At 61.1% G+C, this 57,001-nt stretch carries 53 protein-coding genes and 1 pseudogene (2 of these 54 running past the window's edge); 17 read left to right on the top strand and 37 right to left on the bottom strand.

Annotation, left to right across the window (positions count from 1 at the left end):
• On the top strand, positions 1–718 hold the 3' portion of the coding sequence (locus YH62_RS06345) for an alpha-hydroxy acid oxidase (protein ID WP_046793330.1). 398 nt of this gene lie to the left of the window's left edge; 718 of the gene's 1,116 nt are visible here — the last part of the coding sequence; its start codon lies beyond the left edge, outside the window; the stop codon is at positions 716–718.
• A 19-nt stretch (positions 719–737) separates the two neighbouring features.
• On the opposite strand, the gene ugpC (YH62_RS06340) is transcribed toward YH62_RS06345, so the two are convergent.
• From ugpC (YH62_RS06340) to YH62_RS06325, 4 genes are all read right to left on the bottom strand, one after another.
• Entirely contained in the window at positions 738–1,808 is a 1,071-nt protein-coding gene (gene ugpC / locus YH62_RS06340) for a sn-glycerol-3-phosphate ABC transporter ATP-binding protein UgpC (protein WP_046793329.1), read from the bottom strand.
• A 21-nt stretch (positions 1,809–1,829) separates the two neighbouring features.
• Complete coding sequence (locus YH62_RS06335) at positions 1,830–2,678, bottom strand: carbohydrate ABC transporter permease (protein WP_046793328.1); 849 nt, start codon at positions 2,676–2,678, stop codon at positions 1,830–1,832.
• A complete protein-coding gene (locus YH62_RS06330) occupies positions 2,671–3,609 on the bottom strand; it encodes a sugar ABC transporter permease (protein ID WP_046793327.1) in 939 nt (312 codons plus the stop codon). Before YH62_RS06330 ends, YH62_RS06335 begins: the two co-directional genes overlap by 8 nt.
• Positions 3,610–3,676: 67 nt before the next feature.
• On the bottom strand, positions 3,677–4,966 hold the full coding sequence (locus YH62_RS06325) for an extracellular solute-binding protein (RefSeq protein ID WP_046793326.1): 1,290 nt from the start codon (positions 4,964–4,966) through the stop codon (positions 3,677–3,679).
• A gap of 234 nt (positions 4,967–5,200) precedes the next feature.
• Between YH62_RS06325 and YH62_RS06320 the strand changes: the two genes are divergently transcribed.
• Genes YH62_RS06320 through YH62_RS06310 form a run of 3 tightly spaced genes read left to right on the top strand, consistent with a single transcriptional unit; the run spans position 5,201 to position 8,187 of the window.
• Entirely contained in the window at positions 5,201–6,400 is a 1,200-nt protein-coding gene (locus YH62_RS06320) for an ROK family transcriptional regulator (protein WP_046793325.1), read from the top strand.
• Positions 6,401–6,425: 25 nt separating this feature from the next.
• Complete coding sequence (locus YH62_RS06315) at positions 6,426–7,526, top strand: Gfo/Idh/MocA family oxidoreductase (RefSeq protein WP_046793324.1); 1,101 nt, start codon at positions 6,426–6,428, stop codon at positions 7,524–7,526.
• Positions 7,527–7,545: 19 nt separating this feature from the next.
• Positions 7,546–8,187 carry a ThuA domain-containing protein gene (locus tag YH62_RS06310; protein ID WP_046793323.1) on the top strand — a complete coding sequence of 214 codons (642 nt, stop codon included), beginning with the start codon at positions 7,546–7,548 and terminating at the stop codon, positions 8,185–8,187.
• A 65-nt stretch (positions 8,188–8,252) separates the two neighbouring features.
• Here YH62_RS06310 and YH62_RS29400 read toward each other — a convergent pair whose 3' ends face one another.
• From YH62_RS29400 to YH62_RS06275, 7 genes are all read right to left on the bottom strand, one after another.
• Positions 8,253–8,987, bottom strand: a complete 735-nt coding sequence (locus tag YH62_RS29400; protein ID WP_245282049.1) for a DUF2865 domain-containing protein — start codon at positions 8,985–8,987, stop codon at positions 8,253–8,255.
• A gap of 179 nt (positions 8,988–9,166) precedes the next feature.
• Entirely contained in the window at positions 9,167–9,439 is a 273-nt protein-coding gene (locus YH62_RS06300; protein ID WP_046793322.1) for a hypothetical protein, read from the bottom strand.
• 9 nt (positions 9,440–9,448) lie between these two features.
• Entirely contained in the window at positions 9,449–9,889 is a 441-nt protein-coding gene (locus YH62_RS06295; protein WP_046793321.1) for an SH3 domain-containing protein, read from the bottom strand.
• A gap of 400 nt (positions 9,890–10,289) precedes the next feature.
• Positions 10,290–10,592: a hypothetical protein gene (locus YH62_RS06290; RefSeq protein ID WP_046793320.1), complete on the bottom strand. Its 303-nt coding sequence runs from the start codon at positions 10,590–10,592 to the stop codon at positions 10,290–10,292.
• 44 nt (positions 10,593–10,636) lie between these two features.
• Positions 10,637–13,393: an autotransporter domain-containing protein gene (locus tag YH62_RS06285; RefSeq protein WP_046793319.1), complete on the bottom strand. Its 2,757-nt coding sequence runs from the start codon at positions 13,391–13,393 to the stop codon at positions 10,637–10,639.
• A gap of 612 nt (positions 13,394–14,005) precedes the next feature.
• Positions 14,006–15,841 (bottom strand): ABC transporter ATP-binding protein, encoded by a 1,836-nt coding sequence (locus tag YH62_RS06280; RefSeq protein WP_046793318.1) that lies wholly within the window; start codon positions 15,839–15,841, stop codon positions 14,006–14,008.
• A gap of 32 nt (positions 15,842–15,873) precedes the next feature.
• On the bottom strand, positions 15,874–17,070 hold the full coding sequence (locus YH62_RS06275) for an aminotransferase class V-fold PLP-dependent enzyme (protein WP_046793317.1): 1,197 nt from the start codon (positions 17,068–17,070) through the stop codon (positions 15,874–15,876).
• Between the two features lie 81 nt (positions 17,071–17,151).
• Here YH62_RS06275 and YH62_RS06270 point away from each other — a divergent pair, with 81 nt between their 5' ends.
• Complete coding sequence (locus tag YH62_RS06270; RefSeq protein WP_046793316.1) at positions 17,152–17,985, top strand: IclR family transcriptional regulator; 834 nt, start codon at positions 17,152–17,154, stop codon at positions 17,983–17,985.
• Positions 17,986–17,995: 10 nt separating this feature from the next.
• On the opposite strand, the gene YH62_RS06265 is transcribed toward YH62_RS06270, so the two are convergent.
• The 11 genes from YH62_RS06265 to YH62_RS06215 all read right to left on the bottom strand — a co-directional run bounded on the left by YH62_RS06265 (position 17,996) and on the right by YH62_RS06215 (position 28,748).
• On the bottom strand, positions 17,996–18,493 hold the full coding sequence (locus YH62_RS06265; RefSeq protein WP_046793315.1) for a RidA family protein: 498 nt from the start codon (positions 18,491–18,493) through the stop codon (positions 17,996–17,998).
• Between the two features lie 35 nt (positions 18,494–18,528).
• Positions 18,529–19,737 (bottom strand): amidohydrolase/deacetylase family metallohydrolase, encoded by a 1,209-nt coding sequence (locus YH62_RS06260; protein ID WP_046793314.1) that lies wholly within the window; start codon positions 19,735–19,737, stop codon positions 18,529–18,531.
• 3 nt (positions 19,738–19,740) lie between these two features.
• Positions 19,741–20,613, bottom strand: coding sequence for an ABC transporter permease (locus YH62_RS06255; protein ID WP_046793313.1), 873 nt, complete (start codon positions 20,611–20,613; stop codon positions 19,741–19,743).
• Entirely contained in the window at positions 20,613–21,554 is a 942-nt protein-coding gene (locus YH62_RS06250) for an ABC transporter permease (protein WP_046793312.1), read from the bottom strand. Before YH62_RS06250 ends, YH62_RS06255 begins: the two co-directional genes overlap by 1 nt.
• Before the next feature lie 79 nt (positions 21,555–21,633).
• Positions 21,634–23,160 carry an ABC transporter substrate-binding protein gene (locus YH62_RS06245; RefSeq protein ID WP_046793311.1) on the bottom strand — a complete coding sequence of 509 codons (1,527 nt, stop codon included), beginning with the start codon at positions 23,158–23,160 and terminating at the stop codon, positions 21,634–21,636.
• Between the two features lie 198 nt (positions 23,161–23,358).
• Positions 23,359–24,375, bottom strand: a complete 1,017-nt coding sequence (locus YH62_RS06240; RefSeq protein ID WP_082118262.1) for a tripartite tricarboxylate transporter substrate-binding protein — start codon at positions 24,373–24,375, stop codon at positions 23,359–23,361.
• A gap of 34 nt (positions 24,376–24,409) precedes the next feature.
• A complete protein-coding gene (locus tag YH62_RS06235) occupies positions 24,410–25,270 on the bottom strand; it encodes an amidohydrolase family protein (protein WP_046793310.1) in 861 nt (286 codons plus the stop codon).
• Positions 25,271–25,307: 37 nt separating this feature from the next.
• On the bottom strand, positions 25,308–26,363 hold the full coding sequence (locus YH62_RS06230) for a 4-oxalomesaconate tautomerase (RefSeq protein WP_046793309.1): 1,056 nt from the start codon (positions 26,361–26,363) through the stop codon (positions 25,308–25,310).
• Entirely contained in the window at positions 26,356–27,027 is a 672-nt protein-coding gene (locus tag YH62_RS06225; protein ID WP_046793308.1) for a 4-carboxy-4-hydroxy-2-oxoadipate aldolase/oxaloacetate decarboxylase, read from the bottom strand. The genes YH62_RS06230 and YH62_RS06225 overlap by 8 nt, the downstream gene beginning before the upstream one ends.
• Before the next feature lies 1 nt (position 27,028).
• Positions 27,029–27,991 (bottom strand): VOC family protein, encoded by a 963-nt coding sequence (locus tag YH62_RS06220; protein ID WP_046793307.1) that lies wholly within the window; start codon positions 27,989–27,991, stop codon positions 27,029–27,031.
• 22 nt (positions 27,992–28,013) lie between these two features.
• Positions 28,014–28,748 carry a PIG-L deacetylase family protein gene (locus YH62_RS06215; protein ID WP_046793306.1) on the bottom strand — a complete coding sequence of 245 codons (735 nt, stop codon included), beginning with the start codon at positions 28,746–28,748 and terminating at the stop codon, positions 28,014–28,016.
• A gap of 180 nt (positions 28,749–28,928) precedes the next feature.
• Here YH62_RS06215 and YH62_RS06210 point away from each other — a divergent pair, with 180 nt between their 5' ends.
• Complete coding sequence (locus YH62_RS06210; protein WP_046793305.1) at positions 28,929–29,807, top strand: DUF1932 domain-containing protein; 879 nt, start codon at positions 28,929–28,931, stop codon at positions 29,805–29,807.
• Positions 29,808–31,022, top strand: a complete 1,215-nt coding sequence (locus YH62_RS06205) for a LysR family transcriptional regulator (RefSeq protein ID WP_046793304.1) — start codon at positions 29,808–29,810, stop codon at positions 31,020–31,022. It begins immediately after the preceding gene.
• Positions 31,023–31,030: 8 nt separating this feature from the next.
• Here YH62_RS06205 and YH62_RS06200 read toward each other — a convergent pair whose 3' ends face one another.
• Positions 31,031–31,438, bottom strand: coding sequence for a low affinity iron permease family protein (locus tag YH62_RS06200; protein ID WP_046793303.1), 408 nt, complete (start codon positions 31,436–31,438; stop codon positions 31,031–31,033).
• 91 nt (positions 31,439–31,529) lie between these two features.
• Positions 31,530–31,835: a hypothetical protein gene (locus tag YH62_RS06195; RefSeq protein WP_046793302.1), complete on the bottom strand. Its 306-nt coding sequence runs from the start codon at positions 31,833–31,835 to the stop codon at positions 31,530–31,532.
• A gap of 155 nt (positions 31,836–31,990) precedes the next feature.
• On the opposite strand from YH62_RS06195, the gene YH62_RS06190 reads away from it, so the two are divergent.
• The gene (locus tag YH62_RS06190) at positions 31,991–32,281 is read left to right on the top strand and encodes a hypothetical protein (RefSeq protein ID WP_052760353.1); all 291 of its coding nucleotides are present in this window, start codon (positions 31,991–31,993) and stop codon (positions 32,279–32,281) included.
• On the opposite strand, the gene YH62_RS06185 is transcribed toward YH62_RS06190, so the two are convergent.
• From YH62_RS06185 to YH62_RS06150, 8 genes are all read right to left on the bottom strand, one after another.
• The gene (locus YH62_RS06185) at positions 32,278–32,553 is read right to left on the bottom strand and encodes a DUF6522 family protein (RefSeq protein ID WP_046793301.1); all 276 of its coding nucleotides are present in this window, start codon (positions 32,551–32,553) and stop codon (positions 32,278–32,280) included. The genes YH62_RS06190 and YH62_RS06185 overlap by 4 nt on opposite strands.
• A gap of 3 nt (positions 32,554–32,556) precedes the next feature.
• Positions 32,557–32,997, bottom strand: a complete 441-nt coding sequence (locus YH62_RS06180; protein WP_046793300.1) for a helix-turn-helix domain-containing protein — start codon at positions 32,995–32,997, stop codon at positions 32,557–32,559.
• A gap of 160 nt (positions 32,998–33,157) precedes the next feature.
• Positions 33,158–35,149, bottom strand: a complete 1,992-nt coding sequence (locus YH62_RS06175) for an alpha-glucosidase (protein ID WP_137326525.1) — start codon at positions 35,147–35,149, stop codon at positions 33,158–33,160.
• 79 nt (positions 35,150–35,228) lie between these two features.
• Positions 35,229–36,083 (bottom strand): carbohydrate ABC transporter permease, encoded by an 855-nt coding sequence (locus YH62_RS06170; protein ID WP_046793299.1) that lies wholly within the window; start codon positions 36,081–36,083, stop codon positions 35,229–35,231.
• Position 36,084: 1 nt separating this feature from the next.
• Positions 36,085–37,029 (bottom strand): sugar ABC transporter permease, encoded by a 945-nt coding sequence (locus YH62_RS06165; RefSeq protein WP_046793298.1) that lies wholly within the window; start codon positions 37,027–37,029, stop codon positions 36,085–36,087.
• Between the two features lie 83 nt (positions 37,030–37,112).
• Entirely contained in the window at positions 37,113–38,348 is a 1,236-nt protein-coding gene (locus YH62_RS06160; protein ID WP_046793297.1) for an ABC transporter substrate-binding protein, read from the bottom strand.
• 56 nt (positions 38,349–38,404) lie between these two features.
• Positions 38,405–39,481, bottom strand: a complete 1,077-nt coding sequence (gene ugpC / locus YH62_RS06155) for a sn-glycerol-3-phosphate ABC transporter ATP-binding protein UgpC (RefSeq protein WP_046793296.1) — start codon at positions 39,479–39,481, stop codon at positions 38,405–38,407.
• A gap of 246 nt (positions 39,482–39,727) precedes the next feature.
• Complete coding sequence (locus YH62_RS06150) at positions 39,728–40,432, bottom strand: GntR family transcriptional regulator (RefSeq protein ID WP_046793295.1); 705 nt, start codon at positions 40,430–40,432, stop codon at positions 39,728–39,730.
• 94 nt (positions 40,433–40,526) lie between these two features.
• Here YH62_RS06150 and YH62_RS06145 point away from each other — a divergent pair, with 94 nt between their 5' ends.
• The 3 genes from YH62_RS06145 to YH62_RS06135 are packed head-to-tail and all read left to right on the top strand — an operon-like array spanning position 40,527 to position 43,095.
• The gene (locus YH62_RS06145; RefSeq protein ID WP_046793294.1) at positions 40,527–41,684 is read left to right on the top strand and encodes an LLM class flavin-dependent oxidoreductase; all 1,158 of its coding nucleotides are present in this window, start codon (positions 40,527–40,529) and stop codon (positions 41,682–41,684) included.
• Positions 41,684–42,577, top strand: coding sequence for an aldo/keto reductase (locus YH62_RS06140; protein ID WP_046793293.1), 894 nt, complete (start codon positions 41,684–41,686; stop codon positions 42,575–42,577). Before YH62_RS06145 ends, YH62_RS06140 begins: the two co-directional genes overlap by 1 nt.
• The gene (locus YH62_RS06135; protein WP_046793292.1) at positions 42,577–43,095 is read left to right on the top strand and encodes a flavin reductase family protein; all 519 of its coding nucleotides are present in this window, start codon (positions 42,577–42,579) and stop codon (positions 43,093–43,095) included. Before YH62_RS06140 ends, YH62_RS06135 begins: the two co-directional genes overlap by 1 nt.
• Positions 43,096–43,142: 47 nt before the next feature.
• On the opposite strand, the gene YH62_RS06130 is transcribed toward YH62_RS06135, so the two are convergent.
• Positions 43,143–44,684: a hydantoinase/oxoprolinase family protein gene (locus YH62_RS06130; RefSeq protein WP_046793291.1), complete on the bottom strand. Its 1,542-nt coding sequence runs from the start codon at positions 44,682–44,684 to the stop codon at positions 43,143–43,145.
• A complete protein-coding gene (locus tag YH62_RS06125; RefSeq protein ID WP_046793290.1) occupies positions 44,681–45,760 on the bottom strand; it encodes a DUF917 domain-containing protein in 1,080 nt (359 codons plus the stop codon). Before YH62_RS06125 ends, YH62_RS06130 begins: the two co-directional genes overlap by 4 nt.
• Positions 45,761–45,896: 136 nt before the next feature.
• Between YH62_RS06125 and YH62_RS06120 the strand changes: the two genes are divergently transcribed.
• The 6 genes from YH62_RS06120 (at position 45,897) to YH62_RS06095 (ending at position 53,021) form a co-directional block, all read left to right on the top strand.
• Positions 45,897–46,853: an AroM family protein gene (locus tag YH62_RS06120; protein WP_197082517.1), complete on the top strand. Its 957-nt coding sequence runs from the start codon at positions 45,897–45,899 to the stop codon at positions 46,851–46,853.
• A 191-nt stretch (positions 46,854–47,044) separates the two neighbouring features.
• Complete coding sequence (locus tag YH62_RS06115) at positions 47,045–47,725, top strand: AroM family protein (RefSeq protein WP_046793289.1); 681 nt, start codon at positions 47,045–47,047, stop codon at positions 47,723–47,725.
• A gap of 37 nt (positions 47,726–47,762) precedes the next feature.
• On the top strand, positions 47,763–49,370 hold the full coding sequence (locus tag YH62_RS06110; RefSeq protein ID WP_046793288.1) for an ABC transporter substrate-binding protein: 1,608 nt from the start codon (positions 47,763–47,765) through the stop codon (positions 49,368–49,370).
• A gap of 71 nt (positions 49,371–49,441) precedes the next feature.
• Positions 49,442–50,449, top strand: coding sequence for an ABC transporter permease (locus tag YH62_RS06105; RefSeq protein WP_046793287.1), 1,008 nt, complete (start codon positions 49,442–49,444; stop codon positions 50,447–50,449).
• Positions 50,449–51,363: an ABC transporter permease gene (locus tag YH62_RS06100; RefSeq protein WP_046793286.1), complete on the top strand. Its 915-nt coding sequence runs from the start codon at positions 50,449–50,451 to the stop codon at positions 51,361–51,363. Before YH62_RS06105 ends, YH62_RS06100 begins: the two co-directional genes overlap by 1 nt.
• Complete coding sequence (locus YH62_RS06095) at positions 51,360–53,021, top strand: ABC transporter ATP-binding protein (protein WP_046793285.1); 1,662 nt, start codon at positions 51,360–51,362, stop codon at positions 53,019–53,021. Before YH62_RS06100 ends, YH62_RS06095 begins: the two co-directional genes overlap by 4 nt.
• A 24-nt stretch (positions 53,022–53,045) precedes the next feature.
• On the opposite strand, the pseudogene YH62_RS06090 reads toward YH62_RS06095, so the two are convergent.
• From YH62_RS06090 to nrdE, 3 genes and pseudogenes are all read right to left on the bottom strand, one after another.
• Positions 53,046–53,912, bottom strand: a pseudogene (locus YH62_RS06090) (MBL fold metallo-hydrolase); the annotation flags it as partial.
• A 120-nt stretch (positions 53,913–54,032) separates the two neighbouring features.
• Positions 54,033–55,022: a class 1b ribonucleoside-diphosphate reductase subunit beta gene (gene nrdF, locus YH62_RS06085; RefSeq protein ID WP_046793284.1), complete on the bottom strand. Its 990-nt coding sequence runs from the start codon at positions 55,020–55,022 to the stop codon at positions 54,033–54,035.
• A gap of 15 nt (positions 55,023–55,037) precedes the next feature.
• Positions 55,038–57,001, bottom strand: the 3' portion of a protein-coding gene (gene nrdE, locus YH62_RS06080; RefSeq protein WP_046793283.1) for a class 1b ribonucleoside-diphosphate reductase subunit alpha. The gene runs 190 nt beyond the window's last position; only the last 1,964 of its 2,154 coding nucleotides appear in the window; the start codon falls outside the window, past its right edge; its stop codon occupies positions 55,038–55,040.

Below are 57,001 nucleotides of genomic sequence, written 5' to 3'. Positions count from 1 at the left end.
CAAGGCCTCACCTGTCGCCTCAGTCTTCCAGATGACCTTCGTCGGGGACGAAGGCGCGGCACTCGACATGATGGAGCGCGCCAAGGCCGCCGGTTATAAATATATCTGCGTCACCTATTCGCCGATCCGCCAATGGCGCGAACGCATGATGGAGGACCGCTTCACCATTCGAGGTGAAGCCAGCCCTTCGAACTTCGGCCCCGGCAAATCCGATCCCGCAGCACTGCATGAACTTCTCGATTTCACACAGCCGCGCTGGACTTGGGCGCAGGCCGCAAGCGTCATCAAACGGGCTCCCCTGCCCTGCATCGTCAAGGGCGTCTCAAGTGCGCGCGACGCCAGGGCTTCCCTCGATGCCGGAGCCGTGGGGCTCTATGTCTCGAATTACGGCGGCCGCACAATCGACCGCACGCCGCCCGCACTGGAGACGTTGCCCACGATCCGTAAAGCGGTCGGCAAGGGCGTTCCGATCATATTCGATTCCGGCATTCGCCGCGGCAGCGATATCGCCGCCGCGATTGCGCTTGGCGCCGATGCGGTCGCGCTTGGCCGCATCATCGCCTACGGGCTTGCAGCCGACGGCGAAAACGGCGTGCGACGAACCCTCGAGCTGCTGCAACGGGAATTCTGGACGACACTTGGCCATCTCGGCTGTTCAAGAGTCGAAGAGCTGACACGCGAAGTCATCGCCTCCGGTAGTACTCGCTCAGGACGATGAATAGCAGCCGGCCTGCCGCCTAAAGGGCGATCCCGCTCTCCCTGTCGAATACATGCACCTGCTCGGCAGCAATGCTGGCCTGGAAGCGGACCCCATAGCGGGCGGGATATTCGCCGTCGACGACCGCCGTCACCGCCTGGCCGGCGAGATCGAAGACCACATGCGTCTGGGCCCCCGTGGGCTCGACCAGAAGGGTCTGACCGGCAAGAGCGCCTCGGCCGGCACCGGGGCTCAGATGTTCCGGACGCAGGCCGACCTTGATCCGCTGGCCGGGTTTCACCTTGCGATCGGCGGAAATGCGAACAGCCGTCCCGTCACCGAGCCGCGCGGCGGGCTCTCCGCCATCGGCCTCCACGGTGCCGTCCAGAATGTTCATCGCCGGAGATCCGATGAAGGCGGCCACGAAAAGATTGGCCGGCTTTCGATAAAGCTCCATCGGCGTGCCTTGCTGCTCCACCCTGCCCTGGTTGAGCACGACCACGCGGTCGGCAAGCGTCATCGCTTCAATCTGATCGTGGGTGACATAGATCGAGGTTGTCTTGACCTTCTGGTGCAGCGTCTTGATCTCGGATCGCATCTGCACGCGCAGCTTGGCATCGAGGTTCGAAAGCGGCTCGTCAAACAGGAAGACAGCCGGATTGCGAACGATCGCGCGCCCCATGGCGACACGCTGGCGCTGGCCGCCGGATAGCTGCGCCGGCTTGCGGTCGAGGAGATCGGTGAGGTCCAGCATGCGGGCGGCTTCCGCCACCCGCTCAGCGATCGCCGGCTTCGGCTCACCGGAAAGACGCAGATTGAAGCCCATGTTTTCGGCGACCGTCATGTGCGGATAAAGAGCGTAGGACTGGAAGACCATGGCAATGTTGCGCTCGCGGGGCGTCAACTCGTTCACCACCTTGCCACCGATCGAGACGTCGCCGTCGGTAATCTCCTCAAGCCCTGCGATCATCCTCAGAAGCGTCGACTTGCCGCATCCGGAGGGACCGACGAGGGCAATGAATTCACCGTCCTCCATTGATAGCGAGACGCCATGGATGACCCCCAGCGAACCGTAGGACTTCTTGATGTTCGACAGTGTAACGGATGCCATTGGCTGCTCCAATCTGCGGGATCAGGATTTCACGGCGCCGGCAGTCAATCCGGCAATGATATGCTTTTGCGCCAGGAAGAAGACGATGATCGTCGGCAGGATGGTGACCGTGATGAACGCCAGGACGAGCTGCCATTCCGTGCCGAATTCACCGCGATAGACCATGATGCCGAGCGGCCACGGATACATGGCCTCTGAGTTCAGCATGATGAGCGGCAGGATATAGCTGTTCCAGCTCGAGACGAAGGAGACGATACCGACGGTGGCGATGATCGGGCGCGAAAGCGGCAACGAGACATGCCAGAAGAAGCGGATATAGCCGCAGCCATCCACGAAAGCCGCCTGGAACAGCTCTTCGGGAAGATTGCGGAAGTAGTTACGGAACAAGAGGATGCTCATCCCGAGGCCGAAGGCGACCTGCGGCAGGACCACGCCCCAATAGGTATTGAGGAGCCCGAGATCGCGGATGCGGATGAAGAGCGGCAGGATGGCCGTTGCCGCCGGAAACATCAGCCCGATCAGGAAATAGTTGAGCAGGAAGTTCGAGCCGAAGAACCGGACATGCGCGAACGTGAAGGCCGCCATGGCCGAGACGGAGATCGTCAGCGTCACCGTTAGGACGGCGATGATCAGCGAGTTCATCATCTGCCGCCAGTAGCGTTCCCCGAACAGGATATCGGTATAGTTCGTCCACTGCCAATCCACCGGCAGGCCGAAGGGATTGGTGCGCAGATCGCCTAAGGTCTTGAAACCTCCGAGCGCGGTGGTCAGCAGCGGAACGACGACGACCGCCGCGATGATGATGAGCGACACGTAGAGATAGATCTTCGTGCCCGTGCTCATTCGAATGGACGAGGACATCTCAGTCATTGCGCATGAATATCCGTTTGTAGCTGAAGGCGAGAGTCACGCAGATCACGAAGAGGACGACGCCCACCGCACTGCCAAGACCGACCTGCATTCGGGTGACGCCGAAATTATAGAGGAAGGTCACCATGGTCTGGGTCGAATTGAACGGGCCGCCGCCCGTCAACGGCATGATCATGTCGAAAAGCTGCAGCGAACCGACCACGGCGAAGAAGACCGAAAGCCGCAGCGTCGAGCTCAGCAGCGGCAGGGTGACGAAGCGGAATCTCTGCCAGCCCGTGGCGCCGTCGATCTCGGCAGCTTCCAGAACACTTCTGTCGAGCGACTGCAGCCCGGCGATGAACAGCATCATGTGAAAGCCGAAATATTTCCACACGATGACTGCCAGGACCGCATAGATCGCCAGGTCCTTGTCAGCTAACACATAGGGCGTTTCGACACCAAGAAGGCCGGCAATGGCCGCAAACAGGCCGTAGTCGCCGTCATAGACGAAGCGCCAGATCAAACCCGCGGCGACATCGGCCAGAACGTAGGGCAGAAAGAAGATCAACCGGAAGAACACCACGCCCTTGATCCGGGTCGCCAGCATCGTCGCGAGCCAGAGCGCGAGCGGAATCTGGAAGATCAGCGAGACCACGATGATCAGGAAATTATTCTTAAGCGCAGTCAGGAACGCGCTGTTCTTGAACAGGACCTCGAAGTTTCTCAGGCCCACGAACTGCGTGGGCAGGCCATAGCCGTCCCACCGATAAAGGCTGTAGAAGGCGGCCTCGCCCATGGGCAGGATCACGAAGATCGTGAACAGGAGCAATGCCGGCGGCAGGAACAGAACCAACACCGGAAGCCGTCCGCGAACGGTAGGGCTTTTTCGCCGTGCAGAGGGCCTCGCCTCCGCGACGGGCCCGGCGGCCGTCGCTGCAGAAAAATTCGTCATCTTCGCTCCGGGTCTCAGGATCGCGGAATGCAAACCGTCGGGCGCGGACGCCCGCCGGTCTTCGGCATCACATTTTTTCCATCTCGATCGCATCCTGGATCATCTGCGCGCCCTCTTCGGACGACATCTGTCCCGATACGATGGCGACCGACACGTCGTTCACCACGCGGCCAACGGATGGACCGAGCTCCTGATCGAAGAAATTCTGATGCCATGTGGAGCGCGCGAGCTGTTCGGCGGACTGGTGCATGAGAGGGTCCGTCACACTGTCCTCGGCCCCGGCGACAGCCGGCAGAATCTGGCCGGCCTTGGCCATGAGACGCTCGCTTTCGATACCTGTCAGGTATGCCAGAAAATCGAGTGTTTCCGGCGGCGCCTTGGCGGTTACCGCCCAGCCGTTGATGCCTCCGAGTGTATCGGTTGCAGCACCCGCAGCACCTTCCACGACCGGGAATTCGAAACGGCCGATATTGTCGCTCGCCAGTCCCTTGCCGTCGCCGGCATTTTTGCGCTGATTGGCTTCCGTCGTATCGAACCCGAGAATCATAGCGGCCTTGCCGTCACCGAAGACGCCCAGCGCCTGCGGCCAGGTGGAGCCCAGATAGCCCTGCTGGAAGGGCTCCAGCTTACCGAGCTCGGCAAGCTGTTCGCCGGCCTTGATCGCAGCCGGCGCCAGGAAACCATCGCCCTCGCCGGTCTTTATTTCGTCAAAGCCCTGCTGTCCGGCATTGCGCATGACGAGATAGCTCCAGTAGAAATGGATCGGCCATTTCTCTCCACCGCCACCTGCGATCGGCGTAATGCCGGCGTCCTTGAGCTTCTTCACCGCGCCGAGGAAATCGTCCCAGGTTTTGATGCCGGCGGCGTCCACCCCGGCTGTGGTGAAATTCTCCTTGTTGTAGAAGAAGCTGACGGTGCTCATCTTGAACGGCACGGCACTCATCTTGCCATCGAAGGTCAGGCCTTTCACCGCGGCCGGATTGTAGGTTTTCAGCCAGGCGCCGCCATCGGCGTTCATCGCCTCCGTGATATCCTTCAAGGCGCCTGTCGCCTGCTGCTGTTTCAGGACGCCACCGCCCCAGCTATAGAAAAAGTCAGGCGCATCGCTCGATTGCAGCAGGGTCGGCAGCTTCGCCTTGAAAGCTTCGTTTTCGAGAAACTGCATCTCGATCTTCACGCCGGGATGCTCCGCCTGGTATTTGTCGACAATGTCCTGCCAGACCTTCACAAAGGCCGGATTGGATTCGACATGAAGCCATTTGACGACCGCATCGGCCGAGGCGGTTGAGCTGAAGGCCAGCGCGCCGATGGCAGCGGCCGACAGAAAGCGAAACGCAATTCGATTGATGGTCAGCATAAGGTGCTCCTCCCCAGTGGCACTTATTTCTGTATCCGGAATAAATAAAAGCGCCACGTGACCCTTCCTGTCAATAGGGGTGCCGGACAAAGCTCAAAACCGGCGGATTTTCCGCCCGCCCATCAAAATTTCAGTTGCAAACAGCGCGAAATCGATCCTACAACATGGCAAATTTAATTTGCCTCACGAAATAAATCGCGTCCGCGATGGGATCGTTAGGCATCGTGAGTGCCGATGAAGACTGCCGATCCGGAACTGATGCGCGCGATCAACCGCCTGAACGTGCTGGACACGATTCGGCGGCACGGACCGATCGCCCGCATCGAGATCAGCGAGCAGACGGAACTGTCGACCACGACCGTTTCGGCCATCACCGCCTCCTTGCTTGATGACGGCCTTATCCTCACGCGCCACGAGGGCGATATTCGCAACGAAGCGGTGCGGGGACGACCGCGCGTCATGCTGGAGGTCAATCCGGATGCGGCGCGCGTCGTCGGCGCCAAGATCGCCGCCAGCCGGATGGTTTTCGTCGTCACCAATTTCCGCGGCGACGTGCTGTCGAAACTGATGCTGCCCATTCGCATCGATCGCCAGCCGATCGGCGTCATCGCCGATCTCGTCGAGGACGGTGTGCGGCGCTGCGTGGTCGATGCGGGACTGTCGCTGGAAGACGTGGCAAGCGTCTGCCTCAGTCTGCCCGGCGTCATAGAACACCGTACCGGCCATATTCGCAGCAGTCCGATCTTTCGGGATGTGAACGTTGATTTTGCGACAGAAATGTCGGCGAGACTGTCCACCTCGACCATCGTCGAGAGCGATGCGCATGCCATTACGCTTGCCCATCATTGGTTCGGCAAGGCGCGCGAGCTGGAAGACATGGTGCTGATCTCACTCGAGCAGACGCTCGGCCTCGGCGTTCTGCACAACAACAAGCTTTTTCGTGGGGCGGGCGGGCTTAGCCACAATCTCGGAGATCTCGTGCTCGGCATGGGGTTGCAGGGCATCGTGCGGCTCTCCAGCCAAGCCGGAGAAAGCGCGATCCTCGGGGACCAGCAAACCGATGGTCGCTTTGCCGAGGCCATTCGGCTTGGCCGGGGCATGAGCCGTGCCCAGGCCTTGATCGAAGCCGATGACAACCGTCTGATCGAAGCGGCCAAGCGCGCGGGCGAAGCGGTCGGCTTGACGATCGCCAATATCGTTACGCTGTTTGCGCCGCCGCGCGTCATTCTTGTCGGCTCCTCGCTGGCGCTTGGAGAGCCCTTTCTGAACAGCCTGCGCGAAGCCTATGCTCTGGCCATTCCGCCTTCACTGAAAGGTGTCAGCGAACTCGTCTTCGATGATTCCGCAGACGATTTCTGGGCCCAGGGCGCTGCTGCGGTTGCTCTCTATGAGCTTTACGAGTCGCCCTGGAGCACGACGGGGCCTGCACTTTAAAAGATCAATTCATCGGGAGGATTTCATGGAGAAGGTTGGTATCGGCATCATCGGATGCGGCAATATTTCGGGCGCTTATCTGAAGGCGATGTCTTCGTTTCCGATCCTCGATATTCGCGGCGTGGCCGATCTCAATCGTGATCTCGCCGAGGCGAAGGCTTCCGAATTCAACCTTGCCGCCAGGAGTGTCGAGGAACTTCTTGCCGATCCTAAGATCGAGATCATCGTCAATCTCACCGTGCCGAAAGCCCATGTCGCGGTTGCTCTTCAGGCGCTCGACGCGGGCAAGCATACCTATTCCGAAAAGCCGCTCGGCATTAATTTCGCGGAAGGGAAAAAACTGGCGGATGCGGCGAGACGTAAAGGGCTTCGCATCGGAGCCGCTCCCGACACCTTCCTCGGGGGCGGCCATCAGACCGCCCGCGCCCTGATCGATGAAGGCGTCATCGGACTGCCGGTTGGCGGAACTGCCACTTTCATGTGCCCCGGACATGAGCGATGGCACCCGAATCCAGCTTTCTATTACGAGGTCGGCGGCGGCCCCATGCTGGACATGGGCCCCTATTACATCACCGATCTGGTAAACCTGCTGGGACCGGTCTCAAAGGTCGCGGGGTTTGCGACCACACCGCGCAAAGAACGCATCATCACCAGCGAGCCTCGCAACGGAGAGCGGATTCCGGTGCACGTGCCGACCCATGTCGCAGGGGTGATGGCGTTTGCAAGTGGCGCTGTCGTGCAGATCGGCATGAGCTTCGACGTTGCCGGCCACAAGCATGTGCCTCTCGAGGTCTACGGAACCGAGGGGACGTTGATCGTTCCCGATCCGAACCGTTTTGGTGGCTCGGTCGAGTATCTGAAGAAGGGCGGCCAGTTCGAGGAACAACCCGTGACGCTACCCTATGCGGACGGCAATTTCCGGTCGCTTGGGGTAGCGGACATGGCGTGCGCGATCCGTTCGAACCGCCCTCACCGGGCCAATGGCGATCTCGCCCTGCATGTTCTTGAGGTCATGGAAGCCTTCCATCTCGCTTCGGAATCCGGTCGGACAGTCGAGATTACCACTGCAACCGAGCGCCCAGCAGCATTGTCACAGTCGCTTGTCGACGGGCAGCTGGCAAATTGAAATTGTTGAGGAGGAAAACATGCGGGAAGCATTGATCGTCTGGGGCGGCTGGAGCGGCCACGAACCGCAGGAATGCGCGGCAATCATCAAGGACATGCTCGAGGAAGACGGCTTCAAGGTCTATCTGGAGCACAGTACCGAAGCCTTTGCCGATCCGTCGGTTCACGATTTGAGCCTGATCGTGCCGATCATGACCATGTCCAAGATCGAGAAGGAAGAGGTGAAGAACCTCGCAGCCGCGGTGGAAGGCGGCGTTGGCATTGCAGGCTATCACGGCGGTGCGGGAGACGCATTCCGCGAATCCGTCGACTACCAGTTCATCATCGGCGGCCAATGGGTCGCCCATCCAGGCAACATCATCGACTATACGGTCAACGTGACTCGCCCTGACGACCCGATCATGGAGGGCATCACGGATTTTCCCTACACGTCCGAGCAATATTATATGCACGTCGATCCTTCCAACGAGGTGCTGGCGACGACCACCTTTACCGGGGAACATGCCTATTGGATCGATGGCGTGGTCATGCCGGTCGCCTGGAAGCGGAAATACGGAAAAGGTCGCGTCTTCTATTCCTCGCTGGGCCATCAGGCGAAGGAATTCGACATCCCGCAGATGAAGTCCATTTTCCGCCGGGGCGCCAATTGGGCCGCGCGCTAGATCAACGGCGAACGGCTCATATCGCTGGATGACCTGATTGCCGGCGAAAGCCGGCAATTCGTCTTTTACTGAGCCGAAGACTGCGCGGGCAGGAAGGGAGTACCTATGATCCTGATCGGCCGGTCGATCAAAGGCCGATCTGCCGTTATACTTGCCGTCGCTTCCGTCGATATTTCGTCTTCGTCCGATTCCGGGCGGCTTTCCGGCACAGGTACGGAAACATCCTCCATGTTCTCGGACATCATCTGGGTCATTTGGAGCTCGTGGATGCGGTCGACATAGCGGTTCCAGTCGCATTTCTGGAAATTTTCCTGGCTGCGATACATGAAGGCCCGCGGGAGATCCTTGTAGCTCGTCTTGCTCCGGATCGAGATCATCTGGTCCGTCTCGAGATCGGAACCTTCCAGGACATAGACATCCATTGCCTGGTCCTCGCAGATGTACTGGCATTGACGCAAAACAGCTTCCGCCGCATCGCTGCTGACGAATTGGGAGTTCGGCGCAGGGAACAGATAGCCGTCAGACAGGCGCACGCAATAGAGCATGGCCTTGCCGGGCCTAACGACATTGCCGTATTTTTTAAGCGTTGATTTCTGTTGTTGTGGCGCTTGTGCGCCTTTTGCTGTCGCCTCGGTCGGCTGCCGCTGTCTTGCCTGCTGCCGCGCCGAGGTGCGGCAGTTTTCGAAACTGCGGGCAAAACTGCCTCCACGCGCAGCACCGAGTGCTGCTTCCACCCTGCGCCTCTGATTGGCAAGGTCGCGGCACGCGTTGAAAAATCCACCTTGCGACTTTTCCGACATGCACTGCCGCTTGCGCTCAATGGCGCGAACTGCAGCAAGCTGTCTTTGCAACTGCGCAACCCTTTCGCTTCCTGAACCGTCCGATGGGCTCCGGGCGGAGCCACAGCTTTGGGCCTGCGCTGCCGTCTGGCCGATGAGCAGCGGAAGCAAAACCAGGAACGCTGCAGACCAGAACCGTTTCATTGGCTACCACTCGGAATATTGAGGGATTGATGCCCGATGGGCTCCCTCCCCTTCTGAACGGGAAGCGAGGGAACCGCATCGGACTTGAGCACGACATCCGGATCAAGCCCCACCACGAGCGCCGCAAGGGCAAGACGGAGATATTCAGGCGATGCGGCGCCATCGACCGATCTCAAGACAGCGACCGACAGGCCGAGCCGGTGGGCGATCTCCCTGTCTGACAGGGAGAGCGCTCGCGCCGCATTCGCGAGATGTTTGTTCCCGTGCATTAGCCCGCCTCAACGAGGTTGCGGCCTCGGGGGACGCGGACGATGACCCCAGTGTGGCGGACGCGGGCGATGACCCCAATGCGGTGGTCGCGGGCGATGCCCTCCCCAATGCGGCGGACGCGGCCTATGCACGATGATCGGTAGTCCGATCACCGGACCGATGTGGATAATCGGCCGGCGCCGGTTCTGGTAGGTGGCCTGGAGATAGTTGCTGGAAGCCCAACCCCGCATACCGGCAAAGGTCACCTCGCACCAGCTATAGCCGTTCAGGCAACCACGGATGGTGAGCGTCGCGCCAGCGGGAATGGTGCCCACGCGGCCGTATTGCGTGCCCGGGCCGGTTCTCATGTTCACGTTGCCCGTGGCATAGGCATTGGCCGCCTCCGCCAGCGAGGGAAGCGAGATCCCCAGCAGTAGGGCAAGCATTGCCGCAATGTTTTTCGTCCGCATCGTCTTTCCTCGGGTTACGCTTCGCATTGACCTCGTCAATGCTCTGCAAGCCAGCAATCATGGTCCGTGAGCGGCGGAAATTCCGTCGATACGGCAATTTTCTCGATCTGCGCTTCAGGCCGCGTTTGCCGCGGAGTAAAATCGTGTCGCCAATGCAGTGCACTCCTCGGTGATTTTCAGGAGCGAGTTTACCCACCCGACTTCTTGACGAAGTCGGGAGCCATGAAATCAGCAATCAGAATAACCAATCGAACCCAAAGCGCGCGCGATCCCTCGGATGCGTTTTCCCGCGCCTTAAGCCTTTGTGTTTACCTATGCCGCAACCGCAAACCGCTGCACGGCACGTGTCAGCCTGCACGGTTCGGGAAGCAGAGTTCCCGAACCGTTTGCGCGGCTGGTCTCAGGAGCGCGCCACCAGTCTGTTCTTGATCAGACCGACAACGATCTGAACAACGGCGCCGGCCACGCCACCGCCGACGAACTGGCCTGCCAGGGCGGCGATATCGAATCCCGCCGCGGCGTCACCGGTTGCCGCACCCGTCGCCCCGCCAAGCAGAGCGCCGAGCAACTGGCCCCCGCCGACACCTCCGACCGCGCCGGCAATCAGGTTACCGATGCCTCCCAGATCAGAGCTCGGAACAACTTTGCCACCGGCCGTTCCGCCGAGAACACCACCAATCAACTGTGCGATAATAGCTTCCATGGATTCCTCCGTTATGGTCGCTCAATCCGCTGACCGCCAGCGGATTACCACTTAATGTTAAGACCGATATTCCCTTCGAAGATGCGCGTCCTTTCACCGCCTAGATTGGTCGTATAATCCAAGGTCGCGTATAGACTGACCCTCTCAGTCAGGCTGGCGACCACGCCTCCTCCGACTTCCAGCGACGTTCCGCCGATCTCGGTGACGATGGAATCGTCACCGAAGCGGACCGTCTGGTCGGAGGAAAAGTTGTGCCAGATATTCGCCTTGAGATAGGGCTGAATGCGACCGGCACTGGTCTGATAGTTCCCCTGTAGCCGGACGCCGAGCCGCCCGGTGAAGGCGTTGTCGGAGTCGAACGATACGGAGGAGAAGCTGTCGGATGAATCGTCCAGGGAAATATGCTGCCAGATGATCTGGCCTTGCGGTTCCAGTGTCCAATCCTCGCTAAGCGCGACCGGATAGCCGCCCTCGAGAGAGGCCGCGACGCCGGTCCCGTCGATATCGAGCGATTCGCCTGCCCTGGAGGTGGCGTCGCCACCGAACCACGTGCCCATGAGAATGGCATCGAGATACCAGCCCTGCGGCCCGATATGGGTCCAATAGCCACCCAGGCTGGTTCCGCTGACGTCCACATCGCCCACGGAGAGGTTGTTCCAACCCAGCGCCTGCCCCTTGATGTCGCCACTCATCTTGGAATAACCGAAGAAAAGGCCGAAGCGGTCGAAATGCCCATCCTCGGTCTCGCGGCCGAACAGGTCCTGGCCCGCCTGGAAGCCGAAGAGATTGCCGTCGAAACTGGGCAGAACGGTTCCGTCCCACTCCAATTCGGTGTTCTGGCCGAAGGTGCGCGCCCATGTGGTAGGCATCCATCCACCACCATGGAGCAAGGCTTGTTCGCCGCGCCGTTCATGGAAGGTACCGAGCGTCGACAGCGCCAGATATTGGGCGATCGGCGGCACGGCCGAATAGGTGGGAACCTCGATCCGGTAGAGCGGCACGACGTCGGCGATCACCGGCGTAGCCCCCGGGGTAGGCGGTACGGCTGATAATGCAGGCGTGGTGGGCGGCGCAGGCGGCGGTGGCGGCGGATCTGCCGCGGCCGCCGCCGGCGGTGGGGGTGGAGCTTCCGGCTGCGGATCCCCGGCATTGACGGGAGGCGTCGGGTCCGTCGGGTCCGTCGTCGCGTCTCCCTCGGTCGGCAAGGGCGTGGGGGGCAGTTCCGAAGGCGGGGGTGCCTCGACGATATCGGGCTCCTCGGATTGCGGCGTGGTATTCGGTTCAACCGGGCTCGGGGCCCCGGCGATCGCTCCGCTCCCGGACACGATCGTCGAGCGGAGATACCAATTGTCTTGAGTTCCGGCCGAAACACCGCCCTTGAACAGGTAATATTCGTAGGCGCCGGCAGCAACGCGGCTGTTGAGCGCAAATGCACCGCCCGCCGTGGTGCCGCCGTTCACGGCCTCGACGACCATGATGCCGTCCGCGGTCGTGCGCGCGCCCGCGCCTCCGGCATTGACCACGTTCATTCCCGTGCTTCCGGAGGCAAGCCCTCCGTCGATGACCAGCTTGTCGGAAGCCGAGGCATCGTCGCCGAGAACGGTATCGAGGAAGATCTGGCCACCGTTGCCGGTGTAATTGCCCATGACAGTGAACGTATCCGAAGTGCTGGCGCCACCATTGGTGAGATCGATCCGACCGCCATTCACCATATTGACGAGTGCTCCCGCCGTGAAGGAGGCTATCCCGCCGTTGGCACCGCCGCCATAGACGGTGCTGGCGGAATCGACCGTCAGCGTGCCGGTGCCGGTGCCGGCGTCGCCAAGCACCATGGTGCCGTCGAATACCAGTTCCGTATCATTGGTGAGGTCGATCGTTTCCCAGCTGTCGAAGCGGGCTACGCCTGCGGTCTTGACGTTGTTCATCGTCAAGCCGTCTGTGCCGGCGCCGCCGGTTATCTGCGTGGTTGCGCCGATATGGGAATTCGTCAGGTTGGTGAGTGTGGCGGTATCGTTATCCCCGCCGAGATCGATCGCACCATAGATGATGCCGCCGCCGTTCCAGTCGAACCTATCGTTGCCGAAGCTGAGCATCACATTGCCGCCGACCGTGCCGCCGGTCACAGTCACGCTGTCGGTTCCACCGCTGACGCTGATATTGCCGCCGATCGTACCGCCCGAAAGAATGATCGTGTCGTTGCCGAAGCCGGTGACCAGGTTGCGGTCGATCGTCCCACCCGACATATCGAAAATGTTGTCGTCGAGCTTCATGTTGACGCGGCCGATGCGGCCACCCGTCATGGTGGCGACATCGCCGTCATCGAAGGCATCGATGATGCGCCCACCGGACATGAAGAAAGTGTCGAGATTGTCGCCCTGGTTGAGGGACTGGATGGTTCCGCCCGTCATCCGGAAATCGTCTATGCCGCTACCCTGCTGCACATTGCCGGTGACGGTGCCGCCGGAAATCACGAAGGCGTCGTTGCCGTCGCCCTGGACCACGGCGCCGTCTATGGTACCCGAATGAATTTCGATCCTGTCGGCCCCAGGTCCGAATGTAACGTCGCCGGCAATCGTCCCTGTGCCGCCGCTGGGAAGAAGCAGCGTGTTGTTGCCGGCGGGATCTGTCAGCCCCCCGACCGATATGCCGCTGTCACAGGTGTAGGTATCGTCTCCCACTGGCGGAGCAAAGGTGCACGCGGCACTGACAGGCTCTGAGTAGAAAAGGATTACGCCGGATACCAGGCAGCTCCCGGAAAGCAGGAACCGCTTCAGGCCTTGCAACTCGGTACGATTGTTCATCGTCTCCCCTGTCAAATTGAAATGCTTTCCCAGCCAATTCCCTCTGACGGTTCTGAGTACGCCATAGGTATGACAGATTCGCAACCCTGAGCCGCGACCAGCAGAGATCTTACGACCATAGGAGATGGTAGGAAGCCAATGTAAAAAGAGAAGTTCGGCTTGATGATGCAGTATGCAAACAATTAATGAGAGTAAGCGTTAGCCAAGACAAACGCTTTATTGTGCCGAAGAGCGCAACAATTTGTATCAAATCGAAGCGGAAACATATTTCCACAGACCATTGGAACTCAATGCAAAATCAGAGAAATCGAGCATTCTCTAATTTTCTTTTTTGATTTTATTCAAAGAGGCCAATTCGATGTTTATGGCTCTTCGGCCAGGTAATGCCCTCATCCCCAGCTCCAATCACAGAAATGTGATGACGCCGCTCAAATTCTGGCCTCATTAACGTCGAAAACAAGGCAGCTGTCCGAGACTAGCCACCGAAGACCAAAGATCAGCGCGCAGGCATGCTGCTCTTTTTCGATCCATCATCAAAGGGATAGGTCTCATAAGCCGCCGATCTTGCTGTCGGAGGCTTCAACGACCTCGGTCGGCTCTGGTTTTCCTATCTTAATCCGCGGCTACGAGATGTCCGGCTGATACCTCCCGGTACGGCCGTGTTCGGATCTCATAATCCACGGGGCGGATAGGGCTCTTCAACTCCTCGTTCGTAGCCATGCGCTTCTCGCGGCGGCGATCGGGATCGGGCACGGGAACCGCGGCCATGAGCTTCTTCGTGTATTCGTGCTGTGGATTGCCGAAGACCGCTGCCCTCGGGCCGATCTCGACGATCTCGCCCAGATACATGACCGCGACCCGATGGCTTACCCGCTCCACCACGGCCATATCATGGCTGATGAACAGGAAGGCCAGATCGAGGCTCTGCTGCAGATCGAGCATGAGGTTGATGACCTGCGCCTTGATGGATACGTCCAGTGCCGAGACGCTTTCGTCGGCGACGATCACCTTCGGCTGAAGGGCGAGCGCCCGCGCGATGCAGATGCGCTGCCGTTGCCCACCGGAAAACTCGTGCGGATAGCGACGTGCCATGTCGGGAGACAGGCCGACCTTGTGCAGCATCTCCGCAGTCACCTCCCGGGCCTCCTTCGCCGTGCCCATCCTGTGCTCCAGGAAGGGCTCCGCAATCGCCTGACCGACAGTCATGCGCGGATTGAGCGAGGCGAACGGATCCTGGAAAATCATCTGGATCGTCCTTCGCATTCCTCGCATGCCATGCTTATCGAGACCGAGAACGTCCTTGCCGTCGGCGATCACCGAGCCGCCATCCGGTTCGATGAGCCTCATGATCGCTCGTCCGGTGGTGGATTTGCCGCAACCGCTCTCCCCCACAAGCGAGAGCGTTTCGCCGGCATGGAGATCGAACGAAACGTCCTCGACCGCATGCACCCGTCCGCTCAAGCGCCCGAACAGACCGGAATGGATGTCGAAACGCTTGGTGAGGTTCTTCACTTCAAGGATCGGCTTTCCTTTGGCGACGGTATCCGGCACTTCGACCGGCGTATCGGAAGCGCCCGTGGCTGGGTTGACCACAGGAAAGCGCAGCGGCCGTTCATATCGCTGCATCGAGCCCAGAACCGGAACGGCCGAAAGAAGCGCCCGCGTATAGGGATGCCTGCCGCGATGGAAGATGTCGGGCGTCGCTCCGGTCTCGACCTGCTCGCCGCGATACATGACCACCGTCCGGTCGGCGATCTCGGCCACCACGCCCATGTCGTGAGTGATGAAGAGAACGGAGGTCCCTTCCTCCTCCTGCAACATCTTGATGAGGTCGAGGATCTGCCCCTGGATCGTCACGTCGAGCGCCGTCGTCGGCTCGTCGGCGATCAGGAGTTTAGGCTTCGAGGCGAGTGCCATGGCGATCATCACGCGCTGGCGCATGCCGCCTGAGAAGCGGTGCGGATATTCGTCGAAACGTGAAGCAGCCGAGGGAATGCGCACCTTTTCGAGGAGCCTGACGGTCTCAGCCTTAGCCTCCGCCTTCGACATGGCCTTGTGGCACAGAAGCGCCTCGGAAATCTGGTCGCCGATAGTGAAGAGCGGATTGAGGCTCGTCATCGGCTCCTGGAAGATCATCGCGACCTCGTTGCCGCGGACCTTGCGCATCTTGTGCTCGGGAAGCGTCAACAGGTCACGGCCGCCGAGCATGATCCTGCCGTCGATACGGCTCGAATCCTCCTGCAGCAGCCGCATGATCGAAAGCGATGTCACGCTCTTTCCCGAGCCACTTTCGCCGACAATGGCAACCGTCTCGCCGGGCGCGACGGAGAAGGAAACGTCGCGCACCACCGGCTTCCATTCGCCATCCACCAAAAACGAGGTGGTGAGGTTTTCGACCGACAAGACCGGTTCGGCGGTCGAAACGGGCTCGGCTTGCGTGTTGCTCATGATCGTTCCCCTTGTTCTTTGTTGGCCGAGACTCAATCCGGCCAGCGCAGAAGGCTGTCGAAGCGGTGGCGGCTTCGTTCTTCGATGGGCGTGGCGATGATCTCGTTGGAGGCACGCGCCTTGTCGAGTTCTTCGGTCAGTCTCTGTGCGACGACCATTTCCTGGCCGGGATGCAGGTTGCAGGGGTCGAGGTAGAAGTGGTTGTGCTCCACCTCGTGGTCGCGAACGATTACCGGCGGGTTGCCGCGGGCGAGCGCCGCCGCCAGATCCCAGGCCGTGATATGCGCTTCCGCCGGCGTGACGATCACGCGCATGCGGTCGAGCGGGTTGTCGGTCGGGTCCGGCTCGATCAGCGCAGTCACGCCCGGACGGCCATCGAGCGTCTTTTTCCAAAGGTTGAGATAGCTGGTCTCGCGCTCACGGATGCCGGCATGGTCACGCTTTTCCCAGGCTTCCAGCGCCGCCATGACGCCGTAGATGCTTTCCTTGCCGACCTTCATGCCCCGGCCGATGCCCATGTTCTGCAGGAATGCGTGCCGCACCAGTTCCTTTTTGCCAGCTACGATGCCGGAGGTCGGGCCGCCGAGAAACTTGTGCCCGGAATAGAGCACGATATCGGCACCCTGCGCCAGGAAAAGCTTGAGATCGTATTCGGACGCCGCATCGACGATGACCGGCACGCCCTTCGCATGGGCAATCTCGACGAATTCGGTAAGGTGCAGCAATCCGTAATCGACGACGTGATGGGAAACGACGTAGACGGCAGCAGCCGTCTTTTCGTTGATGGCGTTTTCCATGTGGAAGCGGTGCGTCGAGGTCGCCTGGCCGATCAGCACCACCTTGCCGCCGCCCAGCCGGATCGCCTGATCCACCGGCGCGCCATAGCTCACCACATGGCCCGTCTGCACGATGACTTCGTTCTTCTCCGGCGTGACATCCGGCAGCTTCTCGATTGCCAGGAGGTTGTCGTCCGTGATCGCGCCGGCGACGGCCAGACTGATACCGGACGAGCAGGAGGCCGTGATAAACCCCGCCTCGCCGTCCGTGAGCCGTGCGATGACGGCGCTCGCCCTGCGCTGCAGGTCATTGATCTCCACGAATTGCGGTAGGATGGCCGACATGGCCGCAATCGCCTCCGGCACCACGATCGATGCCCCGAGGCTCGTCATCGTGCCGGATACGTTGATCACCGGCCGCAGGCCAATCGAAGGGCGGATATCATCGGACATTCAGTTTCTCCTCAGTGACGGCAGCTCGAGGATTCCCATCGACAGCTATGCCATAATAATGTAATAACCTCCTCAAATAGAATGAGGAGCGTTGAATTGGGCGCGAAGACATCATCGGCAATAGCCTCCGAAGGGGATCGCAAGCCTCCAGCCACGCGCCGCTCGCGCGTGAGCGGCATTGATCGCGCACTGCAGGTGATTGATTATCTCTACGAGACCGGCGCGCCAGCCGGCGCCTACGCGATCGCCAAGGCGATCGGCGCGCCGCTTTCCACCGTGTATGTCATCATCGACGATCTGGTGGAAAAGAACATGCTGGCGCGCAACGCCGACGGCTCTCTCTGGCTTGGCGCTCGGCTCTATCATTACGGGCTCGCCTATGCCCGATCGCTCGACTTCATGAGCGTTGCTACCCACGAAATGCATGATCTTTGCCGCCAAGCTGGCGAAACGGTGCAGCTCTGCGGACGCGACGGCGACCACATGCTGGTGCTGGCCATGGCGGACGGGCCGAGCCATTTTCAGGTCGCGTCGCGCGTTGGAACCCGCGTGCCGCTCAACTGGACGGCATCGGGTCGGCTTCTGGTCGGGCATCTCCCCGAAGCCGAACGTATCGAACTCTTCAAGCGCTGTGCCCGCACCTCGCCGACCGGTCGGGCGGAAATCGATGCCAAGACGCTCTCGGACGCCGCTGGGAGCGCATTCCAGGAGCGCCTGTCGATCCAAGTCGCTGAATCCGATTATGCCGTCGCCTGCATCGCCTCGCCGGTCTGCGACCGAAGCGGCCATTGCGTAGCTACCATTTCCATCGTGCTGCCGGAGCAGAAGGTCTTCTCTGACGAAAACCACTACACCGAGCACGTCCGCGCCTCCGCCGAGCGGATCGAAAAGGTGATGGGCTGGCGCAACCACTGATCTCATCCCGTTAGTCCCTCAGCGAGACGATCGCTTCTATCTCGACGGTGATATTGCCGGGCAGCGAGCCGAAACCGACAGCGGAGCGGGCATGCTGGCCGGCAACCCCGAACACTTCGATGAACAGATCCGAGCAGCCGTTGATGACGCTCGGATGATCCTCGAACTGCGGAACGGCATTGACCATGCCGAGCAGCTTGACCACCCGCTTGACGCGGGAAAGATCGCCCAGCGCATCATGCATGACCGCAAGCAGGTTGATACCCGTCAGCCGTGCGTGCTGATAGGCCTGATCGACGCCCACTTCGCTTCCCACCTTGCCCGAATGGAGGTGGCCGTCTGCCTCGCGAGGTCCCTGGCCTGAGAGGTAGAGCAGATTGCCCTCGCGGACATGCGTCACGAAATTGGCAATCGGTGGTGGAGAAGGGGGAAGTTCTATGCCGAGGGAGGCGAGCCTTTGATAGGGCGTCGCCTGTTCCGGCTCTGCGTAGGTGGAAGAGTGTTTCACGCAAATTCCTCGTTATGAAAATTAGGATTGCTGCATCAGCGCCAGGAATAGCCATGGCTGTGACGCACCAATTTCCGGGCCCTCGGGACGTAGCGGCTGGCGGCGACGGCCTCGGCGCCAATGACGGCATAGCGCGGCTCGAACAGCTTCGTCAGGCGGGAGACGTCCCCATTGGAATCGGTCGCCTCTAGATCCGCGTCTACCAGGTCGAAGATCGTGAAATCCGCCCGTTGTCCGACCGAAAGGCGGTCTTCCATCGAAAGCTTGATGACGGAGGCCGGCGCATGGGTGACCGCTTCGACGACCTTGTCGAAAGGCATACCGACCGAGAGCAGCTTGGACATGGTGGTTGCCAGGTCCCAGACCGGGAAGTTCATCGAATGGCCGTGCAGGTCGGTGGAGATCGAAAACGGCAGGAGACCGCGTGCGATCGCCGCTTCCGCAACCTTGAAGGAGAAAGAGGCTCCGCCATGGCCGATATCGAGGCGGATACCCTCTCCGGCGCAGCGTTCGGCGAGATTGAACAGATCCTCGTCTTCCATGATGCTCGAGCCGGCCTTGCCGTTGAAGCAATGGGTGACGACGTCGCCGGGCCCGAGGATTTCGAGCACTTCGTCGTAAAGCGCCGGCGGTTCGCCGACATGCACCATCATCGGTATCTTCAAGATCTTGGAGATCTTCTTGCCGAGCTTGACCGGCGTCACGCCCCAGGATCCGGTGATGACATGGCTCGCGCGCACCTTGAGGCCGACGATGTGCTCGCTGTTCTCCGCATAGCATTCGAGGATGCGGTCTAGGTCGATATCGCGGATATCGCGAAGTTCGGCCACCCGGTTGCAGGCGACCAGACCGATGGAACCGAGGTTCAGGAAGGCCTTGATGCGCTCACGGGAGGGCTCGATGATATATTCGCGAAAGCCATGGAAATTCGCCTCGCCGGCGGAACCGGCATCGACCAGCGTCGTCACACCACGCTCGGCGCCGCACTCGGAAGGCCGGATCGAGATGTCCGTGCCGCCGTGCCAGATATGCACGTGCAGATCGACCCAGCCCGGCGAGAGGAAAGCGCCCTTGGCATCGATGCGGATCGCGTCGGCTGGTGCGGCGAGCGACTGCCCGATTGCGGAAATCTTGCCGTCGGTGCCGACCAGGATGTCGGTCGCGCCGGCCGGCGCATTGGCGCCGAACGCCATCGGCTTCACATTAGCGAGGAGAAGCGGTTTCGCCTGATCTCCGGATGTCATGATTTACAAATCCCTTCGCAGTCTTGGGTCGAGCATGTCCCGCAAGCCGTCGCCGACCATCTGCAGCGAGAGCACGGAAAGAATGATGGCGAAGCCGGGGAAATAGGTCATCCAGTCGGCCTGCCCGATATACTGGCGGCCGGCGGAGATCATGGTTCCCCAGGTCGGAATCTCGGGGCTGACGCCGAGCCCCAGGAAGGAAAGCCCGGCTTCGGCAAGCATGGCGCTGGCGAACAGGAAGGTCGCCTGAACGAGGATCGGCGACATCAGGTTGCGCAAGACGTGCCGCGTCATGATGTGGAATGTCGATATGCCGAGCGCCTGGGCAGCCTCCACATAGGGCAGTTCACGGATCACCAGCGTCGAGGCGCGCACGATGCGCGCCAGCCGCGGCGAGTAGACGACCGAGAGCGCGACAATGACGGTCGTCAACGAAGGACCCAGTGCTGCGACCAACGCGATTGCGAGCAGAATGTCGGGAAAGGCCATCATCGCATCGATGAGGCGAGCGATCGGCGTGTCGAGCCGCTTGAAGAAGCCGGCAAGCAGGCCGAGCGTGACGCCGATTGCGGCCGAGAGCACCACCACGGCGGCGCCCACCAGCAGCGACAGCCGGCCGGCATAGATGGTGCGCGAGAAGACGTCGCGGCCGAACTCGTCGGTGCCAAACCAGAACATTTCGCTCGGCGGCTTCAGCCGGTTCACGATCGATAGTTTCGACGGCGAATAGGGTGCGATCAGCGGCGCGAAGGCAGCGAGCAGAACGAAGACTGCCAGGATGAGGAGACCGACCGCCACCGTCTTGCGCTTGACGAAGCGGCGGAGGAACTTCGATCCCTCGCTTGCGGCCGGCTTTGTGGAAACAACTTCCGTCATCAGTAGCGCACCCTTGGATCTACGAGCAGATAGAGCATGTCGATCGCGAAATTGATGAGGACATAGAGACCGGCAATCACCAGCAGTGCTCCCTGAATGACGGGATAGTCGCGGCGTAGCACGGCCGAGACCACAAGATTGCCCACGCCCGGCAGACCGAAGACCGTCTCGGTGACAACCGCGCCGGATATCAGCACGGCGGCCGTCAGTCCGATCACAGTCAGGATCGGGATCAGCGCATTCTTTAACGCGTGCTTCAGAACCACGCGCCGTTCGATCAACCCCTTAGCGCGGGCGGTGCGGATATAATCGTCGCCGAGCACATCGAGCATAGAGGCGCGGGTGAAGCGCAGGATGAGCGCCGACGAGACGAGACCGAGCGCGAATGCCGGCAGCGTCAGGTGGTACATGCGTCCGATGAACGACGTGCCGGGACCGCCATAGCCGGATACCGGAAAGATGTTGAGCCGGACTGCGAAGAACTGCATCAGGATCAGGCCGAGCCAGAAGCTCGGGATGCTGGCCGCCAGCATGGCGATGGTGGTCGCCGCCTGGTCGACGAAGGAACCGCGCCGATAGGCGGCATAGATGCCGATCGGCAGCGCGATCACGCTGGCGATCGCAAGCGAGAAAATCGTGAGGAAGAAGGTCGGCTCCGCCCGCTCCAAAAGCGCAGAAGTCACCGGCATGTTGAGGAATATCGACTGGCCGAGATCGCCCTTCAGCAACTGCCCGATATAGAGGACGTACTGGATGACGAGCGACTGATCGAGCCCGAGGCGCGTGCGCAGATCGGCGATATCCTGCGGCGTCGCGTCGGGGCCGAGCATCACGGCCGCCGGATCGCCGGGGGTGACACGCACGATCACGAAAACGATCGTGACGACCAGGAACATCACGACAATCATGCCGGCAAGGCGCTGAAGAATGTATCGTATCATGAATACGTTTTCCGCTGTCCGGAAGGCATCAAAGGAGGCGGACGCCGCACCGAAGTACCGGCGCCCGCTTCGGTCTTGCTTACTTCGAGATCGAAGCGTTCCAGAAATATGGCCATGGGGCCGGATCGACGCCCTCAAGCTTGTTCGACTTGGCCGAAACCGCGTTGAAATCGCCGATCTTCATGAACGGGACGTCGGCATAGATCGCCTTCTGGACCTCAGCCCAGAGCTCGATGCGCTTGTCCGGATCGACCTCCGCCGTGAAGGCATCCACGGCCGCCTTGCGGGCAGGCGTATCCCACCAGCCCGGCGAACTGGTCGAAAGCGACCCGATGAGAGCCGGTTCCGGCAGGAACGGGCTGTGGCTGATATAGATGTCCCAGAGCCCCTTGTCGGCGCGGCGCTGGGTCAGCGTCGCCCAGTCGACGACTTGCATGTCCACCGTGAAGCCGGCGAGTTTCAGATATTCGGCGGCGACCTGCGCCATCTTGTAGTGGAACTCGTACTGACGGCTCGTCAGGATGCGGATCGGTTCGCCATTGTAACCGGCTGCCTTGGCGGCCTCGGCCGCCCCTTCCGGATCGGCCAGGTTATAATTGCCCTCGACTCCGGCATCCGTGCTCCAGACGAAATTCTCCGGATAGATTTTTCCATCGGCCGTGTAGAAATCCGTACCGCCGAAAGCGGCCGCCATCATGTCTTCCATGCTGAGCGCCTGACGGATGGCCTTGCGGATTTCGACGTTCTTCGCGACGCCTTCGGCCGTATTGAAGACGAAGACCGGATAGCCGAACGGCTTCAGCAGGACGGGTTGCGAGGCGGAGGAGGATTTCAGCCTGTCGAAGGACTCGACCGCGATGGAATCGACATATTCGTACTGCCCGGAGACCGCCGCCTCGAGGCGGGTATTGGGATCAGGGACGGGGACGAAGCGGATTTCATCGAGATACTGGTGGCGCGCGCCGCCATAGCCGTCGCTCTCCCCATCGCGCGACTTGTAGCCATCGAAGCGGGCAAGCTGGATATACTGGTCAGCCTTGCGCTCCTTCAGCATGTAGGGACCAGTACCGACGAAGTCGGTCATCGGCTCGGCCTGCTTTTCCGAGGGAATGATGATGGCGGCGGAGTTGTTGAAGGCAAGCAGTGAGGTGAGCGGTGCATAGGCCTGCTTCAGCTTGATCACCACGGTGGAGGCGTCGGGCGCTTCGGTCGATTCGATGAAGCCGACCGCCTGCTTTCCGCGCGAAGCAAGCTTGGTCCAACGGTTGAGCGACGCCACCACGTCTTCGGAGGTCATGTCGGTGCCGTCATGGAACGTGATGCCGGTGCGCAGCTTGATCGTGTAGGTTTTTCCGTCCGCGCTGATTTCGGGCAGGCTTTCCGCCAGAAGCGGCGTTACCTTCCAGCTTTTGTCGAAGGTGTAGAGCGTTTCGAAGATGTGCTGGGTGACGATGCCGACGAGGTCCGCCGTCGAGGACATCGGATCGAGCGTCGGCGGTTCTCCGATCGTCGCGACATTGATGATGCCGCCCTTTTCCTGAGCAAGAAGCATGGAGGGCGCGGTGAGGAGCACCGTGGCCGCAAGGAAAGCAAGTTTCAATTTCATGTCAGTCTCCCAGTTGAGTTCCACTATTATGTTATAAGCGACTTTATAACAGAATAGCGAAGCTGGAAGAGGTGTCAATCACTTCGCTGCGGCAGGCTGCTGCCGGCGCAGTTCGAAAAAGAAAAAGGCTCGGCGACCGTCGTGACGGCCGCCGAGTTCATGCGCAGATTTCCTGTTTTAATCCCGAAGAGGATGGAATCACTGCTTCGGAATGCCTGCCTTTTCGATGACTGCCGACCATTTTCCGATGTCGGCTTCCAGGCGGGCGCCAATCTCCTGTGGCTTGCTGGAGCGGGCTTCCACCCCGAGCTCGGCGAAGCGCTTTTGGATAGCCGGATCGGCGAGCACCTCCACCAGCGTCACGTTCAGCTTGTCGACCACGTCCTGCGGCGTGCCGGTCGGTGCGAAGATGGCGTTCCATGAGGTGACGTCGAAACCGTTCACCCCCTGCTCCTGTGCCGTAGCAACGTCGGGCAGCAGGATCGAACGGGTCGGACCGGAGGATGCGACGGCGACCGCCTGACCCTGCGTCAGCGCTGCCTTCAGCGCCGTCTGGCTATCGATGATGACGTCGAGTTCGTCTCCGAGCAGGGCGACAAGAAGGTCCGGGGTGGCCTTGTAGGGAACGATAGTGAAATCGATGCCCGAGGTAGACTTGAAGAGTTCAGCGGCCAGATTCTGGCTGCTGCCGACATTGATGGTGCCGACATTCAGCGCCCCGGGCTCGGCCTTCGCCGCCTCAAGAACATCCGCGAGAGTCTTGAACTTGCCGCCCGCCTTGGTGACGAAGACGAAATCGAAATAGGCAAGGCTCGATACCGGCACGAAATCCTTGATCGGATCGAACTGGAGGTTCTCGAACAGCGGCACGCTGATCGCCGTGCCGTTCGAAAGGAGCGCCAGCGTATAGCCGTCGGCCGGGGCGTTGAGCGCCGCGCGCGCGGCAACCGCACCGGCCGCCCCCGGCTGGTTCATGATGACGATCTGCCGACCGAGCTTCTTGCCGAGTGCGTCGGCAACGACGCGCGACGTGATATCGGCGATTCCGCCAGGCCCGAACGGCAGAACGAGGGTGATGTCCCGCTCCGGATAACCTTCGGCCGATGCGAGCGTCGGCGCGGTCAATGCGAGAGCGGACGCAACGACCAGTGACGTCGCCAAGTTAGAGGCACGCCTGAACAGCGTTGCCGGCTTTTCTGCCATGCTATTGAACATCTTCTCCTCCTCCATTTTTTTGTCAGGCCGCCGTTTAGGCGGCAAAGCCGTAAAGCCGCGCGGGGTTGTCGACGAGCAGCCGGCGACGCGCGCCCTCCCCGTCAGTGAGGCGCACCACGAGATCCACGAGATCGGCCTCGTCCACCGGCTCCTTGAGATTCGGATGCGGGAAATCCGTGCCCCACAGAGTACGATCCGGACTTGCCTCGATGAGAGCGCGAGCGAACGGCACCGCCGCATCGAAAGGAAAGCGGGAGATCCGCTCCGAACCGCAGACCTTGATCCAGCAGTTCTCCCGTTTGACGAGCTCCAGAAGCGCCTGAAAGGCCGGCTGCTCGGTCCCGAGGCTGGTGTCGACCCGCCCCATGTGGTCGATCACGAAAGGAACGGGCAAGCTGCGGATCATCTCCGACAGAGGCACGATGTCGGCGCCGTCGAGATGCAGCACGACATGCCAGCCGCGTCCCTTGATCCGGTCGATGACCCTGTTGAAGACGTCCATGTCCGGCGCGCCGCCGAGGTGACGGACAAAATTGAACCGGACGCCGCGCACGCCGCCGTCGTCAAGCCGCTGAAAGGCCTGGTCGTCGAAACTGTCATCGACGATCGCCACCCCGCGATAGCGGTCCGGCCGCCACGCGATGGCGTCGAGCATGGCCCGATTGTCGGTGCCGTGGCAGCTTGCCTGGACGATCACCGCCCGCTCGATACCCAGCCGATCGTGAAGTGCGGCCAGGGCCTCCTTCGGCGCGTCCTCCGGGGTGTAGCTGCGTCCCGGCGCATAGGGAAAGACAGCACCCGGGCCGAACACGTGGCAATGGGCATCGCAGGCGCCGGCAGGCAGGATAAAATCCGGTTTGCGCCGCGTTTCGCTGGCAGTGAGAGCCGAAGTCATTGTGATTGCCTCCCGTCATGTGGATTGAGCCCGGCTTTCACCGGGGAAAAACCTTTCCCTCGAACAGCTTGCGCGCCGTCCTGACCGTACCTGCGCCACGGATCGAACCGTCCTCGGCCAGATCCAGGAAGACCTCCATCGAGCCGGTCGGATGCTCCACCAGATAGCGGCCGCCCGAGGGGCTTTGCGCCAGCTCGGCTGCCGGGCTCTTGTCGAGACGCGTGGCGGTCGCGACCGTCACCGCGGCAAGCACGCCGATCGAGGCGTGGACGCGATGCGGTATCCAGGACCGAGTCGCGATCGCGCCGCCGTGTTCCGGCGCGGAAACGAGCGTCATCTTCGGAACGGAAGCCTTCGTCACGTCGCCGAGCCGCATCATTGGGCCCGCTTTCAGACGGATCGCCTCAATCTTTGCCTTCAACGCCGTATCCGCCTCCAGTTCTTCGCGGCTTTCCTTGCCGGAAATCCCGAAGTCGGAGGCCCGCATGACGACGCAGGGCATGCCGTTGTCGATCAGCGTTGCTTCGATGCCATCGATGAGGTCGACCGCATTGCCGGTCGGGAGCAGCGCGCCGCACATCGAACCTGCAATATTCATGAACAGGAGCGGCACCGCCGCATGACGGCCCGGAACGCCCGCGATCTCCGCCGTGCCCTTGTAATTCACCCGACCGCCCGGTGTCTGCACTCGCGCCAGGGCCACCTCTCCGGTATTGCGCATGTGGATGCGTACTTCGGTCTCATCGTCCGTCGCAGCGACAAGTCCGCGCTCGATGGCCGCGGGGCCAACGCCTGCAAGGATATTGCCACAGCCCTGTGCATCGCTGACCAGCGCCTGGTCCACGAAGACCTGCAGGAAGAGATAGTCCACATTGGCATCGTCGCGGCTGGACGGAGAAAGGACCGCCACCTTGGAGGTGAGCGGGTCCGCGCCGCCGATCCCGTCGATCTGTCGCGGATCGGGCGAGCCCATGATCCGCAGCAAGAGCTCGTCGCGCTCTTTCGGATTGGCGGGCAGATCGCTCGCCAGAAAGTATGCTCCCTTGGAGGAGCCGCCGCGCATCCAGAGGCAGGGGATGCCGTCCTCAGACATATTTCAGCCCCTTCGCCGCAAGTGCCGGCCGCATGTCATAGATATCGAGCCCGAGTTCGCCGGCGGCGAGTCGTGTGCGTTTTGCCTCTTCGTTGGCGAGCCGCTTTTCCGCCGCCGCCAGCACGGTCTCGGCCTCCTCACGCCTGACGACGCAGACGCCATCGTCATCGGCGACGATCACGTCGCCTGCCTCGATATAGGTCCCGGCACAGACGATCGGCACGTTTACCGAACCGAGCGTCTCCTTCACCGTGCCCTGGGCGGAAACGGCCTTCGACCAGACGGGGAAGCCCATGGCCGTGAGGTCGCGAACATCGCGGACGCCGGCATCGATGATCAGCCCCCGGCAGCCCCGCGCCATCGCGGAGGTTGCCAGAAGATCGCCGAGATAGCCGTTGTCGCAGGGCGAGGTCGGCGCAAGGACGAGGATATCGCCACGCTTCAGCTGCTCGATGGCGACGTGCACCATCCAGTTGTCGCCGGGAGGCGCGGAAATCGTCACCGCCGAGCCGGCAATCTGCGCGCCGGCATAGATCGAGCGCATATAGCTTGCCAGCACGCCCTTGCGGCCTTGAGCTTCGTGCACCGTGGCAACACCCGCCTGTCCCAGCCTGTCGATGATCGACTGTTCGGCCCGCGCAACGGTCTGCACCACAATTCCCATGTCAGTGTCCTTCCTTCTTAACCGGTGGGGTGCCGTGCGTGTGGAACGTCTCGATCGTCTTTAGCCCCCAGGCCTGGCCTTTCTTGCGCTCGGCCTCGGTCCAGACGACAGGCTCCCAGTCCGGCGCCAGGATCAGGCGGGCGCCGGAATTGGCGAGTTCAACCCGGTTTCCGGCAGGCTCCCAGAGGTAGAGGAAAAAGGTGCCTTGGATCGCATGCTTGTGCGGACCGGTTTCGATGTGGACGCCGTTTTCGAGGAAGATGTCGGCCGCGCGCAGAATGTCCTCACGCGTATCGGTGGCGTAGGTCACGTGATGGAGGCGCCCGTTACCGCCGCCATGCTCTTCCGTGCAGGCGAGATCATAGGTCTTGTTGTTGATCGTGAACCAGCAGCCACCGAGGCGCCCGTTGTCCAGCCGGATCATCTCGGTGACGCGCGAGCCGAGGCAGGTTTCCATGAAGGCGCGAAATTCGGCGACATCCTCGGCAAGCAGGTTGAGATGATCCAGCCTGCGGGGGTGAGCGCCGCGCCCATGGAACCGCTGCGCAAGATTCTTCAGCTTTGGCTTTTCTTCCGGCGGCGGCTCGTAGCGCACCGTGTCCCAGTAGATTTCGAAGACATGCCCGAACGGGTCTTCGAAGCGGAAGGCCTTGCCGTGCCCGAGATCGCCATCCACCCAGCCTATGACCTTGTATTTGCTTTCCTCGATCGCCTTCACCCGCCGCATCAAAGCCTGCTCCGAGGCCGCGCGATAAGCGATATGGCCCACCCCTGTCGTGCTGTGACGAGTGAGCTTCAGCGTGTGGAACTCGTAGTCGTCCCAGGCACGCAGATAGGCGGAGGCCTCGTCCTGACCGGAAAGCGTCAATCCGTAGACCTGCACGAAGAAATCCAGGCTCTCCTCGAACCTGTCGGTATACATTTCCACATGCGCCAGGTGCGCGATGTCGAACGAACGTTCCATTTCACCCTCCTCCCGGCGAGCTCTAGAGCTCATCGACGGTCCGCGGGAATACGGACTGGAATCCCTCCGCATATTTTGCTGCCCGACCGCCCGATTGGCCGCCGGAATTGCGCTGGAAGTGATTGGCGCGGTTCTGTGCGACGCGGGTATAGAATTCCCACAGATGCTCCTGCCCTTCCATGCACTCGATGGCGGCCCGCTTCTTGTCCCAGACGGAGGTGATGTCGAGAAAGACGTCCGGCTTCCATCCCATCTGCTCGGTCTGATGCGGTTCGAACAGATAAAGCTGCGGCGCGCCGAGCACCTGCTGGCCGGGATTATGGCCCCAGGCCTGGGCGATCATGCGCGCTTCCAGCGCCACCTGTGTCGCATACATGTGGTCGGTGTTGTATGGGTCGTAATGCGAGTGGCTGAGCATGAAGGCCGGCTGTACGGCCCGGATGACATCGACCAGACGGTACTTGTCCGCGTCGGTGAGCCGCAACGGGTAGTCGCCGAGATCGAAGGAGACGAGGTCATGCACCTCGAGCGCCTGCGCCGCCCTCTCAGCCTCCGCCCGGCGCGCTGCCTTCACCCTTTCGAGCGTCATGCCGGGCTCCTTCCAGAGCTTGGCCGACTCGCCGCGCTCGCCGAAGGAAAGGCATACGACGGTGACCTCGTAGCCCTTTTGCGCGTGCAGGGCGATCGCGCCGCCGCAGCGCCAGACGAAGTCCGCAGCATGCGCGCTGATGACGAGAGCAGTTTTCTTTTCAGCCATGGATATCCTCCTTGTCCGCTCCCCTTCTCGCTCCGAACGAAGCCAGCCGCCAATTTGGATTCGGGTACGGGTCATAAGTTCTTGCTATAAGGCCTGTTTAAAGCCGGCGGCCTCTGGCAGGATCGAGCTCGCGCGGAGTGCCGCTTCATCGCCTTCGCGCATGGAGTGGGAGGAGGAAAAATGGTGCGGATCGCGCTGCTGGGCTTCGGCGAAGCAGGCCAGGCATTTACCGCCGGATGGAAGGAGCTGCCCCAATCGCCGGCAGAGGGGCTCGCCACCTACGACATCAAGGTCGACAATCCATCTGAGCATGAAAATCTGCGGCAGGCCTGCGCGCGGCTCGACGTTTTGTGCGCTGACAATCCCGCACAGGCGTTCTCCGGAAGAGGCGCGATCTTCAGCCTCGTCACCGCCGACCGGGCGCTGGAGGCGGCCCAGACTGCCGTATCCGCGATCGAAACCGGCAGCTATTATTTCGACTGCAATTCCTGCGCCCCCTCGACGAAGGCGCAAGCCGCCGAGATGTTGTCGACGCACGGCGTGCGCTATGTCGACGTCGCGGTCATGGCGCCAGTCCATCCCGCACGTCATCGCACCCCGCTCCTCATCGCCGGCAGTCATGCGCAAGAGGCGCTCGCGCTGCTTACGGGGCTTGGAATGAACGCCCGCATCGCCGGTCGCGAACCCGGCCAGGCATCCACGATCAAGATGCTGCGTTCGGTGATGGTCAAGGGGTTGGAAGCACTGACTGCGGAATGCGTGCTGGCCGCGCGCCGGGCAGGCGTCGAGGACGCTGTTCTTTCGTCGTTGCAGGCTTCCGACCCAGGCATCGACTGGATCAAGCGCGCGGCCTACAACCTGGAACGCATGATGGTGCATGGAGCCAGGCGCGCGGCCGAGATGCAGGAAGTCGCAAGGACGCTGCGCGATCTCGACCTGCCTGATCGGATGACGACCGCGGCTGCCGATTGGCAGAGACAGATCGCCGCCCTGTCGCTCAAAGACGAAGACGAACCGCTTGGTGCCCGAGCGGATCGAATCCTTGGCGAGCTTTCATAAATGAACTGGCTTGCCTCCGATAACTCTGTTCAGGTGCTCCAGCAGAACCTTCGTCACCTGAGGGTCTTTCTGGCCGTGGTGGAGACAGGCTCGGCAACCAGGGCAGCCGAGCTCTGTCACGTCTCCCAGCCGGCGGTGACGCAGGCGCTTTCGAAGATCGAGCGAAGCATCGGCATCAGCCTGTTCGACCGCACCACGCAAGGTCTGTTCTCCAACAGGGCAGGCCAGCAGCTCGCGACGCGGGTCAGGCGCGCCTTCGGCTATCTTGATCCCGCGTTGACGGACCTCTCGCCACGGCTCAGGATCACCGCGACCTCGGCACAGCTACAGGCGTTGGTGGCTGTCCGCGAATCGGAAAATTTCACGCTCGCCGCCCGCCGTCTAGGGCTGGCCCAGCCCACCGTGCATCGTGCGGTCAGTCAGCTGGAGCAGGAAGCCGCACGCCCGCTGTTCGAACGTACCTCCTACGGCATGGTGGCGACGCGGGCGGCCCAGGCGCTCGCTCAGGCGGCACGGCTGAGTTTTGCGGAACTGGCGCAAGCCGAGGCAGACCTTGCCGACCTCACGCGCGCGGAAGCCGGTCGCATCGTGATCGGCTCGCTGCCGCTTTCGCGCTCCTACATGCTTCCCAAGACCATCTCCTGTTTCCGGAAGCTGCGCCCTAACCTGCCGATCCACATCATGGAGGGCCGATATGCCGACCTTCTGCAGGGTCTGCGGCGCGGTGAGATCGATTTTCTCATCGGCGCGCTACGCGATCCGGTGCCCATCGGCGACGTCGAACAGGAAGAACTCTTCTGTGATACCGTCGTCATCGTCGCGGGCCTGAACCATCCCCTGGTGGGAAGATCCGATATCGCGCTGGACGAGCTGGCCTTCTATCCCTGGATCGTGGCGCAGGCCGGCACCCCGACCAGGAAGCACTTCAACGAGCTGTTCGCTCCCCTTGGAAACCGGGCGCCGCGAAGCATCGTGGAGTCCGGCTCGCTAATCCTGATGCGCGAACTCCTGGACGAGAGCGATCATCTCGGCTGCGTTTCCTATCTCCAGGCCAAGGCGGAAATCGCACGTGGGTTGATGACGGCCCTGGACATCGATCTCAGCCACACGTCGCGGCCGATCGGCCTCACCTTCCGTCACGGATGGATGCCGACCACTGCACAACAGCAATTCCTGGATCTGCTTCGCGACGTCAGGCCCAGATCGGATCGATAGGCTTGCCGCTATGTTTTTCCCGTCTGGGACACAGCCTGTTCGTCCGCCTTGTCTTCGATCCGTTCTGCCTGCTGAGCAAGGCGCTCGCTCAACATACGCAATTGCTTCTCTTCCAGTTTTTCGATGCCGACGAATTTGTTCTGTGCGTGGGTTGCCAGGATCAGCTCATCGAGCTTGGCCTGCAATGCCCTTCCGTCGCGGTTTTGACTGTTCTGAAGCACGAAGACCATCAGAAAGGTGACGATCGTCGTGCCGGTATTGATCACGAGCTGCCAGGTTTCGGAAAATCCGAAGAACGGCCCGGAAACCGCCCAGATGACGACGATCACCACTGCGAAGGTAAAGGTGACGGGCTTGCCCGACCGTTCCGCAACCGCTGCGGCAAATCTCGTGAAGAAGTTCAGTCGCGTTTCCATCTACATGACTCCAAAAACAGGCGGATGCCAACTTTTTGGGGAGCCACTAGGTTCCATTGCACCTGCCGGGGTACCGGCACGGCGCCTCCGGTCAACGTCGCCAGTTGGAAACGTTAAAATGCTCGTCAACGTATCGCATCCAGTGTTTGAAATCGCTCAGAAGAAGCGCAAGATCATATCTCCACTCGAGCTTGAGAAGGTCCCAGGACATGCCCTGCGAGGCGGAACGCGCGAGAAGCTGATCGCGAAGGCTGCTCATTTTGAGCATTGCCGGAGATCGGTCCTCGGGCTCCTGCCAGGGACCATGTGCATCGAAGGCAGCGCGGGATTTCTGGAGCTGTTCGCCGAACCGGTCGAGCTTCATATCCACAGTAGGAAACACATCGCGGATCGTCATTTCGGGATCTCCCTTATGGAGGTAGGCCCCGGTCGGGCCACGAGAACCCTCCTTCTTTACAATATATCGTAGCACGATATAAATTCCAAGAGCAGAAGGTGACCGCAGGAAACTTGCGAAAACCGCTACGACGAAGTTGAGGCAGCGAGGCAAAGATGATCGTCCTGACAATACTCGCAGCAGCAACCTTTTTGACCGTTGCAAGAGCCCAGACCGCAACCCCTCTCATGATATCGGATCACGCGCTCGATTGCGGTGCGGCGGCTGACAAGGCGGTCGCGGCCACGAACGGGCATCTCCTTTCGGTACGTCCGAGCGCGGGAGAATGCGTCATCAGTATCTTGAGGCGAGGCGACAGCGGCCGGCCCCACAAGGTCATCATCCGGGTCGACCCCCGCGCATCGGCACGCGACGCCGACCGGAAGGGTGCCCGCCGCTCCCGTTAGAGCTGCCGTTTCGGCGGCTTTCCGCGCAAAAAGGTCATCTCTTCGTGGCGGATCGAATTATCCGCATTCAGCACCGCGCGCCACATGCGGTTACCGAGACGCAGGGAAAGCCGCCGCGTGCCTTCGTCCTCACCGGTGCCGACCTCCACTGTCCCCCGGATCAGACCGAGCTTCATATAGCGGTGAAAATCCCGCTCGGAGAGACCGAAGCGGTCACCCAGTTCGGCTCCGTCGAGAATGAAATCGCCGTTCGGTTGGAATTCGACAATCATGGATTAAGCAGGCACCTTCCTGCGCTGCGGCTCGTTGTCCTGCAATTCTGTCAGCAGGTCGATCAGTCTCGGTGCCAAATCCCGTATTTCGGTAAGATGGATGGCGCTGAGGCGTCGCAGTGCATCCTCCGCCTTGCCTGTCAGCTCCAGCGTCTGCCGCCGTTTGTCCCTTGGGTCGGATCGGCGCGTCACATAACCTGCGGACACCAGTCTTCCTACCAATTCGGTGGCGGTATGCGGCGCAATCAGCAATCGTTCGGCAAGCAAGCCAATGGTCATCGGATCGTCGCCACGATAGCCCCTGATGGCGAGCAGGGCCTGGTGTTGCTGGCCCGGAAGTCCTTCTTCCTGAGCCGCCGAGGTCGAAAAGTCCATGAAGCGGCGAAGCGTGAAGCGCAGATTGGCAAGCGCCTCATAATCGGCATCCGAAAGAAAGTCGCTCATGCCGCAATCACTTTCCTTGTTCGACAAGCGTCAATATATCGCAATACGATATATTAAGTCGGTGGAATTGCAATTCGATATTACGACCGGGAGGTCTGGCTGCCCAGCGACGTGGCGGGATATCTGCTTCTGCGTCCCGGCAACGCTGCAGCGCACTGACTTATAGCTGTCTGATTGCCGCGAATATTCCCGCAAAGGCAGCATCGGCGCGATAAAAGACCGGTGGGCTGCCAAGCGGCGCGGCGACCGTCACATCCGCCCCGCCCTGGTATTCGTGTCCGCTCCAGACATGTACCCAGCTTGCTCCCTCCGGCAGGTAGACAACGCGTTCTTCCTGCGCCGCCTGCCAGACCGGGGCCACCAGAAGCTCGGCCCCGTAGAGATAGCTGTCCTGAATGTCGTAGGTCTTCCTGTCGTTCTCGTAGTGCAGGAAAAGCGGCCGCTGCACCGGCAGGCCGCGTGCGCCAGCCTCCTTCGAGAGAGATTTCAGGTAGGGCGCCAGGTGCACGTAGATCCGTGTCATGCGGGCGAAATGTTCCAGCACCTCGGGATCCTGGTCGATCTGGATATTGTCGCGGGGCCGGTTTCCTTCATGGGAACGCATGACCGGTGTGAAGGCCGCCATCTCCGCCCAACGCATCAGCAGTTCGGGTGTGCGCACATTGCCGAAGAGGCTCGTATAGCCGCCGATATCCGAGTGATGATAGGCATTGCCGAGCAAGCCTGACGAAAGTGCTGCACATATGACGGTGACCAGTCCGTCATGTCGCGAGAAATCGACGGACTGGTCACCGCCCCAGAGAAGCGGGCAATGTTTCTGCACGCCGGTAAAGCCTGCCCGCATGAAGAACAGGGCCTCGCCCGTCTTCCCCCGGCTGGCCACGGCTTTCGCATTGACCTCGGCCCAGAGTGTTGGCCAGCCATTGTGCATCAGCTTCGCGTCGACGCCGTTGGCGAGCTCGACATCGATCGGCAGATATTCGCCGAAATCAGCCATCCAGCCGGAGAGACCGTAATCGAGCATCCGGCGGCCGATCACCTCCTCGGCGAACCATTCGGCCGCTTCCGGATTTGTGAAATCCACCACGCCGCAATCGAACTCGCCGAAATCGATAATGGCCGTGCGGCCGATTTCGTCCTTTGCGAAATAGCCCGCGGCTTCGGCTTCCGCGAAGAGCGCGCCGTCGACACAGAGATACGGATTGACATAGCCGAGGAACCGGATCCCATCATCGTTGAGCTCGGCGATCTTCTGGCGCAGGTCCGGGTAACGCTGCTCATTGGCCTGCCAGTTCCAGAAAAGCCGGGAACCGAACGAGGTCTCACGGATACCGACCCAATCCTCGCACCAGAGGCCGGAAACCTGCACGCCGGCGTCCCGCATCTTCGTCAGCCGGGTGAAAGAGTTGACACCCTCCTTCAGCCCGATGATCGCGCCTTTGTAGATCCACTCCGGCAGTTCCGGTTGCCGCCCGAAGCGGGTTGAAAGCGCCTCGACAAGCTCGATGAAGGTGAATGCGGCGTGGAACTCGATACGCTCCGGCACCGCCCACACCTCGACCTCATGGAAGGTCTTGCGGCGAAAATCGAAAACCGAGTAGGCGGTCGTCTCCACATGCAGCGCATAACGCGCGGAGGAGATGTAAGTCGGCTGCGGATAGTTGGTGTTGTAATAGTCGCCGCCGGCCCTGTCCTTGACATTGGACCGGAAGGTGATTTCGCTGGTCTTGTCGCGACCGACGCCGGGCTCGGAGGTCCACAATGGGAAGCGTCGACCGCGCATGTCGAAATAGGACATCTGCTCGCCGCCACCCCAGACATGCTCGTCGTTATCGGCATGGATCCGGATCCAGAAGCGGTTGATCGACGGGTCCAGGGATCGGAAGTGGATGGCGCAATCCGAGACTACGAGCTCCAGCCGGGGAGCCCTACCCTCTGCGTCGGATAGATCGATCCTGTCCGCCCGAACCTCGGCATGCCGCAGCGCGCTGCGCTCGATGATGTAGTCCTCGACCTCGAAATTGCCGCGGTACATGTCCATCCGTTCCTGGCCATGCCCCACGAACAGAGATGGATGGGATGCGCTGTGCCGCAGGACGACGCGGTCTTCGAGCGAAATGGAGAACCCGTCGGCCGTCTTCTCGACCTTCAGCTTTCCCCGCCCGGCCTCCGGGACCATGGCCGATTGCAGCGCGTCGCGTATCAAGACATCCTCCATCGGCATCTCCCATTCACCCCTTTATTCCCCCGGCCGTCAGGCCGGAAACCACACGTTCCTGGAAGATGACGATCAATATCGCGACCGGCACGATGCCCACCACGAGTGCGGCGGAAATCACCGGCCATGGAAAGGCGAATTCCCCCTGATAGAGCTGGATGCCGACGGGAAGCGTGCGCAGGGTGGGATTGGAATTGAAGGAAAGCGCCAGAAGAAACTCGTCCCACGCGTTGACGAAGGCGAGAATACCCGCGGTGAAGACGCCCGGCGCGCTCAAGGGCACGACCACCTTGAAGAGAGCGCCAAGCCGCGTGCAGCCATCGATCATCGCGGCGTTTTCCAGATCCCGCGGGATGCCCTCGAAGAAGGACACCAGGATCAGCGTGCAGACCGGAAGCGAAAGAACCGTATAGGGCAGGATCAGCGCAATCCACGTATTGAGCAGGTTCAAAGCCCTCATAATTTCGAAAAGCGGCACGAGGAGCGTAACGAGCGGAAAGGTGGAGACGGCCACGATCACCGACAGGATCGCGCCGCGATAACGCAGGTTCAAGCGCGCCAGTGCGTAAGCCGCGAGCACCGAGATCAGCAGCGTCAGGCAGGTCGAAAGGAGTGCGACCATGAAACTGTTGAACAGGAAGAGATGCAGCGGCTGGTCGGAAAAAGCCTGCGCGTAATTCGCGAGCGTCGGTGCATGCGGGACCCAGGTGATCGGCTTTGCCGTCAGTTCGCCCTCGGTCTTGAGCGATGTGAAAAGAATCCAGAGCGCCGGAAACAATCCATTGATCAGAAGGATGCCGGCGGCGATGAAGCGCAGCGGCTTGCCGGAAAGCAATTGGGCCGGGCCGGAGGAAACGAGAGCGTTCATCTCAAGCCTCCTTGGTCCGGATGATGCGCAGATAAATCGCCGTTACCCCCATCGACAGGATGAACATCACCACGGCCAGCGCCGAACCGTAGCCGAGATCGAGAAAGGAAACCGTGTTCTGGTGGATATACATGGCAAGCGTGGCGGTCGAACTTCCCGGCCCGCCTCCCGTCATCATGTAGGGAATGTCGAAGGTCTGGAGCGCGGTGATGGTACGGAAGATCAGCGCGACGACGATCGCCGGCTTCAGGAGTGGAAGCGTGATCTCGAAGAACTGTCGCAGCCGCCCCGCCCCGTCCACATCGGCGGCCTCGTAGAGCGAACGCGGTATGGTCTGCAGGCCCGCCAGGATGATCAGCGCCATGAAGGACGAAGTCTTCCAGATGATCGTCAGGCAGATCGCCGCAAACGCCCAGTTCGGTGAGTTGAACCAGATGATGCCTTCGAACCCGAGCCGGTTGAGAACGTCGTTCACCACGCCGTATTCGTAATGGAAGAACCACGCAAAGATGAGGCCCGCAAAGGACAGCGGCAGCGCCCAAGGGATCAAAAGCGACAGGCGCACCGGCCATTGCATGGCAAACGGCAGGTTGGCCAGCAGCGCCAGACCGAGGCCGAGGAGCAGAGCTCCGGGAACCGTGATCAGCGTGATCAGCACCGTATTCCAAGTGGTTTCCCAGAAGACCGGATCATCGAGCATGATCCGGTAGTTTTCGAGGCCGACGAATTCGGCGGGCAGCCCGGAGGTCAGCGAAAGATTGAAGAAGCTCGTGTAGACGAGCCTTCCGATCGGATAGACGATGATGAGTGCCAGAAGCACCGCTGCAGGTAGCAGGAGCAGGACCGCCATGGCCCGATCGCTGAGGTCGAGCCAGCGGGTCCAGACCGGGGAGGGTCTTTCGCTGTCCTTTGCGCTGTCCGTCGCTGATATGCTCAATACCGCCATTCCCGCGTCTTCTTGAAAGAGAAGTCTTCGCCCTACCGGTTCAAAGGGGTGGAGTAGGTCCTCCACCCCCCGCCCCTATGAAATCACCGCAGGATGCGCCTGAGGCGGCTCTCGATCTGCGCCGCGCCGTCTTCCGGCGTCGTGACGCCTGCAAGAACGGCATTGACCGTCGTGCGGATGACCTCGCTGACCTCGTTATAGCGGGGCGTGACCGGCCGCGGCTTTGCGGTCTCAACGACCTGGCGGGCATCGGCGAACCAGGGCGCCGCCTTGGTCACGTCTGCGTCATTGTAGAGATCGGCATAGGTCGGCAGAAGCGAACCGTTGATCGCCATGAACTTCGAGACATCCTTGCTGGAGAGATATTCTACCAGCTTCTTTGCCTCTTCCTGCGACTTGGAATAGGCCGACACGCCGAATTCCCAACCGCCGAGGCAAGTCGCCTGCTCGCCACCCTCGACCGCCGGCAGCCTTTCGACGCCGACCTTTCCGGCCACGGCCGATTCCTGCCCCTGGGACTGGGCCCAGGCATAGGACCAGTTGACCGCGAAGACGACATTGCCGGCCTGAAACTCCTTGCGGGTATCGTCGGTGGCGACTTCCGCAATGTTCTTCTTGGAGATGCCCTCGTCCACGAAGCTCTTCCACAGGGCGAGCGACTTCTCGGCCGCTTCGCGGTCGAAATCGAGCTTGCCGTTGGAGACGAGCGTCTTGCCCTGGCTCCAATACGGCAGGAGGAAGGTGCAGACAGCCCCCTCGATCGCCTTGCCCTGGAAGGACAGTCCCTGCAGATCCGGATTGCCCTCGCCCTCGGTGATCTTCTTGGCGGCAGCCTTCAATTCGGCCCAGGTTTTGGGCGGCGTCACGCCATATTTGTCGAGCAGGTCCTTGCGGTAGTAGAGGAACATGGAGTCGGCGAAGGCCGGCAGCGCCACAACCTTGCCGTCAACGGTATTCGCCTCGGCATAGGCCGGCAGATAGACGGACATGTCCTTGTCGGTGAAAGCGGTCGTCCATCCTGCCGTCGCGAACTGCGCCGGCCGGATGACATCGAGGATGAGGACATCGAGCGAAGCGTCCTTCGCCGACATGATGGTGTTAAGGTACTGCGCCTGCGCTTCCGACGTGTTGCCGCCGGTCTCTATGGTTACTTTGGTGCCCGGCGTCTTGGTCTCGTATTGGTCAAGCACCTTACGCCAGACCTGCGGCTGATGCTGGCTGGAGATATAGATCTTGAGCTCGGTATCGGCGAAGGCGGGGAGCGCAAGACCGACCGCGCTTGCCGTAAGCATAGCCCTCATGAGTGTCTGAAGCTTCATTTCATCCTCCCGTTTTGACAATCGCGCGGTTCTTATCATGCCGGCCGCGCCCGGCTTCAATTGATCGCGCGCTCCGAGGCGACATCGAAAAGGCGTATCTTGGCAGGATCGATCCCGAGCCTGAATTGCGTGCCGGGCTTGGGGCGGAAATTCGGCGGCATTCGCGCCGTCATGGCCTCGCTACCGACCGTAAAATGAACCAGGGTGTCCGAGCCCAGCGGCTCGATGACCTGGACCTCGGCGGAAAGCGAACCATCTGCGCCACCTGCAGCCGTGAAATGCTCCGGACGAATACCAACGATCAGTTCCCGGCCATCGATTGCGCTCGACCTGCCGAGTTCGACCGCCGAAACCGGCAGCGTGTTTCCTCCGCCGAAGACGAGCGCATCGCCCACGACCTTCGCCTTTGCGAAATTCATCGCCGGCGCCCCGACGAAGCCGCCGACGAATATGCTTTGCGGCCGATTGTAGACCTCGTCTGGCGTGCCGACCTGTTCGATATCGCCGCCCCTCAGAATGACGATGCGATCGGCAAGCGTCATCGCCTCCACCTGATCGTGGGTGACATAGATGATCGTCGTGCCGATCGTCTGATGCAGGCGCTTGATCTCGGTCCTTACCTGGCCACGGAGCTTCGCATCGAGATTGGAGAGCGGTTCGTCGAACAGAAAGACCTGCGGGCGACGCACGATGGCGCGCCCCATGGCGACCCGCTGCCGCTGACCACCGGAAAGCTGGCCAGGGCGCCTCTCCAGAAGATGAGAAATGCCGAGCATTTCCGCCGCCTCGGCAACGCGGGTGCCTGTTTCGGCAGCGCTCACGCCGCGCACCTTGAGACTGAAGCTCATATTCTCGTGGACGGTCTTGTGGGGATAGAGCGCGTAATCCTGGAAGACCATGGCGATGTCGCGCTCGCGCGGCGGCAGCTTGTTCACCACGCGTTCGCCGATACGGACCTCGCCGGCGGTGATCGTCTCCAGACCCGCCACCATGCGCAAGGTGGTGGACTTGCCGCAGCCGGACGGGCCGACGAGCACCACGAATTCGCCATCGGCGATCTCCAGGTCGATGCCTTTGACCACTTGCAGCGAGCCGTACTTCTTGTCCAGCTTGCGCAGGCTGACTGAAGCCATTCATTCCTCCTCAACATCCGAAGCCGCAAAGGCCCGATGTTCCTACCATGCGGGATCATATCGCCCCAAGAAAGGAAATCAATGGTGTATCAATTTTATTTTCAGGCAAGAAATCATATGCTTAAGATGCTGATTAAACTAGCATATCATACTCAATTCCGTCCCGCCCGCGCGTTCTGGAGAACATGACAATCGGCAAGGATCGGAATGGTCTGGGCGTGATTGGCCCTCGCAGGACAACACCCGCTAGCGCAGCCGCGATACATAGCGCGCCACGGAATGATCGAACCATGTGCGGGAGACCTCTGCGACCGCTCCGTCCTGGGCGTGACTGATGCGCAGAACATGCGGTATCGGCGCTCCTGCTTTCTGGCCGAAGGCCGGTGGCGCCCAGTCCGGCACGACATCCAAGCCAACGCTATCCTCCGCCATGGCGATCCATAGGCCAAGCTGCTTCCTGTAATAGAGATAGAGAGACTCCGACAGATCTTCCGGCGCGATCGCTTCCACATAGGACCCGTCGAGCCAGATTTCCTCCAGTGCCGCTACCTGTCCGGAAAGCCGGCGAATGCGGCGAATGCGATGCCCTTCGTCGGACGAGCCGAATTCCGGCAGCCCCCCGGCTTTCTTGAGCCGCTCCACATCCAGGACCTCGGCGGTGGGAAGGCCACCGCCCTTGATAAGCTCCAGCCGGAACATGGCATAGACGCTCTTCGGATCGCTGATGGCACGGATGTAATTCCCCGATCCCTGAACCCGCTGAAGCAGTCCCCTGCTCTGCAGTTCGGCAAGCGCCTTGCGAAGGGTGCCGACCGCTATGCCGAGTTCCACCGCCATGTCGCGTTCGGGCGCAAGCTTTTCGCCATCCACCAGGCGGCCGGCGGCAATGTCGCGCGCGAGCAACTCGGCAAATTGCAGATAGATCGGTAGGCTACCGGAATGGCGTGCCATGACCTGAATTTCCTCCCCCTCAAATTGATACACCATTGATTTACACAGATGCGGATGATATTCAATCCCACGCCAGCAGCATGAGGAGGATTTCATGACCGTCGTTCCCATAACATCCGCCGATGTCGATGCTGCGGAAATATCCTGGTTTGCGGCTCTGTGCTCCGACGACTACGCCTATCTCGGAGTGCCGGACGGGGACCTTCGTTCAAGCTGGGATCATTGCTCCTCCATCGCCAGGAAAGCCGAGACGCTGGGTTTTCGCAATATCCTTTGCCCATCCTCCTATCAGGTCGGGCAGGACACGCTCAGTTTCGTCGCCGGATGTGCGCCGATCACCGATAGCATCAACTTTCTCGCTGCGATCCGCTGCGGGGAGATGCAGCCGATCATGCTGGCCCGCACCGTTGCAACACTCGACCACATGCTGAAGGGCCGCCTTACCCTCAACATCATCAGCTCCGACTTTCCCGGCGAAGTCGCCGACAGCGCGTTGCGCTATCGGCGCAGTCATGAAGTGGTGGAAATCCTGCGCCAAGCCTGGACTCGCGACACGATCGACCACGAAGGGGAGATCTACCAGTTCAAGGGCGTCCCCACCGATCCGGCCAAGCCCTACCAGCAGAATGGCGGTCCGCTTCTTTATTTCGGTGGCTATTCGCCGGATGCGCTCGAACTGTGCGGCGCCCAATGCGATGTCTACCTCATGTGGCCGGAAACGAAGGAGCAGCTCGCCGAGCGTATGCGTGCCGTCCATGAACGCGCCAAGGCGCATGGGCGAACGCTCGACTACGGTTTGCGGGTCCACATGATCGTCCGGGACACGGAGAAGGAAGCCCGCGAATATGCCGAGCATCTGGTCTCCAGGCTCGATGACGAGTACGGGCGCCTCATCCGCGGACGTGCTCATGACAGCATCTCGCTCGGCGTCTCGCATCAGGCCCGGACCCGCGAGCTTGCCGATAAATACGGCTATGTCGAACCGCATCTGTGGACCGGCATCGGGCGGGCGAGATCCGGTTGCGGCGCTGCGCTCGTCGGCTCGACGGACCAGATACTTTCTGAGCTCGAAGCATATCGGAAGATGGGCATTCGGGCGTTCATCCTTTCCGGCTATCCACATCTCGACGAAGCGGAGCATTTCGGTACCAAGGTCCTGCCTCAACTCAAAACCTGTTCACTTCCGCATATCTATGGCCGCGTGCCAGCCGAAACACCGCCGACGCCGCTCGGCAAGGGGAGACGCCACTGATGGACCGCATAAAGCTTTCTCCGGATCTCGAATTGAGCCGGCTCGTCTACGGCATGTGGCGGATCGGCGACGACCCGGATACTTCGCCCGCTCACGTGCAGGCTAAGATCGAGGCCTGCCTGGCGCAGGGCATCACCACGATGGACCAGGCCGACATCTATGGCGGTTACACCGCCGAAGCGATCCTCGGCGCAGCGCTCAAGGCCTCGCCATCGCTGCGCGACCAGATCGAGATCGTCACCAAATGCGGGATCGTCGCACCGGCCGGCCGGCATTCGGCGGCCCGCGTCAAGCACTATGACACCGGGGCCGATCACATCCACGCCTCCGTCGAAGCCTCGCTCAGCGATATGGGAACCGACCGGATCGATCTTCTGCTGATCCACCGGCCCGATCCCCTGCTCGATCCTGTCGAGACCGGTGAGACGCTCGATAGGTTGGTCGCATCCGGCAAGGTCAGGGCCGTGGGCGTCTCGAATTTCCGCCCCTGGGATTTCACGCTTCTCCAATCCAACATGAACATGCGGCTCGTCACCAATCAGATCGAGATGAGCCTGGTCTCGACCGGCGCCTTCGTCAACGGCGATCTCGCGTTCCTGCAGGAGCGCAACCTGCCGCCAATGGCCTGGTCGCCGCTTGGCGGAGGCTCGCTCTTCAGCACCGAGCGCGCAACGCTAGCAGGCGTGCTCGAGCGGATCGCCGCCGATCAAGGCGTGGATCCCACGGCGGTTGCGGTCGCCTGGCTGCTGCGTCACCCCGCACAGATCATTCCTGTGCTTGGAACCAACAACCTAAAGCGTATCGCCAGCATTGCTGATGCCACCAAGGTGCAGATTGACCGGCAAACGTGGTTCGAGCTCTACTCGGAAGCGAATGGACGCGAGGTGCCCTGATGCTGACTTCTACGCTTGACGAGCATATCTTCGTGCCCGACGCATCCACCACGCGCACCTTCCGCAATGCGCTTGGAACTTTCACCACCGGAGTGACGGTTGTCACGGCAAGAACGCCCGAGGGGCCGGTCGGCATGACGGTCAACAGCTTCACTTCGGTGTCGCTCGATCCGCCGCTGGTGCTCTGGTCGGCCGCCAAAACTTCATCGCGCCACAGCGTCTATATCGATGCGACGCATTTCGCCGTCCACGTGCTGAGCGCCGAACAGGACGGCTTGAGCGCGCTCTTCACGCGCAGCGGCGGCGGTTTCGACGGATTGCTGTGGGACGAGAACTGCGAAGGGGTGCCGGTCATTCAAGGCACGCTTGCCCGCTTCGAATGCGAGCGCTCTTCCCTTCTTGATGCGGGCGATCATACGCTGATCGTCGGGCGCGTCCTGCGCGCCGCGCATCGCGAGGGCGATCCGCTATGCTTTTCGCGCGGCCGGTTCGGCCGGTTTGCCAGCGCCAATCAATGACGCTGACGTCTGCCCCGACCGAGGTCAGGGCAGAGGTTTGCTAAACATCAGGCGGCGAAACTGATGTCGCCTACTACCTTCACCCGCACGCGGCGGGCATTCCCCGGCAGATAGGCGATCGGAATATCCTCCGTATCGAGAACATTGATCGAGCCTTCCCGTGCACCGGCCTCGACCGCCCGCCGTCGAGCAAGCGTTTCGGCCTCGGCCAGGGCTTCCTCACGGCTCAATCCCGAAAAGACCTGGTCGACCTCGCCCGAGACCTGGGCCATGGCGGCGCCGAGCGCATTGGCAACACCTGCGTGCTCGACATTGAGCACCTCGGACGCGCCTTTCAGCTTCTCGGGGATAAGGAAGGCTCCGCCGCCGACTGCGATCAGTTTCACGCCCTCGGCTGAAGTCTTCATGCGATCCACGCCATCTTCGACCATCGCCTCGATGCGCTTGAGGAGGGTTGCAACCAGCGTCTTGTCAAGATGCCTGACGCGGTCGCGATCACCGATCTCCACCAACCCGGCGGCCACAGCGATATCTGTCGTCGTCAGCGTGTCGCCGCCGAAGACGAGCGCCTTTTCGGTAATGCGGTAGCCGACCGAGCGAGGACCGATCTTGCCGGTTTCGGGATCGATGATCGTGCCACCGCCGAGCGCCATCGGCAAAAGGTCCGGCATGCGGAACAGGGTGCGCACGCCACCGACTTCGACGACATTGTTCGCCTCGCGCGGAAAGCCGCCCACAAGGCAGCCGACATCGGAGGTGGTGCCGCCGACATCGATCACCATGGCCTCGGTAAGCCCCGTGAGGAAAGCCGCGCCGCGCATGGAATTTGTCGGCCCCGAGGCGAAGCTGTAGACCGGATTGGCCGCGGCGACCTCCGCGAGCACGACCGTCCCGTCGTTCTGTGTGAGATAGAAAGGCGCGCCGATCCCGGCTTCCTTCAACGCCCTCTCGAAGGCCGCCACGGTGACGGAGCCGAGATTCTGCAGGGCGGAGTTGAGAAGCGTCACGTTTTCGCGCTCGAGAAGGCCGATGCGGCCGAGCGAGTTGGAAAGCGTGATCCTGGCGTCCGGAATGATCGAGCGGACGATTTCGGCCGCCTCATCCTCGCATTCGGTGGTGAGGGGCGAAAACAGCGCCGTGATGCCGACTGAGGTGATACCAGCGTCGCGGATCTTCATCGCCGCCTCGCGGACCGCGGGCACATCAAGCGGCACCAGGGGACGCCCGTCATATTCGTGCCCACCTTCGACCATGAAGGAAAGCGGATCGACGGCATCGCGAAGATCCTCCGGCCAGTCGATCATCGGCGGCAGGGAGGCACCGGCCGGCATGGCGATACGGATCGCGCCGACCCGTTCCAGACGGGCCCGCTCGACGACCGCATTGGTGAAATGGGTCGTGCCGATCATCACCGCGTCGACAGGAGATGCACTTGCCGGCTGATCCGCGGTCACCTTCTGGATCGCATTGACCACGCCCTGCATCACGTCGGCCGTGGTAGGAAACTTGACGGCGGAGACAACCTTCTCGCCGTCGATAAGGACGGCATCCGTATTGGTGCCGCCCACGTCGATGCCTATGCGTTTCATGCTGCAAATACCGATTTAAAGTCGAGGTCATAACCAAAGGCGCGAGGGCCGACATGCTGCAGGCCCTTGGGCGTGCAAAGCACCTGGGGCGCCGGAAGCGCGATCGCGGTCACCCGTTGGCCATAGCGTACGGTTTCCGTGCCGATCGCCTCGCCAGAAACCGTATCAAGCAGGCAGATCAGATCAGGCGTCATGGCAATCGCGTCGCCGTCCTTGAAGGCGACCGCCCATTCGTTCTGGAAGGCGAGCTCCACCGTCGAGCCACGATCCCCGTCGAGACCCTCGATCCTTGCCGAGCCACGTAAGAAGCCCCCGGTCGTGGTGCGATCTACGTCGATGATCTTTCCCCTGAAAAGGGTCTTTCCGCCTTCGTGGTCGAGAACCGCCTTGACCGGATCGGCATGGGCGGCACGCGCATCAAGAACGGCGCGGCCGAGAGCAACCGCCTTGGTCACCGTGTGCAGCACGCCCCACTCCTTGACTTCCTTGCCGGTGCGCGGGGCCTTGCAGGTAGCGGAAGTCGAACCGACCTCAGTGCATATCTTGCGAGAAATCCGCTCCATCCACTTCCAGGAGGCCGCCTTGCTAACGATCGCCTCGTTGTCGCGGCAATCGACGAGCGTCAGCGGATACATGGTGAGGTCGCCAATCGCGAAGCTTGTCATCTGCGCCTCGGGATAGGCCCGGCCCATGGCATCGGCATCGACGACGGGAATGTCCAGCATGGCCCCGGCCAGGAAGGGGGAGAGCGCGTTGCCACCACCGATTTCCACGCTCATGACGGCCCGGAACTTCTTGCCCGTGTAGTCTTCCATGACTTCCATGGCGCGTGCCAGATGCGCCGGATCGACCAGGCGTTCCTGTCCCACCAGCGGCGCGCCCATCTTGGAGACGACCGCAACGGCATCATTGTCGTCGAGCGCAAGCGGATCGATCAGCTGGACCCGCTTTCCCTCCTTGTAGAGCTTTTTCAGGTTGAGTTGCGCCAAGTACGGACTGCCGCCGCCGCCGGTCCCCAATATCCAGGCCCCGACCGCCAAGGGCTCGATTTCGCCCATCTCGAATTCACGGATCATAATCACCTCCGAAGATCGGGGATGAACCTAGCTTCGTCGGCGCGTCGAGAATATAAGGGACTGCACCTAGAGGAGCGGCGCACAAAAATTGGGCAGCAAAGCTTGCCCTCACGGCTACCAGGGAGAAGAATCGAAATTGGCCCAGACAAACGTCCACGACAGTCACCCAGCGAAGGAAAGCCGCGAAGCCAAACGCAAGGTGATGTTCGTTAGTGTCGGCCACTCCCCTCGGGCAGATCTAATCGAGACCATGCTGTCCAGCCTCGACCTTTCCATTGAGGCGTTGGAAATCGGAGCCCTTGACAGGCTTTCGATTGAGGAGATCGATCAATTCCGCCCGCGACCGGGCGAGCCGGGAATCGTTACACGATTGCGCGACGGCGGCGACATCGTGCTTTCGAAGCCGAGGATCGCCGAACGGATGGCAGGCATCGTCGCCGGCTTTCACCCCCACGAGTTCGATCTGGTAGTCATTCTTTCGACCGGCATTTTTCGGGAATTCGAAAGCACCTGCCCCACCGTCAATGCCCAGCGCGCCATGGAATCGACCATCATCTCGCTCGCCTCGCAAGGTGAGGCCATCGGCATTATCCAGCCGCTTGAGCAGCAGGTTGCCGAGCTGGATATCCCAGCGCTGGGACTTTTCCGGGTGACGGCGACCCACGCGCACGATGGAGACAGGGGATCACTTGCCCGCGCCCTTGTGGATCTCGCCGAGTGCGACATCATCGTCCTTAATTCCGTGAGCTTCACGGAAGCCGACCAGCAGATGGTGGCCAAGGCGAGCGGCAAGCCGGTGGTGCTTGCCAGACGTATCGTTGCCGGCGCAATCCGCCTGCTGCTCAGCCAGGCCCAAGCGGCTACGCTGCCTGATGTGCACGCGGAATTTTCCGAACGGCTGATGCGACTCACGCCGCGGGAAAAACAGGTCCTCTCGCTGGTCGCTGAAGGATTGTCGAACAAGGCAGTCGCCCGACAGCTCGGAATCAGCCCCAAGACCGTCGAAATCCATCGCGCCAATGTCATGAGCAAGATGGAAGTGACCTCAGTGGGCGCCTTGATACGGCTGGTCGTCTCCGCCGGGTTTTTCTGACCTCCAAGGCGAGCCGCGGCCTCGCTTTGCCGATCCCATTGAGCGAGAAAGCAGGTCCTGCCCAAAGTTTCATCATCCACTTTTCCGTCAATCGTGGGCCGGATAGGGAAACTCCCTGATAGTAGGCGGCATAAGGGACACGCTAGGCTTTGGATCAGTAGAAGTCCTTAAGGGATCGTCCTGGAGCCGACATGAATTCTTCTCCGCGCATCGCATTCGTCACAATCGGCCAGACGCCGCGAAGCGACATCGTGCCGGAGATGATCGCCGATATCACCGCGGGCCAGGAAGATCGCAAGTTCGATGTGATCGAATTTGGCGTGCTTGACGGTATGACGCCCGTGGAGCTTGCCGCCATGGAGGCGAGGCCTGGCGAGCTCTCCTTCGCCACGCGTCTCACAAGTGGAGACGAAATCGTCACCTCCAAAGAGCGGACCGAGGAGCGTCTGAACCTTCTGCTCCAGAAGATCGACCAGCAGGGCTTCGACATCATCGTGCTGCTGTGCACGGGCACGAAGGTCGAACCGCTCAGGCGTACGCTCGTCGTGGAGGCCCAGCGTATCGTCGATTCGACCGTAGAAGCGCTTGCTCAATCCGCCCGCCGGCTCGGCGTCATCGTGCCCCTTGAGCGTCAGGTAGGGGAATTTTCAAGACGGCATGTCTTCGCAGGCGAGCCGAAGGTGGTGGCCGCCTCGCCTTATGCCGGCGACGACATAGAAGAACGGGCAGCGGGCCTGGCAAACTGCGATCTCGTCATCATGCACTGCATGGGCTACTCCGCCGACATGCTTGCCCAGGCCAAGACATCGATCCGCGCACCAGTGCTCCTTTCTAGGCGGCTGGTCGCCGGCGTGCTCCGCCAAATGCTTTGACAACCAGCTCCTGCAATAAGAAAAAGAGGGAACGGACATGAACAGAAATGCCACATTCACGAAATTCGCACTGGGCCTGAGCGCCCTTGCCATGCTGGCCAGCTCTGCGCTGGTTTCACCCGTCGCCGCCTTTGAACGCACCGACCGCGGCACCGTCATCGTCTTCGGCGGACGCCAGGCCATTCCGGTGCTCGATCCGCATGTCCGCTACGACTGGTCGACACGCATGATCCAACAGGCCGTCTATGACGCGCTCTTGAAATACGAGGGTGATCCGGCCGAGCTGAAGCCCTGGCTGGCGGAACGCTGGGAAACCAGCGAGGATGGCAAGACCTGGACCTTCCATCTGGTCAAAGACGCCAAGTTCCACAATGGCGACCCGGTAAATGCCGAAGCGATCCGCTATTCCTTCGAGCGCGGCCTGAAGCTCAACAAGGGCGTTGCCTGGATGCTGAAGGACTTTCTGGCCCCAGAGGGCATCAGCGTCGTTGACGACCATACTATCAAGTTCGAGCTGAAGGCGCCTTACGCGCCGTTCCTCTCCTTCCTGCCATGGTGGTATATCGTCAATCCGAACGAGGTGAAGGCGAACGAGGTCGACGGCGACTATGGCCAGAAATGGCTGACCGACCACGCCGCCGGCTCTGGCCCCTTCAAGCTGGGACGCTGGGAGCCGAACGTGCTCTACGAGGTCGAAGCGGTCGATGACTACTGGAAGGGTTGGCCGCAGGGCGACAACCGACCGGCAGGGGTCATCTACCGGATGATCCGCGAGCCCGCCGCCCAGAAGGCTGCGCTTCAGCGCGGCGAGGCGGATATCGTGGAAGGGCTGACTTCCGACGATTACGTGCAGGTCAAGAACATCCCGGGCATCGTGATCCAGGATCACAAGGGTATGACGACGTTCGGGATCAAGTTCAACACCCAGAAGGGGCCGACCGCAGACATCAATTTGCGCAAGGCGATCGCCTACGCTCTCGATTACGACGCCCTGATCCAGATCTACAACGGCGCGGCAACGCTCGAGACCAGTCCGCTGCCGGATGCGATGAAAGGCCATATCGAGGTGCCGGGCATTCCGCGCCAGGATCTTGCGAAGGCCAAGGAATATCTCGCCAAGTCCGCCTATAAGGATGGAGGGATCACGCTTGACTACGTGCATGTCGCAGGTCTTGAGGAAGCGCGCCGCATCGGCCTCGTGCTGCTCGATAACTTGAAGGCGCTCAACATCAACGTCAACATCAGGCCGGAGCAATGGCCGAACATGGTGGCGGCCGGCTCAAGCGTCGATACGTCGCCAAGCATGACCTCGGTCTTTACCACACCGATCTCGATCGATCCGGATGCGGTCGCCTACCAATATCACAAGAACAGCTGGGGCCAATATTACGCCATGGCCTTCTACGACAGTCCGAAGGTTTCGGAGATGATCGATAAGGCGCGTGCCAGCACCAATTGGGACGAGCGGGCAACCCTCTACACCGAGATCCAGAAGCAGATCGTCGCGGACCAGCCGGAAGTCTTCGGCATGCTGCAGAACCGTCGCTGGGCACACCAGAGCTATCTGCAGGGCTTCCAGTTTAGCCCGGTCCGCTTTACCGGCGAGGTCGATCTCTACCCGCTGTGGATCAAGGAAGAGGAATAAGCCTCCACTCGTCCATTCCATCAATGCCGGAGGCGGCAGGTGCCGCCTCCCTTTCCTGATCCGAGGCCGGCATGCTGTCTTTCACCTTGCGCAAACTGCTGACCGTCGTCGGCACGATGCTTGGCATTGCGGTGTTGACCTTCGTCATCACCAATGTGGCCCCCGGCGATCCTGCCAGGCTTGTTGCGGGCCCGAACGCGACCGAGGACATGGTCGCCACGATCCGCACGGAATATGGCCTGGATCGGCCGATCATCGAACAGTTCGCGATCTACATGAAGGATCTCCTGAGCGGCGATCTCGGCACCTCGATCGTCAGCACCCGGCCAGTGCTCGATGAACTCATACGCTATGCTCCTGCGACGCTTGAGCTCGTCCTGGTTGCGATGACGCTGGGCGTCGTCGTCGGCGTTCCGCTCGGCATGTTGTCAGCCGTCTACAAGGACGGGCCGCTTGATCATGTCACTCGCATCCTGTCGATCTCGGGCGTTGCGATCCCGGCCTTCTGGTTCGGGATATTGATGCAGCTCTTCTTTTCCGTCGATCTCGGCTGGCTGCCGGTATCGGGCCGGCTGCCGCTGGTGACCCGCCCGCCTGAAATGATGACGGGTTCGCTGCTGATCGACGCGCTCATCGCCGGGCGCTTCGGTACCTTCCAGACCGCCTTTTCCCATATCATCCTGCCGGCCTTCGTGCTGTCCTTTCCCTGTCTCGCCTCGATCCTGCGCGTCAATCGCGCCGAAATGATCGAAGTCCTGCAATCTGACTACATCGTCGCCGCCCGCGCCCATGGCCTGTCTTCGCGCCGCATCGTCATGATCTATGCGCTGAAGAACGCCCTTTTGCCGACACTTGCGATGATCGGACTTCGCTTCGGCTGGATGCTTGGCTCCACGGTTCTGGTGGAAACGGTGTTCGATTGGCCAGGGATCGGGCTTTATGCCGTATCTTCCGCGCTCGCCTCCGATTTCAAGCCGGTGATCGGCGTGACGCTGCTGATCGGCTTCTTCTTCATCATCGCCAATACACTGGTCGATCTTGCCTATGCCTGGATCGATCCGCGCCTGCGGAGGGCTTGATGTCACATGTCGATCTGACGAGCGAAACGCCGCTCTCCTTCCGCGAACGACATGCCAGCCGAATCCGCCAACTGCGGCTTTATGCGCACATGTTTTGCGGCAGCTTCTCCTCCATGTTCGGGTTGACGCTCGTGGTGCTCTTCCTGATCCTGGCAGCCATCGGCCCATCGATCGTGCCCTATCCGCAGGACACGACGGGCGCGGTGAACATGGAAGCGCGGCTTCTGCCGCCGGGTGCGGAGCACTGGTTCGGCACCGACGAGATGGGTGCCGACATCTTCTCGCGCGTCATCGTTGGCGCCCGTACCTCGCTTTGGATCGGCATCGTCATCACCGGCCTCGGCGCGCTGGTCGGCGTGCCGCTCGGCATCATCGCCGGCTACAAGGGCGGCTGGGTCCGCGCCTGCATCATGCGGGTGACCGAACTCTTCCTGGCGGTGCCCGGTCTTGCGCTGGCGCTTGCTATCGTCGCCTCCCTCGGACCCGGTCTCACCAACTGCATGATCGCGCTGGCGATCGTCTGGTGGCCCGGTTATGTCCGCCTGGTGGAGGCGAAGACACTCGCCGTCAAGGAGGAGCTCTTCGTCGAGTCCGCCCGCTCGATCGGCGCCAAAACGCCCTGGATACTCTGGCACCACATCCTGCCCAACTGCATGTCGCCGATCATCGTCAAGATGAGCATGGACATGGGCATGGCGATCTTGTCGGCCGCCGGCCTTGGCTTCATCGGCCTCGGCGCCCCGCCGCCGGCACCCGAATGGGGGGCCATGGTCTCAGTCGCGAGATCTTACATGCCCGACTGGTGGTGGTATTCGTTCTTTCCGGGCGCGGCGATCTTCCTGACGGTCCTTGGCTTCAACCTTCTGGGCGACGGCCTGCGCGATATTCTCGATCCCCGGAGCCGCGAGCGATGACCACTTCCCTTCTCGACATCCGCGATTTCACCCTTGATATCGATACTTTCGACGGCGCCGTGCATGTGCTGAAGAAGATCAATCTGACGGTCCGCCGCGGCGAAACGCTCGGCATCGTCGGCGAGTCCGGATCAGGCAAGACCGTGCTTGTCCGCTCGATGATGGGAATCGGCCCGAAGCGGTCGCGCATCATGGACGGCCGCATCGTTTTCGACGGGACGGACCTTTCGACACTGGACAATGCCGGCTGGGCAAAAATCCGCGGTGTGCGGATTTCGATGATCTTCCAGGATCCAATGACCTATCTCAATCCGCTCTTCACGGTCGGCAAGCAGATTTCCGACGTGATCGCGGCACATCACCGCGCCACGGGCAAGCCGAAGGCGGGCAAGACCGCCCGCCGGGCACGCGCCGAAGGACTCCTCAGTCAGGTGGGCATCAACGATCCCACACGCGTCTTCGACCAGTATCCGCACCAGCTTTCCGGCGGGATGCGCCAGCGCGTCCTGATCGCCATGGCGCTGACGGGCGAGCCGGACCTGCTGATCGCCGATGAACCGACGACGGCACTCGACGTGACCGTGCAGGCACAGGTGCTTGAGTTGATCAACGATCTTGTGAGGACGCTCAGGCTGACCGTGATCATGATCAGCCATGACGTGGGGGCGATCGCCAAGGTCGCGGAACGCTGCGCTGTCATGTACAAGGGCGAGATCGTCGAACAGGGGCTGACGAAGGATATCCTTCGCAATCCCAGCCACGAGTACACGCAAAGACTGCTCGCGGCGGTGCCGGAGATCGATGAAGTCGCCGGCGTTCACAGTCTCCTGGAGTGTGAGGATCCAGCACCGTTCGAAAGCGAGACATCTCCTGCAAAGCCTCTCCTGACGGCCGTGGATCTTCGCAAGACGTACGGTCTAATGGGTGGCGGCACCGTGAAGGCGGTCGACGGAGTCAGTCTTTCGGTCATGCCAGGCGAAGTGCTCGGCATCGTGGGCGAATCCGGCTCCGGCAAGTCGACGGTGGCGCGCATGCTCCTGCGGCTGATCGAGCCGACCTGCGGGGAGATTGTCTTCGATGGTTCCAGTATCACCGGTCTTGCAGGCGAAGCATTGCGCCGGAAACGCCGCGATATGCAGCTCGTTTTCCAGAACCCCCACTCTGCCCTCAACGGCCGCCATACGGTCGGCGATGCGATAGGTGAGCCGCTGCGCATCCAGACGGCAATGCGAGGCCGTGACATCGACAAGCGAGTCGAGGAACTGCTCGACACCGTGCAATTGCCGAAAGCGTTCAAATATCGCTATCCGCACGAGCTTTCGGGAGGCCAGAAGCAGCGCGTCTGCATCGCCCGGGCAGTCGCGCTCCATCCGAAACTGCTCGTCCTGGACGAGCCGACATCGGCCCTCGACGTCTCGGTCCAGGCACAAGTTCTGACCTTCCTCGAAGAATTGCGCGGCGAGCTGAACCTCACCTATGTCTTCATTTCGCACAATCTCGCGGTGATCCGGCAGATCTGCGATCGGACAATCGTGATGAAGCGGGGGGTGGTCGTCGAAGAGGGCTTAACCGATGCCATCTTCGATCGTCCGCAGCACGAATATACCCAGGCGCTGCTTGCAAGCGGCCGGCAGACCTCGCGGGCCGCCCTACTGTGAAGCGGAAATTTCCAACTTCATCCGCTACCAGGCGGTTTCGGGAAAGGCATCCAGGGGTATTTTCAAATACCTGCGGCCGTCGCCTTCCGGCGCTGGAAGCGCGCCTGCATTGAGGTTCACCTGGAGCGCGTGCAGCATCAAGCGCGGAAAGGGCAATGTAGCGTCCCGCTCCTTTCGCATTTGAACGAAGCTGTGGCCGTCTCTTCCCCACAGATGGATGTTATTCGCCCTCTGCTCGGCGACGGTGCTTTCCCACCGGGCCTGCCTTCCTTCCGGCCGATAGTCGTGGCCGGTGAAGAGCCGCACGTCTGCCGGAAGAGCCAGAATGAACTCGATCGACTTCCAGAGGCTTTCGGCGCTTCCGCCGGGGAAATCAGTCCGTGCGGTGCCGCTGTCGGGCATGAACAGGGTATCGTGAACGAAGACGGCATCGCCCACGATATAGGTAACGGAAGCGAGCGTATGTCCCGGCGAATGGATGACGCGGCATTCCATTTCCCCGATCGGGAACCGATCGCCATGGGCAAACAGCCGATCCCATTGCGACCCGTCTGTCGCCAACTCGGGCATGTTATAGATCGTCCGCCAGAGCTCCTGCACGCTGACGATCTCGGCCCCGATCGCCGTGGGCGCTCCGGTCTTCTCCTTCAGATAGGCTGCTGCCGAAAAGTGATCCGCATGCGGATGCGTGTCGAGTATCCATGCCGGATCGAGGCCTTTCTGATGGATGTAGTCAAGGATCGCGTCCGCATGACGGGTGGCCGTGCTGCCGGACTTCTCGTCATAGTCCAGCACCGGATCGATGATCGCGCACTTGCGGGTCTGCGGGTCCGAGACCACGTATTGAATGCTGCCTGTCCGCTCGTCGTAAAAACCCTCGACAAGCGGCTGAAGCAATCTCGTCATCGCACTTCCTCACGGGTGTTGGACGCAGGCACTCGCGATGGTGCCGCATGCCAAGCCCTGCGTCTACCATCACATTTGGCGTAGCCGAAGCGATGCTCCCTCCGATCAGAAATCCCAGTCCTCGTCCTCGGTCGCGACCGCCTTGCCGATAACGTATGAGGAGCCGGAGCCGGAGAAGAAGTCGTGGTTCTCGTCGGCGTTAGGCGAGAGGGCAGAGAGGATAGCCGGGTTCACCTTGCAGGCTTCCGGCGGAAACAGCGCCTCGTAGCCGAGGTTCATCAGCGCCTTGTTGGCGTTGTAATGCAGGAATTTCTTGACATCCTCCGTCAGCCCGACGCCGTCATAGAGCGCTTCGGTATACCTGGCTTCGTTGTCGTAGAGCTCAAGCAGAAGATCGAAAGCAAAATCCTTGATCTCCTGTCGGCGCTCCTCGGAAATCCGCTCGATGCCTCGCTGGAACTTGTAGCCGATATAGTAGCCGTGCACCGCCTCGTCGCGGATAATCAGGCGGATCATGTCGGCCGTATTGGTGAGCCTGGCGCGGCTCGACCAGTACATCGGCAGGTAGAAGCCGGAATAGAACAGGAAGCTTTCGAGAAAGACCGACGCGACCTTCTTCTTTAGCGGATCACTTGAGGCATACTGTTCCATGATCAGCGCCGATTTCCTCTGCAGGAATTCGTTTTCCTCCGACCAGCGATAGGCGTCGTCGACATCCGGCGTCGAGCAAAGGGTGGAGAAGATCGAGGAGTAGGAGCGCGCATGCACCGCTTCCATGAAAGAGATGTTGGAAAGCACCGCCTCCTCGTGCGGCGTTGCGGCATCGGCCATCAGCTTCACCGCGCCGACGCCGTTCTGGATCGTGTCGAGAAGAGTGAGGCCGGTGAAGACGCGGATGGTGAGTTGCTGTTCCTCCGGCTTCAGCGCCGCCCAGGACGGGATATCGTTGGAAAGCGGCACCTTTTCGGGTAGCCAGAAATTGCCGGTCAAGCGGTTCCAGACTTCCAGGTCCTTGTCGTCCTCGATGCGGTTCCAGTTGATGGCGCGCACGGCCGCTGCTGCCTTGGCAGGCTTGCTTTTCACTTGGATATTCATGTTTCTCACCGGATATCAGAGGGCGCAGGAGACACAGCCCTGCACTTCCGTGCCGGACAGCGCCATCTGGCGAAGGCGGATGTAGTAAATGGTCTTGATGCCCTTCTTCCAGGCGTAGATCTGCGCCCGATTGATGTCGCGGGTGGTCGCCGTGTCACGGAAGAACAGCGTCAGCGACAGACCCTGGTCGACATGCTGGGTCGCCGCCGCATAGGTGTCGATGATCTTCTCCGGACCGATCTCGTAGGCATCCTCGTAATATTCGAGATTGTCGTTGGTCAGATAAGCGGCTGGGTAATAGACGCGGCCGATCTTGCCCTCTTTCCGGATCTCGATCTTCGAGACGATCGGGTGGATCGAGGACGTCGAGTGATTGATGTAGGAGATCGAGCCGGTCGGCGGCACGGCCTGCAGGTTCTGGTTATAGAGCCCGCCTTCCATCACCGCCTGCTTCAACGCCCGCCAGTCTTCCTGGGTCGGGATGGCTATACCGGCCTTTTCGAACAATACCGCCACGCGTTCCGTGGCGGGCATCCACACCTGCTCCGTGTACTTGTCGAAATATTCGCCGGAAGCATATTTCGAGTTTTCGAAGCCCTTGAAGCTGGCGCCGCGTTCGACCGCCAGCCGGTTCGAAGCGCGGATGGCGTGGTAGGTCACCGTGTAGAAATAGATACTGGTGAAATCGACACCTTCCTCGGAGCCGTAGAAGATGCGCTCGCGGGCGAGATATCCGTGCAGGTTCATCTGGCCGAGGCCGATCGCATGGCTTTCGTCATTGCCCTTGGCGACGGAAGGAACCGACGTGATCTTGCTCATGTCGGATACGGCCGTCAGCGCCCGAATGGCCGTCTCGATCGTCTTGCCGAAATCGGCCGAATCCATTGCGGCGGCGATATTCAGCGAGCCTAGATTGCAGGAGATGTCCTTGCCCATGTGGCTATAGGACAGATCGTCGTTGAAGGTACTCGCCTCGCTCACCTGCAGGATTTCCGAGCAGAGATTGCTCATGGTGATGCGGCCTAAGATCGGGTTGACGCGGTTCACCGTGTCCTCGAACATGAGATAGGGATAGCCGCTCTCGAACTGGATCTCGGCGATCACCTGGAAGAAGTCGCGGGCCTTGATCTTCCTCTTGGCGATGCGGCTGTCGGCCACCATCTCGCGATATTTTTCCGTCACGGAGATTTCGGTGAAGGCCACGCCATAGACGCGTTCGACGTCATAGGGCGAGAACAGGTACATATCCTCGTTGTTGCGGGCGAGTTCGAAGGTGATGTCGGGAATGACGACGCCGAGGGAGAGCGTCTTGATGCGGATCTTCTCGTCGGCGTTTTCGCGCTTGGTATCAAGGAAGCGCATGATGTCGGGATGATGAGCGTGGAGATAGACCGCCCCCGCGCCCTGGCGCGCGCCGAGTTGGTTTGCGTAGGAGAAACTATCCTCCAGGAGTTTCATCACAGGGATGATGCCGGAAGACTGGTTCTCGATGTGCTTGATCGGCGCACCGGCCTCGCGGATGTTGGTGAGCGACAAGGCGACGCCGCCCCCGCGCTTGGAAAGCTGCAGCGCCGAATTGATCGAGCGACCGATCGATTCCATGTTGTCCTCGACGCGCAGCAGAAAGCAGGAGACCAGTTCGCCGCGCTGCTTCTTGCCGGCATTGAGGAATGTCGGCGTCGCCGGCTGGAAACGGCCGGAAATGATCTCGTCGACGAGATCACGGGCAAGGGCCTCACTGCCGCGCGCAAGTGCCAGCGCCACCATGCAGACACGATCCTCGTAGCGCTCCAGGTAGCGCTTACCGTCGAAGGTCTTCAGCGTGTAGGAGGTGTAATACTTGAAAGCACCGAGGAAGGTCGGAAAGCGGAACTTCTTCGCATAGGCGTGGTCGAACAGATCGCGGACGAAATTAAAGGAATACTGGTCCAGCACCTCCTGCTCGTAATAGCCCTCGGCGACGAGATAATCGAGCTTTT

The sequence above is a fragment of the Rhizobium sp. LC145 genome, from assembly GCF_001005825.1.
Classification (GTDB): domain Bacteria; phylum Pseudomonadota; class Alphaproteobacteria; order Rhizobiales; family Rhizobiaceae; genus Neorhizobium.
Note: the sequence above shows the minus strand (reverse complement) of the source record. Positions and strands in the feature narration are given on the sequence as shown.

What these genes read in the sequence shown, in the direction of transcription:
- ugpC (WP_046793329.1), bottom strand. Translation starts at nt 1,808, where the DNA reads ATGGCATCCGTTACACTGTCGAACATCAAGAAGTCCTACGGTTCGCTG.
- YH62_RS06335 (WP_046793328.1), bottom strand. Translation starts at nt 2,678, where the DNA reads ATGACTGAGATGTCCTCGTCCATTCGAATGAGCACGGGCACGAAGATC.
- YH62_RS06330 (WP_046793327.1), bottom strand. Translation starts at nt 3,609, where the DNA reads ATGACGAATTTTTCTGCAGCGACGGCCGCCGGGCCCGTCGCGGAGGCG.
- YH62_RS06325 (WP_046793326.1), bottom strand. Translation starts at nt 4,966, where the DNA reads ATGCTGACCATCAATCGAATTGCGTTTCGCTTTCTGTCGGCCGCTGCC.
- YH62_RS06320 (WP_046793325.1), top strand. Translation starts at nt 5,201, where the DNA reads ATGAAGACTGCCGATCCGGAACTGATGCGCGCGATCAACCGCCTGAAC.
- YH62_RS06315 (WP_046793324.1), top strand. Translation starts at nt 6,426, where the DNA reads ATGGAGAAGGTTGGTATCGGCATCATCGGATGCGGCAATATTTCGGGC.
- YH62_RS06310 (WP_046793323.1), top strand. Translation starts at nt 7,546, where the DNA reads ATGCGGGAAGCATTGATCGTCTGGGGCGGCTGGAGCGGCCACGAACCG.
- YH62_RS29400 (WP_245282049.1), bottom strand. Translation starts at nt 8,987, where the DNA reads ATGTCGGAAAAGTCGCAAGGTGGATTTTTCAACGCGTGCCGCGACCTT.
- YH62_RS06300 (WP_046793322.1), bottom strand. Translation starts at nt 9,439, where the DNA reads ATGCACGGGAACAAACATCTCGCGAATGCGGCGCGAGCGCTCTCCCTG.
- YH62_RS06295 (WP_046793321.1), bottom strand. Translation starts at nt 9,889, where the DNA reads ATGCGGACGAAAAACATTGCGGCAATGCTTGCCCTACTGCTGGGGATC.
- YH62_RS06290 (WP_046793320.1), bottom strand. Translation starts at nt 10,592, where the DNA reads ATGGAAGCTATTATCGCACAGTTGATTGGTGGTGTTCTCGGCGGAACG.
- YH62_RS06285 (WP_046793319.1), bottom strand. Translation starts at nt 13,393, where the DNA reads ATGAACAATCGTACCGAGTTGCAAGGCCTGAAGCGGTTCCTGCTTTCC.
- YH62_RS06280 (WP_046793318.1), bottom strand. Translation starts at nt 15,841, where the DNA reads ATGAGCAACACGCAAGCCGAGCCCGTTTCGACCGCCGAACCGGTCTTG.
- YH62_RS06275 (WP_046793317.1), bottom strand. Translation starts at nt 17,070, where the DNA reads ATGTCCGATGATATCCGCCCTTCGATTGGCCTGCGGCCGGTGATCAAC.
- YH62_RS06270 (WP_046793316.1), top strand. Translation starts at nt 17,152, where the DNA reads ATGAGGAGCGTTGAATTGGGCGCGAAGACATCATCGGCAATAGCCTCC.
- YH62_RS06260 (WP_046793314.1), bottom strand. Translation starts at nt 19,737, where the DNA reads ATGACATCCGGAGATCAGGCGAAACCGCTTCTCCTCGCTAATGTGAAG.
- YH62_RS06255 (WP_046793313.1), bottom strand. Translation starts at nt 20,613, where the DNA reads ATGACGGAAGTTGTTTCCACAAAGCCGGCCGCAAGCGAGGGATCGAAG.
- YH62_RS06250 (WP_046793312.1), bottom strand. Translation starts at nt 21,554, where the DNA reads ATGATACGATACATTCTTCAGCGCCTTGCCGGCATGATTGTCGTGATG.
- YH62_RS06245 (WP_046793311.1), bottom strand. Translation starts at nt 23,160, where the DNA reads ATGAAATTGAAACTTGCTTTCCTTGCGGCCACGGTGCTCCTCACCGCG.
- YH62_RS06240 (WP_082118262.1), bottom strand. Translation starts at nt 24,375, where the DNA reads ATGTTCAATAGCATGGCAGAAAAGCCGGCAACGCTGTTCAGGCGTGCC.
- YH62_RS06235 (WP_046793310.1), bottom strand. Translation starts at nt 25,270, where the DNA reads ATGACTTCGGCTCTCACTGCCAGCGAAACGCGGCGCAAACCGGATTTT.
- YH62_RS06230 (WP_046793309.1), bottom strand. Translation starts at nt 26,363, where the DNA reads ATGTCTGAGGACGGCATCCCCTGCCTCTGGATGCGCGGCGGCTCCTCC.
- YH62_RS06225 (WP_046793308.1), bottom strand. Translation starts at nt 27,027, where the DNA reads ATGGGAATTGTGGTGCAGACCGTTGCGCGGGCCGAACAGTCGATCATC.
- YH62_RS06220 (WP_046793307.1), bottom strand. Translation starts at nt 27,991, where the DNA reads ATGGAACGTTCGTTCGACATCGCGCACCTGGCGCATGTGGAAATGTAT.
- YH62_RS06215 (WP_046793306.1), bottom strand. Translation starts at nt 28,748, where the DNA reads ATGGCTGAAAAGAAAACTGCTCTCGTCATCAGCGCGCATGCTGCGGAC.
- YH62_RS06210 (WP_046793305.1), top strand. Translation starts at nt 28,929, where the DNA reads ATGGTGCGGATCGCGCTGCTGGGCTTCGGCGAAGCAGGCCAGGCATTT.
- YH62_RS06205 (WP_046793304.1), top strand. Translation starts at nt 29,808, where the DNA reads ATGAACTGGCTTGCCTCCGATAACTCTGTTCAGGTGCTCCAGCAGAAC.
- YH62_RS06200 (WP_046793303.1), bottom strand. Translation starts at nt 31,438, where the DNA reads ATGGAAACGCGACTGAACTTCTTCACGAGATTTGCCGCAGCGGTTGCG.
- YH62_RS06195 (WP_046793302.1), bottom strand. Translation starts at nt 31,835, where the DNA reads ATGACGATCCGCGATGTGTTTCCTACTGTGGATATGAAGCTCGACCGG.
- YH62_RS06190 (WP_052760353.1), top strand. Translation starts at nt 31,991, where the DNA reads ATGATCGTCCTGACAATACTCGCAGCAGCAACCTTTTTGACCGTTGCA.
- YH62_RS06185 (WP_046793301.1), bottom strand. Translation starts at nt 32,553, where the DNA reads ATGATTGTCGAATTCCAACCGAACGGCGATTTCATTCTCGACGGAGCC.
- YH62_RS06180 (WP_046793300.1), bottom strand. Translation starts at nt 32,997, where the DNA reads ATGAGCGACTTTCTTTCGGATGCCGATTATGAGGCGCTTGCCAATCTG.
- YH62_RS06170 (WP_046793299.1), bottom strand. Translation starts at nt 36,083, where the DNA reads ATGAACGCTCTCGTTTCCTCCGGCCCGGCCCAATTGCTTTCCGGCAAG.
- YH62_RS06165 (WP_046793298.1), bottom strand. Translation starts at nt 37,029, where the DNA reads ATGGCGGTATTGAGCATATCAGCGACGGACAGCGCAAAGGACAGCGAA.
- YH62_RS06160 (WP_046793297.1), bottom strand. Translation starts at nt 38,348, where the DNA reads ATGAAGCTTCAGACACTCATGAGGGCTATGCTTACGGCAAGCGCGGTC.
- ugpC (WP_046793296.1), bottom strand. Translation starts at nt 39,481, where the DNA reads ATGGCTTCAGTCAGCCTGCGCAAGCTGGACAAGAAGTACGGCTCGCTG.
- YH62_RS06150 (WP_046793295.1), bottom strand. Translation starts at nt 40,432, where the DNA reads ATGGCACGCCATTCCGGTAGCCTACCGATCTATCTGCAATTTGCCGAG.
- YH62_RS06145 (WP_046793294.1), top strand. Translation starts at nt 40,527, where the DNA reads ATGACCGTCGTTCCCATAACATCCGCCGATGTCGATGCTGCGGAAATA.
- YH62_RS06140 (WP_046793293.1), top strand. Translation starts at nt 41,684, where the DNA reads ATGGACCGCATAAAGCTTTCTCCGGATCTCGAATTGAGCCGGCTCGTC.
- YH62_RS06135 (WP_046793292.1), top strand. Translation starts at nt 42,577, where the DNA reads ATGCTGACTTCTACGCTTGACGAGCATATCTTCGTGCCCGACGCATCC.
- YH62_RS06130 (WP_046793291.1), bottom strand. Translation starts at nt 44,684, where the DNA reads ATGAAACGCATAGGCATCGACGTGGGCGGCACCAATACGGATGCCGTC.
- YH62_RS06125 (WP_046793290.1), bottom strand. Translation starts at nt 45,760, where the DNA reads ATGATCCGTGAATTCGAGATGGGCGAAATCGAGCCCTTGGCGGTCGGG.
- YH62_RS06115 (WP_046793289.1), top strand. Translation starts at nt 47,045, where the DNA reads ATGAATTCTTCTCCGCGCATCGCATTCGTCACAATCGGCCAGACGCCG.
- YH62_RS06110 (WP_046793288.1), top strand. Translation starts at nt 47,763, where the DNA reads ATGAACAGAAATGCCACATTCACGAAATTCGCACTGGGCCTGAGCGCC.
- YH62_RS06105 (WP_046793287.1), top strand. Translation starts at nt 49,442, where the DNA reads ATGCTGTCTTTCACCTTGCGCAAACTGCTGACCGTCGTCGGCACGATG.
- YH62_RS06100 (WP_046793286.1), top strand. Translation starts at nt 50,449, where the DNA reads ATGTCACATGTCGATCTGACGAGCGAAACGCCGCTCTCCTTCCGCGAA.
- YH62_RS06095 (WP_046793285.1), top strand. Translation starts at nt 51,360, where the DNA reads ATGACCACTTCCCTTCTCGACATCCGCGATTTCACCCTTGATATCGAT.
- nrdF (WP_046793284.1), bottom strand. Translation starts at nt 55,022, where the DNA reads ATGAATATCCAAGTGAAAAGCAAGCCTGCCAAGGCAGCAGCGGCCGTG.